This window comes from Pseudomonas sp. EMN2 (assembly GCF_009650555.1).
Taxonomy (GTDB): domain Bacteria; phylum Pseudomonadota; class Gammaproteobacteria; order Pseudomonadales; family Pseudomonadaceae; genus Aquipseudomonas; species Aquipseudomonas sichuanensis.
On sequence record NZ_VZZR01000094.1, the window covers coordinates 1 to 47106 of the forward strand.

The 47106-nt window shown below is 63.6% G+C and carries 53 protein-coding genes and 1 pseudogene; 53 read left to right on the forward strand and 1 reads right to left on the reverse strand.

The features are described from left to right. The 31 genes and pseudogenes from F6X61_RS23030 to bfr all read left to right on the forward strand — a co-directional run. Positions 1-112, forward strand: a pseudogene (locus tag F6X61_RS23030) (elongation factor Tu); the annotation flags it as partial. A gap of 141 nt (positions 113-253) precedes the next feature. After that, positions 254-565 (forward strand): 30S ribosomal protein S10, encoded by a 312-nt coding sequence (rpsJ, locus tag F6X61_RS23035; protein ID WP_003186070.1) that lies wholly within the window; start codon positions 254-256, stop codon positions 563-565. 80 nt (positions 566-645) lie between these two features. Beyond that, a complete protein-coding gene (gene rplC, locus F6X61_RS23040; RefSeq protein WP_011531887.1) occupies positions 646-1281 on the forward strand; it encodes a 50S ribosomal protein L3 in 636 nt (211 codons plus the stop codon). 12 nt (positions 1282-1293) lie between these two features. Beyond that, entirely contained in the window at positions 1294-1896 is a 603-nt protein-coding gene (gene rplD, locus F6X61_RS23045; RefSeq protein WP_003255485.1) for a 50S ribosomal protein L4, read from the forward strand. Then, positions 1893-2192 (forward strand): 50S ribosomal protein L23, encoded by a 300-nt coding sequence (rplW, locus tag F6X61_RS23050; RefSeq protein WP_003255484.1) that lies wholly within the window; start codon positions 1893-1895, stop codon positions 2190-2192. Before rplD ends, rplW begins: the two co-directional genes overlap by 4 nt. Before the next feature lie 14 nt (positions 2193-2206). Next, positions 2207-3031 carry a 50S ribosomal protein L2 gene (rplB, locus tag F6X61_RS23055; protein ID WP_003255483.1) on the forward strand — a complete coding sequence of 275 codons (825 nt, stop codon included), beginning with the start codon at positions 2207-2209 and terminating at the stop codon, positions 3029-3031. A gap of 16 nt (positions 3032-3047) precedes the next feature. Further along, complete coding sequence (gene rpsS / locus F6X61_RS23060) at positions 3048-3323, forward strand: 30S ribosomal protein S19 (protein ID WP_003255482.1); 276 nt, start codon at positions 3048-3050, stop codon at positions 3321-3323. An 11-nt stretch (positions 3324-3334) separates the two neighbouring features. Continuing rightward, positions 3335-3667, forward strand: a complete 333-nt coding sequence (rplV, locus tag F6X61_RS23065; RefSeq protein WP_003103908.1) for a 50S ribosomal protein L22 — start codon at positions 3335-3337, stop codon at positions 3665-3667. A gap of 13 nt (positions 3668-3680) precedes the next feature. Continuing rightward, on the forward strand, positions 3681-4367 hold the full coding sequence (gene rpsC, locus F6X61_RS23070) for a 30S ribosomal protein S3 (RefSeq protein ID WP_011531889.1): 687 nt from the start codon (positions 3681-3683) through the stop codon (positions 4365-4367). A gap of 12 nt (positions 4368-4379) precedes the next feature. After that, on the forward strand, positions 4380-4793 hold the full coding sequence (gene rplP, locus F6X61_RS23075) for a 50S ribosomal protein L16 (protein WP_009397508.1): 414 nt from the start codon (positions 4380-4382) through the stop codon (positions 4791-4793). Then, a complete protein-coding gene (gene rpmC / locus F6X61_RS23080; RefSeq protein ID WP_002555481.1) occupies positions 4793-4984 on the forward strand; it encodes a 50S ribosomal protein L29 in 192 nt (63 codons plus the stop codon). The genes rplP and rpmC overlap by 1 nt, the downstream gene beginning before the upstream one ends. A 2-nt stretch (positions 4985-4986) precedes the next feature. Next, entirely contained in the window at positions 4987-5253 is a 267-nt protein-coding gene (gene rpsQ / locus F6X61_RS23085) for a 30S ribosomal protein S17 (RefSeq protein WP_003255478.1), read from the forward strand. Between the two features lie 23 nt (positions 5254-5276). Further along, the gene (rplN, locus tag F6X61_RS23090; protein ID WP_008089810.1) at positions 5277-5645 is read left to right on the forward strand and encodes a 50S ribosomal protein L14; all 369 of its coding nucleotides are present in this window, start codon (positions 5277-5279) and stop codon (positions 5643-5645) included. Between the two features lie 11 nt (positions 5646-5656). Continuing rightward, complete coding sequence (gene rplX / locus F6X61_RS23095; protein WP_023629180.1) at positions 5657-5971, forward strand: 50S ribosomal protein L24; 315 nt, start codon at positions 5657-5659, stop codon at positions 5969-5971. 20 nt (positions 5972-5991) lie between these two features. Then, positions 5992-6531, forward strand: a complete 540-nt coding sequence (rplE, locus tag F6X61_RS23100; RefSeq protein WP_003255474.1) for a 50S ribosomal protein L5 — start codon at positions 5992-5994, stop codon at positions 6529-6531. Between the two features lie 13 nt (positions 6532-6544). After that, positions 6545-6850: a 30S ribosomal protein S14 gene (rpsN, locus tag F6X61_RS23105; RefSeq protein ID WP_023629181.1), complete on the forward strand. Its 306-nt coding sequence runs from the start codon at positions 6545-6547 to the stop codon at positions 6848-6850. Between the two features lie 210 nt (positions 6851-7060). After that, entirely contained in the window at positions 7061-7453 is a 393-nt protein-coding gene (gene rpsH, locus F6X61_RS23110) for a 30S ribosomal protein S8 (RefSeq protein WP_110996348.1), read from the forward strand. 12 nt (positions 7454-7465) lie between these two features. Continuing rightward, positions 7466-7999 (forward strand): 50S ribosomal protein L6, encoded by a 534-nt coding sequence (rplF, locus tag F6X61_RS23115; RefSeq protein WP_110996349.1) that lies wholly within the window; start codon positions 7466-7468, stop codon positions 7997-7999. A gap of 10 nt (positions 8000-8009) precedes the next feature. Beyond that, positions 8010-8360, forward strand: coding sequence for a 50S ribosomal protein L18 (gene rplR / locus F6X61_RS23120; RefSeq protein ID WP_011531893.1), 351 nt, complete (start codon positions 8010-8012; stop codon positions 8358-8360). Positions 8361-8363: 3 nt separating this feature from the next. Further along, positions 8364-8864 (forward strand): 30S ribosomal protein S5, encoded by a 501-nt coding sequence (rpsE, locus tag F6X61_RS23125; protein ID WP_046857343.1) that lies wholly within the window; start codon positions 8364-8366, stop codon positions 8862-8864. A 2-nt stretch (positions 8865-8866) separates the two neighbouring features. After that, positions 8867-9043, forward strand: coding sequence for a 50S ribosomal protein L30 (gene rpmD, locus F6X61_RS23130; RefSeq protein WP_011531895.1), 177 nt, complete (start codon positions 8867-8869; stop codon positions 9041-9043). A gap of 3 nt (positions 9044-9046) precedes the next feature. Further along, on the forward strand, positions 9047-9481 hold the full coding sequence (gene rplO / locus F6X61_RS23135) for a 50S ribosomal protein L15 (protein WP_110996350.1): 435 nt from the start codon (positions 9047-9049) through the stop codon (positions 9479-9481). Beyond that, entirely contained in the window at positions 9482-10813 is a 1332-nt protein-coding gene (secY, locus tag F6X61_RS23140; RefSeq protein WP_003257108.1) for a preprotein translocase subunit SecY, read from the forward strand. Positions 10814-10843: 30 nt separating this feature from the next. After that, positions 10844-10960 carry a 50S ribosomal protein L36 gene (gene rpmJ, locus F6X61_RS23145; protein WP_032116397.1) on the forward strand — a complete coding sequence of 39 codons (117 nt, stop codon included), beginning with the start codon at positions 10844-10846 and terminating at the stop codon, positions 10958-10960. Between the two features lie 129 nt (positions 10961-11089). Continuing rightward, positions 11090-11446: a 30S ribosomal protein S13 gene (rpsM, locus tag F6X61_RS23150; protein WP_003255457.1), complete on the forward strand. Its 357-nt coding sequence runs from the start codon at positions 11090-11092 to the stop codon at positions 11444-11446. A gap of 18 nt (positions 11447-11464) precedes the next feature. Continuing rightward, complete coding sequence (rpsK, locus tag F6X61_RS23155) at positions 11465-11854, forward strand: 30S ribosomal protein S11 (RefSeq protein ID WP_003255454.1); 390 nt, start codon at positions 11465-11467, stop codon at positions 11852-11854. A gap of 15 nt (positions 11855-11869) precedes the next feature. After that, entirely contained in the window at positions 11870-12490 is a 621-nt protein-coding gene (rpsD, locus tag F6X61_RS23160) for a 30S ribosomal protein S4 (protein ID WP_110996351.1), read from the forward strand. 22 nt (positions 12491-12512) lie between these two features. Then, a complete protein-coding gene (gene rpoA / locus F6X61_RS23165; protein WP_003255452.1) occupies positions 12513-13514 on the forward strand; it encodes a DNA-directed RNA polymerase subunit alpha in 1002 nt (333 codons plus the stop codon). Positions 13515-13556: 42 nt separating this feature from the next. After that, positions 13557-13943, forward strand: a complete 387-nt coding sequence (gene rplQ / locus F6X61_RS23170) for a 50S ribosomal protein L17 (RefSeq protein WP_003255451.1) — start codon at positions 13557-13559, stop codon at positions 13941-13943. Between the two features lie 171 nt (positions 13944-14114). Beyond that, a complete protein-coding gene (locus tag F6X61_RS23175; RefSeq protein WP_153788702.1) occupies positions 14115-15554 on the forward strand; it encodes a catalase in 1440 nt (479 codons plus the stop codon). A gap of 163 nt (positions 15555-15717) precedes the next feature. Beyond that, complete coding sequence (gene bfr / locus F6X61_RS23180; protein WP_110996353.1) at positions 15718-16182, forward strand: bacterioferritin; 465 nt, start codon at positions 15718-15720, stop codon at positions 16180-16182. Between the two features lie 66 nt (positions 16183-16248). Here bfr and uvrA read toward each other — a convergent pair whose 3' ends face one another. Next, a complete protein-coding gene (gene uvrA / locus F6X61_RS23185; protein ID WP_178125880.1) occupies positions 16249-19083 on the reverse strand; it encodes an excinuclease ABC subunit UvrA in 2835 nt (944 codons plus the stop codon). Between the two features lie 129 nt (positions 19084-19212). Between uvrA and F6X61_RS23190 the strand changes: the two genes are divergently transcribed. The 22 genes from F6X61_RS23190 to F6X61_RS23295 all read left to right on the forward strand — a co-directional run. Further along, the gene (locus F6X61_RS23190; protein WP_125462386.1) at positions 19213-20607 is read left to right on the forward strand and encodes an MFS transporter; all 1395 of its coding nucleotides are present in this window, start codon (positions 19213-19215) and stop codon (positions 20605-20607) included. Positions 20608-20616: 9 nt separating this feature from the next. Further along, entirely contained in the window at positions 20617-21189 is a 573-nt protein-coding gene (locus tag F6X61_RS23195; protein ID WP_153788703.1) for a single-stranded DNA-binding protein, read from the forward strand. A 196-nt stretch (positions 21190-21385) separates the two neighbouring features. Next, positions 21386-23719 (forward strand): hypothetical protein, encoded by a 2334-nt coding sequence (locus tag F6X61_RS23200; protein ID WP_153788704.1) that lies wholly within the window; start codon positions 21386-21388, stop codon positions 23717-23719. Beyond that, entirely contained in the window at positions 23716-24918 is a 1203-nt protein-coding gene (locus F6X61_RS23205; protein ID WP_153788705.1) for a PcfJ domain-containing protein, read from the forward strand. Before F6X61_RS23200 ends, F6X61_RS23205 begins: the two co-directional genes overlap by 4 nt. A gap of 10 nt (positions 24919-24928) precedes the next feature. After that, positions 24929-25585: a DUF1266 domain-containing protein gene (locus F6X61_RS23210; protein ID WP_153788706.1), complete on the forward strand. Its 657-nt coding sequence runs from the start codon at positions 24929-24931 to the stop codon at positions 25583-25585. 443 nt (positions 25586-26028) lie between these two features. Further along, positions 26029-27585: a type VI secretion system protein TssA gene (gene tssA, locus F6X61_RS23215; protein WP_153788707.1), complete on the forward strand. Its 1557-nt coding sequence runs from the start codon at positions 26029-26031 to the stop codon at positions 27583-27585. A gap of 33 nt (positions 27586-27618) precedes the next feature. Further along, positions 27619-28119: a type VI secretion system contractile sheath small subunit gene (gene tssB, locus F6X61_RS23220; RefSeq protein WP_110996291.1), complete on the forward strand. Its 501-nt coding sequence runs from the start codon at positions 27619-27621 to the stop codon at positions 28117-28119. Between the two features lie 28 nt (positions 28120-28147). Further along, positions 28148-29620 carry a type VI secretion system contractile sheath large subunit gene (gene tssC, locus F6X61_RS23225; protein ID WP_153788708.1) on the forward strand — a complete coding sequence of 491 codons (1473 nt, stop codon included), beginning with the start codon at positions 28148-28150 and terminating at the stop codon, positions 29618-29620. A 6-nt stretch (positions 29621-29626) separates the two neighbouring features. Next, positions 29627-30049: a type VI secretion system baseplate subunit TssE gene (gene tssE / locus F6X61_RS23230; protein WP_110996293.1), complete on the forward strand. Its 423-nt coding sequence runs from the start codon at positions 29627-29629 to the stop codon at positions 30047-30049. 132 nt (positions 30050-30181) lie between these two features. Continuing rightward, entirely contained in the window at positions 30182-31969 is a 1788-nt protein-coding gene (gene tssF / locus F6X61_RS23235; protein ID WP_110996294.1) for a type VI secretion system baseplate subunit TssF, read from the forward strand. After that, positions 31933-32940 carry a type VI secretion system baseplate subunit TssG gene (gene tssG, locus F6X61_RS23240; protein ID WP_153788709.1) on the forward strand — a complete coding sequence of 336 codons (1008 nt, stop codon included), beginning with the start codon at positions 31933-31935 and terminating at the stop codon, positions 32938-32940. Before tssF ends, tssG begins: the two co-directional genes overlap by 37 nt. Positions 32941-32946: 6 nt before the next feature. Continuing rightward, positions 32947-35571 (forward strand): type VI secretion system ATPase TssH, encoded by a 2625-nt coding sequence (gene tssH, locus F6X61_RS23245; RefSeq protein WP_178125882.1) that lies wholly within the window; start codon positions 32947-32949, stop codon positions 35569-35571. Between the two features lie 10 nt (positions 35572-35581). Beyond that, positions 35582-37102 (forward strand): sigma 54-interacting transcriptional regulator, encoded by a 1521-nt coding sequence (locus tag F6X61_RS23250; RefSeq protein ID WP_153788711.1) that lies wholly within the window; start codon positions 35582-35584, stop codon positions 37100-37102. An 83-nt stretch (positions 37103-37185) separates the two neighbouring features. Next, on the forward strand, positions 37186-37326 hold the full coding sequence (locus F6X61_RS23255; protein WP_153788712.1) for a type VI secretion protein: 141 nt from the start codon (positions 37186-37188) through the stop codon (positions 37324-37326). A gap of 18 nt (positions 37327-37344) precedes the next feature. Further along, positions 37345-38526 carry a type VI secretion system-associated FHA domain protein TagH gene (tagH, locus tag F6X61_RS23260; protein WP_153788713.1) on the forward strand — a complete coding sequence of 394 codons (1182 nt, stop codon included), beginning with the start codon at positions 37345-37347 and terminating at the stop codon, positions 38524-38526. A 5-nt stretch (positions 38527-38531) separates the two neighbouring features. Beyond that, a complete protein-coding gene (tssJ, locus tag F6X61_RS23265) occupies positions 38532-39038 on the forward strand; it encodes a type VI secretion system lipoprotein TssJ (protein ID WP_153788714.1) in 507 nt (168 codons plus the stop codon). Beyond that, a complete protein-coding gene (gene tssK / locus F6X61_RS23270) occupies positions 39035-40366 on the forward strand; it encodes a type VI secretion system baseplate subunit TssK (protein WP_110996301.1) in 1332 nt (443 codons plus the stop codon). The genes tssJ and tssK overlap by 4 nt, the downstream gene beginning before the upstream one ends. A gap of 2 nt (positions 40367-40368) precedes the next feature. Then, complete coding sequence (icmH, locus tag F6X61_RS23275) at positions 40369-41238, forward strand: type IVB secretion system protein IcmH/DotU (RefSeq protein WP_110996302.1); 870 nt, start codon at positions 40369-40371, stop codon at positions 41236-41238. Positions 41239-41252: 14 nt separating this feature from the next. Beyond that, a complete protein-coding gene (gene tssM / locus F6X61_RS23280) occupies positions 41253-44780 on the forward strand; it encodes a type VI secretion system membrane subunit TssM (RefSeq protein ID WP_153788715.1) in 3528 nt (1175 codons plus the stop codon). Next, on the forward strand, positions 44780-45508 hold the full coding sequence (locus F6X61_RS23285) for a PP2C family serine/threonine-protein phosphatase (protein ID WP_153788716.1): 729 nt from the start codon (positions 44780-44782) through the stop codon (positions 45506-45508). Before tssM ends, F6X61_RS23285 begins: the two co-directional genes overlap by 1 nt. Continuing rightward, positions 45505-46551, forward strand: a complete 1047-nt coding sequence (locus F6X61_RS23290; RefSeq protein WP_153788717.1) for a serine/threonine-protein kinase — start codon at positions 45505-45507, stop codon at positions 46549-46551. Before F6X61_RS23285 ends, F6X61_RS23290 begins: the two co-directional genes overlap by 4 nt. A 51-nt stretch (positions 46552-46602) precedes the next feature. Beyond that, on the forward strand, positions 46603-47106 hold a 504-nt coding region (locus tag F6X61_RS23295; RefSeq protein ID WP_256671411.1), incomplete at its 3' end, for a contractile injection system protein, VgrG/Pvc8 family.

The window sequence follows — 47106 nt, forward strand, 5'->3', positions numbered from 1 at the left end:
GATGGAAGTCACCCTGATCAAGACCATCGCAATGGAAGACGGTCTGCGCTTCGCCATCCGTGAAGGCGGTCGTACCGTCGGCGCCGGCGTCGTAGCCAAAATCATCGAGTAATCACTCGACCGATTGAAAAAGCCCCCGCTCAGCGGGGGCTTTTTTTATTGGGTTGACACTAAATTGGGGCGTCTATAGAATCACGCCTCCTTTTAGCGGGCGTAGTGCGTCCGTTGGGAACAGCCTGGAGTCTGAAATCCAATGCAAAATCAGCAAATCCGTATCAGGTTGAAGGCTTTCGACCATCGCCTGATCGACCAATCCACCCAGGAAATCGTGGAAACCGCGAAACGTACTGGTGCACAAGTGCGTGGTCCAATTCCACTGCCTACCCGCAAAGAGCGTTTCACCGTTCTGGTCTCCCCGCACGTCAACAAAGACGCGCGTGACCAGTACGAGATTCGCACTCATAAGCGTGTTCTGGACATCGTCCAGCCAACGGATAAAACCGTTGACGCGCTGATGAAGCTTGATCTGGCGGCCGGCGTGGAAGTACAGATCAGCCTCGGCTAAGACTTCGGTCTGGTCGTGTAACGCTCTGAAATGGGCGGCCATAGCGGGTGAAAGCCCCGTACACTCATGAGGTTTACAACATGACTATTGGTGTAGTCGGTCGAAAAGCGGGTATGACCCGTATTTTCACCGAAGAAGGTGTCTCCATTCCGGTCACGGTCATTGAGATCGAGCCGAATCGCGTCACCCAGTTCAAAACCGAAGAAACTGATGGCTACCGTGCAGTGCAAGTCACTGTCGGCGAGCGTCGTGCTTCGCGTGTGACCGCCGCTCAGGCTGGCCACTTTGCCAAGGCCAACGTTGCCGCTGGTCGCGGTGTCTGGGAGTTCCGTCTTGAAGAAGGCGATTTCCAGGCTGGCGATCTGATCAAAGCTGAACTCTTCACTGCAGGCCAGCTGGTAGACGTAACCGGTCAGTCCAAAGGTAAAGGCTTCGCCGGTACCATCAAGCGTTGGAACTTCCGTGGTCAAGATAACACCCACGGTAACTCCGTATCGCACCGTGTCCCTGGCTCCATCGGCCAGTGCCAGACTCCTGGTCGTGTATTCAAGGGCAAGAAAATGTCCGGTCACATGGGCGCTGAGCGCGTGACTGTGCAGTCCCTGGAAGTAGTACGCGTAGACGCTGAACGCAACCTGCTGCTGATCAAGGGTGCCGTTCCAGGCGCTACTGGCGGCGACGTGGTTGTGCGTCCAGCTGTCAAGGCTCGCGGGTAAGGGGAAACTGACATGCAACTTAATGTAAATGACGCTCAGGCGATCGAAGTTTCCGAACTGACTTTCGGTGGCGAATTCAACGAGACGCTGGTACACCAAGCAGTCGTGGCCTACATGGCCGGCGGCCGTCAGGGCACCAAGCAGCAGAAGACCCGTTCTGACGTAGCCGGTGGCGGTAAGCGCCCATGGCGTCAGAAAGGTACTGGCCGTGCTCGTGCCGGTACTACCCGTGGTCCGATCTGGCGTGGCGGTGGTGTAACCTTCGCAGCTCGTCCTCAGGATCACTCGCAGAAGCTCAACAAGAAGATGTATCGCGCAGCTCTGCGCTCCATCCTCGCTGAGCTGGTGCGTAGCGACCGTCTGGTCGTGGTTCAGGACTTCGCTGTTGAAGCCCCGAAAACCAAAGACCTGCTGAACAAGCTGAACGGCATGGGTCTGAGCGATGTTCTCATCGTTTCCGACGCTGTTGATCAGAACCTGTACCTGGCTGCTCGCAACCTGCCGCACGTCGATGTACGTGACGTTCAAGGTTCCGACCCGGTCAGTCTGATCGCATACGAGAAGGTGTTGATCACCGTCTCGGCCGTGAAGAAATTCGAGGAGCTGCTGGGATGAACCAGGAACGCGTATTCAAAGTCCTCCTTGGCCCGCACGTTTCCGAGAAGGCTACCGTTCTGGCTGAGAAGAAAGGCCAGTTCGTATTCAAGGTTGCTACCGATGCAACCAAGCTGGAAATCAAGAAAGCTGTCGAAGGCCTGTTCAACGTAAAAGTTGAAAACGTGTCGACTGTTAACGTTCTGGGTAAAACCAAGCGTACCGCACGTGGTCTGGGCAAGCGTAATGACTGGAAGAAGGCGATCGTCTCCCTTCAGCCAGGCCAAGATCTCGATTTCAGCAGCAGTGCTGAGTAAGGAAGGGGTGCATCATGGCAATCGTTAAATGCAAACCGACTTCCCCTGGCCGCCGTTTTGTGGTCAAGGTGGTCAACAAGGAGCTGCACAAAGGCGCTCCTCACGCACCGCTGATCGAGAAAAAATCGAAGTCTGGTGGTCGTAACAACAATGGCCGCATCACCACGCGTCACGTGGGTGGTGGTCATAAGCAGCACTACCGTCTGGTCGACTTCCGTCGCAACGACAAGGATGGCATTCCAGCCACCGTCGAGCGTATCGAATACGACCCGAACCGTACTGCTCACATCGCCCTGCTGTGCTACGCAGACGGTGAGCGTCGCTACATCATCGCCCCTAAAGGCGTGAGCGCTGGCGACCAGCTGATCGCAGGTGCCCTGGCCCCAATCAAGGCCGGTAACTCCCTGCAGCTGCGCAACATTCCAGTAGGTAGCACCATTCACGGCATCGAACTGAAGCCGGGTAAAGGTGCTCAGATCGCTCGTTCCGCTGGTGCTTCGGCTCAGCTGATCGCTCGCGAAGGTGTCTACGTGACCCTGCGTCTGCGCTCTGGTGAAATGCGTAAAGTCCTGGCTGAGTGCCGTGCGACCCTGGGCGAAGTCTCGAACTCCGAGCACAGCCTGCGTTCGCTGGGTAAAGCTGGTGCCAAACGCTGGCGCGGCGTTCGCCCAACCGTTCGTGGCGTTGCCATGAACCCGGTTGACCACCCGCATGGTGGTGGTGAAGGTCGTACCTCCGGTGGTCGTCATCCGGTATCGCCATGGGGCTTCCCAACCAAGGGTGCTAAAACCCGTGGTAATAAGCGTACCGACAACATGATCGTCCGTCGTCGCAAGTAACTAGAGGGATACGACAGTGCCACGTTCTCTGAAAAAAGGTCCTTTTATCGATCTTCACCTGTTGAAGAAGGTCGAAGTGGCGGTGGAGAAGAACGATCGCAAGCCAGTTAAAACCTGGTCGCGCCGTTCGATGATCCTGCCACAAATGGTCGGTCTGACCATCGCGGTACACAACGGTCGCCAACACGTCCCAGTTCTCGTGAACGAAGACATGGTCGGCCACAAACTGGGCGAGTTCGCCGGTACCCGCACCTACCGCGGGCACGTGGCTGACAAGAAAGCCAAGCGTTAAGGGGTAAGGAAATGGAAGTAGCCGCTAAGTTGTCGGGCGCTCGCATCTCCGCCCAGAAAGCCCGCTTGGTCGCCGACCAGATCCGCGGGAAGAAGGTGGGCGAAGCGCTCAACCTGTTGGCCTTCAGCAGCAAAAAAGCCGCTGAAATCATGAAGAAAGTCCTCGAGTCGGCCGTTGCCAACGCCGAACACAACGAAGGCGCAGACGTTGATGACCTGAAGGTCTCCACCGTCTTCGTCAACGAAGGGCGTTCGCTGAAGCGCATCATGCCGCGTGCCAAAGGCCGCGCTGATCGCATCGTCAAGCGGTCTTGCCATATCACTGTCAAGGTTGCGGACAAGTAACGGAGTCGATCAGATGGGTCAGAAAGTACATCCCACTGGCATTCGCCTGGGAATCGTCAAGGAGCACACCTCCGTCTGGTACGCAGACGGCGCGACTTACGCAGATTACCTGCTGAAGGATCTGCAAACTCGTGAGTACCTCCAAGACAAACTAAAAAGCGCGTCCGTAAGCCGTATCGATATTCATCGTCCGGCTCAAACTGCACGCATCACCATCCACACCGCTCGTCCCGGTATCGTTATCGGCAAGAAAGGTGAAGATGTTGAGAAGCTGCGTCAGGACCTGACCAAGCAGATGGGTGTGCCTGTGCACATCAACATCGAAGAGATCCGCAAGCCGGAACTCGACGCTATGCTGGTTGCTCAGAGCGTAGCCCAGCAGCTGGAACGCCGCGTAATGTTCCGTCGCGCCATGAAGCGCGCCGTACAGAACGCCATGCGTATTGGTGCCAAGGGCATCAAGATCCAGGTGAGCGGTCGTCTCGGCGGTGCCGAGATCGCACGTACCGAGTGGTATCGCGAAGGTCGTGTGCCCCTGCACACCCTGCGTGCCGATATCGACTACAACACCTACGAAGCTCACACCACCTACGGTGTGATCGGTGTCAAGGTTTGGATCTTCAAAGGCGAAGTGATTGGTGGTCGCCAGGAAGAGCTGAAGCCTCAAGCACCAGCGCCTCGTAAAAAAGCTGCTAAGTAAGGGGTACGCCAAATGTTGCAACCAAAGCGTACAAAATTCCGCAAGCAGATGACTGGCCACAACCGTGGTCTGGCACTGCGCGGTAGCAAGGTCAGCTTCGGCGAGTTCGCTCTGAAAGCTGTCGCCCGCGGTCGTCTCACCGCTCGCCAGATCGAGTCGGCACGTCGTGCCCTGACCCGTCACGTTAAGCGTGGCGGCAAGATCTGGATCCGTGTGTTCCCGGACAAGCCGGTTACCAAGAAGCCTCTCGAAGTGCGGATGGGTAAAGGTAAAGGTTCCGTGGAATACTGGGTTGCCCAGATTCAGCCAGGCAAAGTCCTGTACGAGATCGAGGGTGTTTCTGAAGAGCTGGCGCGCGAAGCTTTCGCCCTGGCCGCTGCAAAGCTGCCTCTCGCCACCTCCTTTGTTAAGCGGACGGTGATGTGATGAAAGCGAATGAACTTCGTGAAAAATCCGCACAGCAACTGAATGAGCAACTGCTCGGCTTGCTGCGCGACCAGTTCAATCTGCGCATGCAGAAAGCAACTGGCCAGTTGGGGCAGTCGCACCTGCTCTCGCAAGTTAAGCGTGACATCGCTCGCGTGAAAACTGTGCTCAACCAGCAGGCAGGTAAGTGATCATGGCTGAAGCTGAAAAAACCGTCCGTACGCTGACTGGCCGTGTCGTCAGCGACAAAATGGACAAGACCATCACCGTTCTGATCGAGCGTCGCGTAAAGCACCCGATCTACGGTAAATACGTTAAGCGTTCGACTAAGCTGCACGCGCACGACGAAGCCAACCAGTGCAAGATCGGCGACAAGGTTTCCATTCGCGAAACCCGTCCGCTGGCCAAGACCAAGTCCTGGGCACTGGTTGAAGTCCTCGAACGCGCTGTTGAAGTCTAAGGGCTAGGGGTCGGAGAAATTTTATGATTCAGACTCAATCCATGCTCGATGTGGCCGATAACAGCGGCGCTCGTCGCGTCATGTGCATCAAGGTGCTCGGCGGTTCGCACCGCCGTTACGCCGGTATCGGTGACATCATCAAGGTAACCGTCAAGGAAGCAATTCCGCGCGGTAAGGTCAAAAAAGGCCAAGTGATGACTGCTGTTGTCGTCCGTACCCGTCACGGTGTACGTCGCGCTGACGGTTCCATCATTCGTTTCGACGGCAACGCTGCTGTTCTGCTGAACACCAAGCAAGAGCCGATCGGCACTCGCATCTTCGGGCCAGTGACCCGTGAACTTCGTACCGAGAAGTTCATGAAGATCGTCTCGCTCGCCCCTGAAGTGCTCTAAGGAGATCCGACATGCAAAAGATTCGTCGTGACGACGAGATCATCGTGATCGCCGGCAAAGACAAAGGTAAGCGCGGTAAGGTGCTGAAGGTTCTCGCTGATGACCGTCTGGTCATCGGTGGTGTCAACCTGGTCAAGCGTCATACCAAGCCTAACCCGATGGCGGGCGTCCAGGGCGGTATCGTCGAGAAAGAAGCGCCACTGCACGCTTCCAACGTTGCCATCTTCAACAGCGAAACCAACAAAGCTGACCGCGTTGGTTTCAAAGTAGAAGAAGGTAAGAAAATTCGTGTCTTCAAGTCGACCCAAAAAGCGGTTGATGCTTGAACACTGCTAGGTAGAAGACCATGGCACGACTGAAAGAGATTTACCGGAACGAAATCGCTCCTAAGCTTAAGGAAGAACTTAAGCTGTCGAACGTGATGGAAGTTCCTCGCGTTACCAAAATCACCCTGAACATGGGTCTGGGCGAAGCGATCGGCGACAAGAAAGTCATCGAGCACGCTGTTGCTGACCTGGAAAAGATCACCGGTCAAAAGCCGGTCGTGACTTTCGCTCGCAAATCCATCGCTGGCTTCAAAGTCCGCGAAGGCTGGCCGATCGGCGTCAAGGTGACCCTGCGTAGCGACAAGATGTACGAATTCCTGGACCGCCTGCTGGCGATCTCCCTGCCTCGAGTTCGCGACTTCCGCGGCCTCAATGCCAAGTCCTTCGACGGTCGTGGCAACTACAGCATGGGCGTGAAAGAGCAGATCATCTTCCCGGAAATCGACTACGACAAGATCGATGCTCTGCGCGGTTTGGACATCACCCTGACCACCACTGCTCGTTCGGACGACGAAGGCCGCGCTCTGCTGCGTGCTTTCAAGTTCCCGTTCCGCAACTGATTGGAGTAGGAAAATGGCCAAGAAGAGCATGAAAAACCGCGAGCTGAAGCGTCAGCTCACGGTAGCCAAGTACGCCAAAAAGCGTGCCGAGCTGAAAGCGACCATCGTCAACCTGAACGCCTCTCCAGAAGAGCGTTTCGCTGCCGTTGTCGCCCTGCAGAAGCAGCCACGTGACGCCAGCGCCTCGCGCATGCGTAACCGCTGCCGCATCACCGGTCGTCCGCACGGCGTGTACCGCAAGTTCGGCCTCGGCCGTAACAAGCTGCGCGAAGCCGCCATGCGTGGTGATGTGCCAGGTCTGGTCAAGGCCAGCTGGTAATCCCGGTTGGCGTGACCACCGGCGGAAGGGGAGAGATCTTCCGACCGCCGGTGACCTCGCAAAGAAACAAGCCCCTATATGGGGCTTGTTTCGTTTCTGCCTTGTGTCTAGAATGACCGGCTCACCTGAGCCTGGGTTTTTTACCCTGCCTGCCCGGGTGGTTGTGATAGCCGCAAGGCTAATAATTCTTGTATCAGGAGCATCTAGCCCATGAGTATGCAGGACCCGTTAGCGGACATGCTAACTCGCATCCGTAATGCCCAGATGGCTGAAAAGTCTGTCGTAAGCATGCCTTCCTCCACGCTGAAGGTCGCGGTTGCCAAAGTACTGAAAGACGAAGGTTACATCGCCGGCTACGAAGTCAGCGGCGAAGCCAAGCCTTCCCTGTCGATCGAACTGAAGTACTTCGAAGGCCGTCCGGTCATCGAGGAACTGAAGCGCACCAGCCGTCCAGGCCTGCGCCAGTACAAGGCCGTCACTGACCTGCCGAAAGTACGTGGCGGTCTGGGCGTGTCTATCGTCTCCACCAACAAAGGTGTGATGACTGACCGCGCTGCGCGCGCTGCCGGTGTCGGCGGCGAAGTTCTGTGCACAGTGTTCTAAGGGGAGATAGGCATGTCTCGCGTCGCTAAGAACCCCGTTAAGCTGCCAGCAGGCGTCGAAGTCAAATTCGCCGGTCAGCAGCTTTCGGTGAAGGGTGCCAAGGGCACTCTCGAACTGAACGTTCACTCGTCTGTTGAAGTTACCGAAGAAGCTGGCGAGCTGCGTTTCGTCGCTCGCAACGGTGATCAGCAAGCTCGCGCCATGGCCGGTACCACCCGCGCCCTGGTGAACAACATGGTCCAGGGCGTAAGCCAAGGCTTCGAGCGCAAGCTCCAGCTGGTCGGTGTTGGTTACAAGGCACAGGCCAAGGGCACCATCCTGAACCTGGCTCTGGGCTTCTCGCACCCAGTGGATTACGAACTGCCAGCCGGTATCACCGCTGAAACCCCAAGCCAGACCGACATCCTGATCAAGGGTATCGACAAGCAGCTGGTAGGTCAGGTGGCCGCTGAAGTCCGCGGTTTCCGTCCGCCAGAGCCTTACAAGGGCAAGGGTGTGCGTTACGCGGACGAAGTAGTCCGTCGTAAAGAAGCCAAGAAGAAGTAGGGCCTAGCAAATGACCGACAAAAAAGTTACTCGACTGCGTCGCGCTCGCAAAGCACGCCTGAAAATGCACGAGCTCGAAGCCGTGCGTCTGTGCGTGTTCCGCTCCTCGCAGCACATCTACGCCCAGGTCATCTCGGCCGACGGCAGCAAGGTTCTGGCAAGTGCCTCGACCTTGGACAAAGAACTGCGTGATGGTGCCACCGGCAACATCGACGCGGCCACTAAGGTTGGCAAGCTGGTAGCTGAGCGTGCGAAAGCCGCCGGTGTATCTCAAGTTGCCTTTGACCGTTCCGGCTTCAAGTACCATGGCCGCGTCAAAGCGCTGGCTGATGCTGCTCGTGAAGGCGGGCTGGAGTTCTAAGTTATGGCAAATAACGATCAAAAGCGCGACGAAGGCTACATCGAGAAGCTGGTTCAAGTTAACCGCGTTGCCAAGACCGTCAAGGGCGGCCGTATCTTCACCTTCACCGCGCTGACCGTGGTAGGTGATGGCAAGGGCCGCGTCGGCTTCGGCCGTGGCAAATCGCGCGAAGTACCAGCTGCGATCCAGAAAGCCATGGAAGCTGCTCGTCGCAACATGATTCAGGTTGACCTGAAAGGCACCACCCTGCAGTACGCCACCAAGGCCGCCCACGGCGCCTCGAAGGTCTACATGCAGCCTGCCTCGGAAGGTACCGGTATCATCGCCGGTGGCGCAATGCGTGCCGTCCTGGAAGTTGCTGGCGTTCAGAACGTCCTGGCCAAGTGCTACGGCTCGACCAACCCAGTGAACGTGGTACACGCCACCTTCAAGGGTCTGAAAGCCATGCAATCCCCTGAGTCCATTGCTGCCAAGCGCGGCAAGACTGTTGAGGAGATCCGCTGATCATGGCAACCGTTAAAGTTACGCTGATCAAGAGCGTCTCGGGCCGTATCCCTAACCACAAACTGTGCGTCAAGGGTCTGGGTCTGCGTCGTATCGGTCACACTGTAGAAGTCCAGGATACTCCCGAGAACCGCGGGATGATCAACAAGGCTTACTACATGCTGAAGGTCGAGGGTTAATCGATGAAACTCAATGATCTGAGTCCAGCGCCGGGTTCCCGTCGCGAGAAGCACCGTCCGGGCCGTGGTATCGGTAGCGGTCTGGGCAAGACCGGTGGCCGTGGTCACAAAGGTCAGACCTCGCGCTCCGGTGGCACCATTGCTCCAGGCTTCGAAGGCGGTCAACAGCCGCTGCACCGTCGCCTGCCGAAGTTCGGCTTCGTATCCCTGAAAGCCATGGACCGCGCAGAAGTGCGTCTGTCCGAGCTGGCCAAGGTGGAAGGCGATCTGATCACCGTTCAGTCCCTCAAGGACGCCAACGTGATCGGCCAGCACGTACAGCGCGTGAAAATCATGCTGTCGGGCGAAGTCACTCGCGCAGTCACCCTCAAGGGTATCGCCGTCACCAAAGGTGCACGTGCGGCTATCGAAGCAGCTGGCGGCAAGTTCGAGGAATAAATGGCTAAGCAAGGTGCTCTCTCTTCGCTCGGTAAGGGCGGGATGTCGGAACTCTGGGCTCGTCTGCGTTTTCTGTTCATGGCGATCATCGTCTATCGGATTGGCGCGCACATCCCGGTACCAGGCATTAACCCGGACCGTCTCGCGGATCTGTTCCGGCAGAATGAGGGGACCATTCTTAGCTTGTTCAACATGTTTTCCGGCGGCGCGCTGGAGCGCATGAGCATCTTTGCACTGGGGATCATGCCGTACATCTCGGCATCGATCATCATGCAGCTCATGACCGCTGTCAGCCCGCAGCTGGAGCAGTTGAAGAAGGAAGGTGAAGCTGGCCGTCGCAAGATCAGCCAGTACACCCGCTACGGCACCGTTATCCTGGCGCTGGTTCAAGCCATTGGCATGTCCATTGGCCTGGCCAACCAGGGCGTGGCGTTTTCTGTTGGCCTCGGCTTCCATGTCGTCGCCGTCTCCACCTTCGTGGCAGGCGCGATGTTCATGATGTGGCTGGGTGAGCAGATCACCGAGCGCGGTGTGGGCAACGGTATCTCGATGTTGATCTTCGCAGGTATCGTTGCCGGTCTTCCGAGAGCAATCGGGCAGTCTTTCGAGTCTGCACGCACAGGCGATATCAACATCTTCGCCCTGGTCGCTATCGGTTTGCTGGCAGTAGCGATTATCGGTTTCGTGGTGTTCATTGAGCGTGGTCAGCGTCGTATCGCCGTTCACTACGCCAAGCGTCAGCAGGGCCGCAAGGTCTTCGCTGCGCAGACCAGCCACCTGCCGCTGAAAGTGAACATGGCGGGCGTAATCCCGGCCATTTTCGCGAGCAGCATCTTGCTGTTCCCGGCTTCGCTGGGTGCCTGGTTCGGTCAGTCCGAAGGTATGGGCTGGCTGCAGGACATCTCGCAGTCGATCGCTCCTGGTCAGCCGTTGAACATTCTGCTGTTTAGTGCAGGGATCATTTTCTTCTGCTTCTTCTACACAGCGTTGATGTTCAATCCGAAAGACGTAGCGGAAAACCTGAAGAAGTCCGGTGCCTTTATTCCGGGTATCCGTCCTGGTGAGCAGTCGGCACGCTACATTGATGGCGTTCTGACCCGTTTGACCATGTTCGGTGCTCTTTACATGATGGCCGTGTGCCTGCTGCCCCAGTTCCTGGTGGTGGCTGCAAACGTGCCGTTCTACCTTGGCGGGACCTCGTTGCTGATTGTGGTAGTGGTTGTGATGGACTTCATGTCCCAAGTACAATCGCACCTCGTTTCGCACCAGTACGAATCCCTGATGAAGAAAGCCAACCTGAAAGGCTACGGCGGCAGCGGTCTGCTGCGCTGATCTAGCCCCTTAAGGTTCGAGGAGTCGGTAATGAAAGTTCGTGCATCGGTGAAAAAGCTGTGCCGCAACTGCAAGATCATTCGTCGCGAAGGTATCGTGCGCGTGATCTGCAGCGTGGAACCGCGTCACAAGCAGCGCCAAGGCTGAGTGTGATCTGCGTCAAACCCAGCAGCTAGTGTGCTGCTGGGTTGATTATTCGTTTCTACAGCGATATTATCTCGCGCCCTATTTCTTGGCTTCCGGGGCGTAGGTAGCTGTCAATTGGAGTCCCACTGAATGGCCCGTATTGCAGGCGTCAACATTCCAGATAACAAGCATACTGTTATCTCGCTGACCTACATCTATGGTGTCGGTCGCACTACTGCACAGAAAATCTGTGCAGACGCTGGTGTCAACCCAGCCGCAAAGATCAAGGATCTGAGCGACGAGCAAATCGAAACCCTGCGTGGCGAAGTTGCGAAGTTCACCACCGAAGGTGACCTGCGTCGTGACATCAACATGAAGATCAAACGCTTGATGGACCTGGGTTGCTACCGCGGCCTGCGTCATCGTAAAGGTCTGCCGGTTCGCGGTCAGCGCACCAAGACCAACGCACGCACCCGTAAGGGCCCGCGTAAGCCGATCCGCAAGTAATCGCCCAGGAATATAGACATGGCAAAACCTGCTGCTCGTCCTCGTAAAAAAGTCAAAAAGACAGTGGTTGATGGCATCGCCCACATCCATGCGTCTTTCAACAACACCATCGTGACCATCACCGACCGTCAGGGCAACGCACTGTCCTGGGCGACCTCCGGTGGTTCGGGTTTCCGTGGTTCGCGCAAATCCACCCCGTTCGCAGCCCAGATCGCTGCTGAGCGTGCTGGTCAAGCTGCGCTGGAATACGGCCTGAAAAACCTCGACGTCAACGTCAAGGGTCCAGGTCCGGGTCGTGAATCCGCCGTTCGTGCACTGAACAGCTGCGGCTACAAGATCGCCAGCATCACCGACGTGACGCCAATCCCGCATAACGGGTGCCGTCCGCCGAAGAAGCGTCGCGTGTAATCAGGAGACAGATAAATGGCACGTTACATTGGTCCAAAATGCAAACTGTCTCGCCGTGAAGGCACTGACCTGTTCCTGAAGAGCGGCGTTCGCGCTCTGGAATCGAAGTGCAACATCGAAGCAGCCCCAGGTATCCACGGCCAGCGCCGTGGCCGTCAGTCCGACTACGGTACCCAGCTGCGCGAGAAACAAAAAGTTCGTCGTATCTACGGTGTTCTGGAGCGTCAATTCCGCGGTTACTACCAAGCGGCTGCCTCGAAGAAAGGCGCCACCGGTGAGAACCTGCTGCAGATGCTCGAGTCCCGTCTGGACAACGTCGTCTACCGTATGGGCTTCGGTTCCACCCGTTCCGAGTCCCGTCAGCTGGTTTCGCACAAAGCAATCAGCGTCAACGGCAAGACCGTGAACATTCCATCCTACCAAGTTCGTCCGGGTGACGTGGTCGCAGTTCGCGAGAAGTCGCTGAACCAGCTGCGCATTGTTCAAGCCCTTGAACTGTGCTCTCAGCGTGGCCGCGTTGAGTGGGTAGACGTGGATGCTGCTAAAAAGTCGGGCGTTTTCAAGAACGTTCCTGCTCGCAGCGACCTGTCCGCCGACATCAACGAAAACCTGATTGTCGAGCTCTACTCCAAGTAAGGGCTAGAAAATAGGTGCATCCATGCAGATTTCGGTAAATGAGTTTCTGACACCCCGCCACATTGATGTGCAGGTTGTCAGTCCAACCCGCGCCAAGATCACGCTCGAGCCTCTCGAGCGTGGCTTCGGCCATACCCTGGGCAACGCGCTGCGCCGCATCCTGTTGTCCTCCATGCCTGGCTGTGCAGTAGTCGAGGCCGAGATCGATGGCGTACTCCATGAGTACTCCGCGATCGAAGGTGTACAGGAAGACGTCATTGAAATCCTGTTGAACCTGAAAGGCCTGGCTATCAAGCTGCACGGTCGTGACGAAGTTACGCTGACCTTGTCGAAAAAGGGTTCGGGGGTGGTTACCGCTGCCGATATTCAGCTGGATCACGATGTCGAGATCGTCAACCCCGATCACGTAATCGCGAACCTGGCGTCCAACGGCGCCCTGAACATGAAGCTCACTGTAGCTCGTGGTCGCGGTTACGAGCCGGCCGACTCCCGTCAGACCGACGAAGACGAAAGCCGTAGCATTGGCCGTCTGCAGCTGGACGCTTCGTTCAGCCCGGTGCGTCGTATCGCCTATGTGGTCGAGAACGCCCGTGTTGAACAGCGTACCAACCTGGACAAGCTGGTCATCGATCTGGAAACCAACGGTACCCTGGATCCTGAAGAGGCCATCCGTCGTGCCGCGACCATCCTGCAACAGCAGCTGGCCGCGTTCGTCGACCTCAAAGGTGACAGCGAGCCGGTTGTGGTCGAGCAGGAAGACGAGATCGATCCGATCCTGCTGCGCCCGGTTGACGACCTGGAACTGACCGTACGTTCGGCCAACTGCCTCAAGGCGGAGAACATCTACTACATCGGCGACCTGATTCAGCGTACCGAAGTAGAGCTGTTGAAGACTCCTAACCTGGGCAAGAAGTCCCTGACTGAAATCAAGGACGTCCTGGCCTCCCGTGGTCTGTCTCTCGGCATGCGCCTCGACAACTGGCCGCCTGCAAGCCTTAAGAAAGACGACAAGGCGACAGCCTGATCGTCGTAATCACCGAACGTTGTGTTTGGTAAGGAATGAATCATGCGTCATCGTAAAAGTGGACGTCACCTGAGCCGTACCAGCTCTCACCGCAAAGCTATGTTCCAGAACATGGCTGTGTCGCTGATCGAGCACGAGCTGATCAAAACCACCCTGCCGAAAGCCAAGGAACTGCGCCGCGTTGCCGAGCCGCTGATCACCCTGGCCAAGGAAGACAGCGTTGCCAACCGCCGTCTGGCCTTCGACCGTACTCGTTCGAAGTCCGCTGTTGGCAAACTGTTCAACGACCTGGGCAAGCGCTACGCCACCCGTCAGGGCGGCTACCTGCGTATCCTGAAGTGCGGTTTCCGCGCTGGCGACAACGCGCCTATGGCGTACGTCGAGCTGGTTGATCGTCCGGTCGGTGGTGCTGTAGAAGCTGCCGAGTAAGACGTTCTGTCTGCTACAAAGAACCGGGCCTAGTGCCCGGTTTTTTGTTGCCCGATGAATTGTCATTTTCTATTGATGCAAGTCAGGCAATGAATTTGTTCGTGTAACACGGCTCGTCAATACTCTCTCCAAGCCGATTAGCCGGCCGTTCAAGACCGATAAGGAGAGCCCATGAGCAAGATTCTCACCACCGCCAGCGGTGCACCTGTAGCCGATAACCAGAATTCCCGTTCCGCTGGCCCGCGCGGCCCGCTGCTGCTCGACGATTTCCACCTGCTCGAGAAGCTCGCCCACTTCAACCGCGAGAACATTCCTGAGCGCCGCGTACATGCCAAAGGCTCGGGCGCCTACGGTACGTTCACCGTTACCCGCGATATCACCGGCTACACCAGTGCCAAGCTGTTCAGCGCCGTCGGCAAGCAGACCGAGACCTTCCTGCGCTTCTCCACCGTGGGTGGCGAGCGCGGTTCTGCCGATACCGAGCGCGACCCGCGCGGCTTTGCGCTCAAGTTCTACACCGAGGAAGGCAACTGGGACATCGTCGGCAACAACACGCCGGTCTTCTTCATTCGAGACCCGCTGAAATTCCCGGATTTCATCCACACCCAGAAGCGCCACCCGCAGAGCAACCTTAAGAATGCCCAGATGATGTGGGACTTCTGGTCGCATTCGCCCGAAGCGCTGCACCAGGTCACCATCCTGTTCTCCGATCGCGGCATTCCTGACGGCTACCGCCACATGCACGGTTTCGGCAGCCATACCTACAGCCTGATCAACGACAAAGGTGAGCGCACCTGGGTCAAGTGGCACTACAAGACGCAACAGGGCATCAAGAACCTGGCCCCTGCCGAAGCAGCCCGCCTGGCCGGCAGCGACCCTGATTACGCCCAGCGCGACCTGTTCGAAGCCATCGAGCGTGGCGATTACCCGCGCTGGACCGTGTGCATCCAGGTGATGAGCGAAGCCGAAGCTGCAAGCCGTCAGGAAAACCCGTTCGACGTGACCAAGACCTGGTCGCAAAAGGACTACCCGCTGATCGAGGTCGGCGTGCTCGAGCTCAACCGCAACCCGCTCAACTACTTCGCCGAAGTTGAGCAGGCCACCTTCGGCCCGAGCAACATGGTCCCGGGTGTGGGGCTGTCGCCGGACCGTATGCTGCAGGGCCGGGTATTTGCCTACGCCGACGCCCACCGCTACCGCGTGGGTACCAATCACCAGCATCTGCCGGTGAACGCGCCGCGCAGCCCTGTGCACAGCTACCAGCGCGATGGCGCCATGGCCAGCGGCAGCTACGGCAGCGCGCCGAACTACGAGCCCAACAGCTTCAGCGATGCACCCAAGCAGTCGGCGCGTCATGCCGAGCCGTCGTTGGCTCTCAATGGCGCGGCTGATCGCTACGATCACCGCGAGGACAGCGATTACTACAGCCATGCCGGCGCACTGTTCCGTCTGATGAGCGACGAACAGCGAGCGCTGCTGATCAACAACATCGCCGGCACCATGGCCAACGTCAGCGAGGACGTCATCCAGCGTCAACTGCAGCACTTCTACAAGGCCGATCCGGCCTATGCAGAAGGCATTGCCAAAGCCCTGGGCATAACCCTTGCCTAACTCGAAGTGATAAAAAGAACCGCCCTCATTTGGGCGGTTTTTCAATGAAAATCACTACGGTTTAGCCGATTATTTGCCGTTAATTGCGCATTTTCCCGTGACCACGCGCAAAAGCTGGTTCACACTATGAGCTATCGAAGTATTCACAGGGAGAAGCAGGGCGATGCAAGGTCACCCGGACGTAATCAACTACCTCGTCATGTTGCTGAAGGGCGAACTGGCAGCACGCGATCAATACTTCATCCATTCGCGGATGTATGAAGATTGGGGCCTGGGCAAGCTCTTCGAGCGCATCAACCACGAGATGGAAGAAGAGACGCAGCACGCCGATGCGCTGATGCGCCGTATCCTCATGCTTGAAGGCACCCCGGACATGCGCGCTGACGATCTGGAAGTGGGCAAGACCGTGCCCGAGATGATCGCGGCCGACCTCAAGCTCGAGTACAAAGTCCGCGCCGCGCTGTGCAAGGGCATCGAGCTGTGCGAGCTGCACAAAGACTACATCAGCCGCGACATCCTGCGCGCGCAGTTGGCAGATACCGAAGAAGATCACACCTACTGGCTGGAGAAGCAGCAGGGCCTGATCAAGGCTATCGGCCTGGAGAACTACCTGCAGTCGCAGATGTAAGTTATCCACAGCTGCAAAAAAAGCCCCTGTCACTCACGTGGCAGGGGCTTTTTCATGGGCGCGAGATCAGGCCCGATCCCGCTCCAGTAGTGGTTTAAGATAGTGCCCGGTATAGGACTGCTGCTTCTCGGCCAGCTCTTCAGGCGTACCGACGGCAATGATCTGTCCACCCTTGGAGCCGCCCTCCGGCCCCAGGTCCACCAGCCAGTCCGCCGTCTTGATCACATCCAGGTTGTGCTCGATTACCACCACGGTGTTGCCGTGGTCGCGCAGGCGATGCAGCACGTCCAGCAGTTGCTGGATATCGGCGAAGTGCAAGCCTGTGGTCGGCTCGTCGAGGATGTACAGGGTCTTGCCGGTATCGCGCTTGGACAGCTCGCGCGACAGCTTGACCCGCTGCGCCTCGCCGCCCGACAGCGTGGTGGCCGACTGCCCCAGCTTGATGTAGGAAAGCCCCACGTCCATCAGCGTCTGCAGCTTGCGCGCCAGTGCCGGTACCGCGTCGAAGAACCCACGGGCATCCTCGATGGTCATTTCCAGCACCTCGTGGATGTTCTTGCCCTTGTACTTGATCTCCAGGGTTTCGCGGTTGTAGCGCTTGCTCTTGCACACGTCGCACGGCACGTAGATGTCCGGCAGGAAGTGCATTTCCACCTTGATCAGGCCGTCGCCCTGGCACGCCTCGCAGCGCCCGCCCTTGACGTTGAACGAGAAGCGCCCTGGGCCGTAGCCCCGGGAGCGCGCCTCCGGCACACCGGCGAACAGCTCACGGATCGGCGTGAAGATGCCCGTGTAGGTCGCCGGGTTCGAACGCGGGGTGCGACCGATCGGGCTCTGGTCGATATCCACCACCTTGTCCAAGTGTTGCAGGCCATCGATGCTGCTGTGCGGCGCCGGCTCCAGGGTGCTGGCACCGTTGAGCGCGGTGGCCGCCAGGGGGAACAGGGTGTTGTTGATCAGCGTCGATTTACCCGAGCCGGAGACACCGGTCACGCAAGTCAGCAGGCCAATCGGCAGTTCCAGGTCGACGTTCTGCAGGTTGTTGCCGCGCGCGCCCTTGAGCTTGAGCGACAGCTTCTTGTTGCGCGGGGTGCGCTTGGCCGGCACGACGATCTTCTTGCGCCCGGACAGGTACTTGCCGGTCAGCGAGTCGGGGTGTGCCATCACCTCGTCCGGTGTGCCCTCGGCGACGATCTGCCCGCCATGCACGCCGGCGCCCGGGCCGATGTCCACCACATAGTCGGCCAGGCGGATGGCGTCCTCGTCGTGCTCCACCACGATCACCGTGTTGCCCAGGTCGCGCAGGTGGTTGAGGGTGGCCAGCAGGCGGTCGTTGTCCCGTTGATGAAGGCCGATGGACGGTTCATCGAGGATGTACATGACGCCTACCAGGCCGGCGCCGATCTGGCTGGCCAGGCGAATCCGCTGGGCCTCGCCGCCGGACAGGGTGTCGGCGCTGCGGTCGAGCGTCAGGTAGTCGAGGCCCACGTTGACCAGGAACTGCAGACGCTCGCAGATCTCCTTGAGGATCTTCGCCGCGATCTCGCCACGTCGGCCGGTCAGGGTCAGGTCGCTGAAATAGTTGCTGGCTTCACCGATCGGCAGGTTGGTCACCGCCGGCAGGGTCTTCTCGCCCACCCACACATGCCGCGCCTCACGGCGCAGGCGGGTGCCGCGGCAGTCGGGGCAGGGCTGGGTGCCGAGGAACTTGGCCAGCTCTTCGCGCACGGTGGCCGACTCGGTCTCGCGGTAGCGGCGCTCGAGGTTGGGCACGATGCCTTCGAACGGGTGCGAGCGCTTGACGATATCGCCCCGGTCGTTGAGGTACTTGAAGTCGACGCTTTGCTTGCCGCTGCCGTGCAGGATGACCTTCTGGTCCTCGGCCGACAGCTCGCCGAACGGCTGTTCAAGGCTGAAGCCATAGTGCGCCGCCAGCGAACCGAGCATCTGGAAGTAGTAGACGTTGCGCCGGTCCCAGCCGCGTATCGCCCCCTCGGCCAGGGTGAGCTCGCTGTTGACCAGCCGCTTGGTATCGAAGAACTGCTTCACCCCCAGGCCATCGCAGGTCGGGCAGGCGCCGGCCGGGTTGTTGAAGGAGAACAGCTTCGGTTCCAGCTCGCTGATCGCATGGCCGCAGATCGGGCAGGCGAAGCGCGCCGAGAAGATCGTCTCTTCGCCGTCCTCGTCATCCATCGGCGCGACCAGGGCGATGCCATCCGCCAGCTTGAGCGCGGTCTCGAACGACTCGGCCAGGCGCTGTTGCAGGTCGGCACGCACCTTGAAGCGGTCCACCACCACATCGATGCTGTGCTTCTTCTGTTTGTCCAGCTTGGGCAGTTCGTCCAGCTCGTAGAGCTTGCCGTTGACCCGCGCCCGCACGAAGCCCTGGGCGCGCAGCTCGTCGAACACCGCCAGGTGCTCACCTTTGCGCTCGCGCACCACTGGTGCCAGCAGCATCAGCTTGCTGCCTTCGGGGTTTTCCAGCACCAGGTCGACCATCTGGCTGATCGTTTGCGCTTCCAGCGGGATGTCGTGGTCCGGGCAGCGCGGCGTCCCCACCCGCGCATAGAGCAGGCGCAGGTAGTCGTAGATCTCGGTGATGGTGCCCACGGTGGAGCGCGGGTTGTGCGAGGTGGACTTCTGCTCGATGGAAATCGCCGGCGACAGGCCTTCGATGGTGTCGACATCGGGCTTTTCCATCATCGACAGGAACTGCCGGGCGTAGGCCGACAGCGATTCCACGTAGCGGCGCTGGCCCTCGGCATACAGCGTGTCGAACGCCAGCGATGACTTGCCGGAGCCGGACAGGCCGGTGATCACGATCAGCTTGTCCCGCGGTAGCGTGAGGTCGATGTTCTTCAGGTTGTGGGTACGTGCCCCACGAATCAGGATCTTGTCCACTGCGGCCTCGCTCGGCGGGCATAAACAAGGGAGTATACGGCGCGCTGCCAGTACGCGGCAAAGCGTCGCGCAGATGCCGTCAAGCCGTCGGACTGATAGAATCGCCGCCGGTTCACACGAGGTTAATCCATGCACGACACCCACAACGAGCGCATGAGTGGCAGCGAAACCCGCGCCGCTAGCGGCCTGGCCCTGGTCTTTGCCTTTCGTATGCTGGGCATGTTCATGGTATTGCCGGTGCTGGCCACCTACGGCATGGACCTGGCCGGTGCCACGCCTGCGCTGATCGGCCTGGCCATCGGCGCTTATGGCCTCACCCAGGCCGTGCTGCAGATTCCGTTCGGCATGATCTCCGACCGCATCGGCCGCCGCCCGGTGATTTACCTGGGCTTGGTGATCTTCGCCCTCGGCAGCGTGCTGGCGGCCCAGGCCGACTCGATCTGGGGCGTGATCGCCGGGCGCATCCTGCAAGGTGCCGGGGCCATTTCCGCAGCCGTCATGGCGCTGCTGTCCGACCTCACCCGCGAGCAGCACCGCACCAAGGCCATGGCCATGATCGGCATGAGCATCGGCCTGTCGTTTGCCGTGGCCATGGTCGTCGGGCCGCTGCTGACTCGCGCCTTCGGCCTGTCAGGATTGTTCCTCGCCACTGCAGGACTTGCCCTGGTCGGTATCGCCCTGATCGCCTTCGTCGTGCCCAACACCCACAAGACCCTGCAGCACCGCGAGTCCGGCGTGGCCCGCCAGGCCCTGGGCCCGACCCTGCGCCATCCGGACCTTCTGCGCCTGGACGTGGGCATTTTCGTCCTGCACGCCATCCTCATGGCCAGCTTCGTCGCGCTGCCGCTGGCCTTCGTCGAACGCGGCGGGCTGCCGAAGGAAGAGCACTGGTGGGTGTACCTGACCGCGCTGCTGGTTTCATTTTTTGCAATGATCCCCTTCATCATCTACGGCGAGAAGAAGCGCAAGATGAAACGCGTGCTGCTTGGCGCGGTCAGTGTGTTGCTGCTGGTGGAGCTGTTCTTCTGGCAGTGGGCTGACAACTTGCGCGGACTGGTGATCGGCACCGTGGTATTCTTTACCGCCTTCAACCTGTTGGAGGCATCCTTGCCTTCGCTGGTCAGCAAGGTGTCGCCCGCCGGTGGCAAAGGGACTGCAATGGGTGTGTACTCCACCAGTCAGTTCCTGGGTGCCGCGCTGGGAGGAATCATCGGTGGCTGGTTGTTCCAGCACGGTGGCCTGAGCATGGTGTTTCTCGGTTGCGCGGGGCTGTGTGCCCTGTGGCTGGTCACTGCGTTGCGCATGAACGAGCCGCCTTACGTGACCAGCCTGCGCATGCCACTGACGCCAGAGGCCGTCCGGGAAGCCGGGCTTACCGAGCGCCTGATGGCCGTGCCGGGTGTGACCGACGCCGTGGTGGTGGCAGAAGAAGCCGCCATCTATATCAAACTGGATACGAAAATTTTGGACCGTGCGACCCTCGAGCGTCTGGTAAACCCAGCCTCTTCGGCGTGCGAAGCCTAGGAGAACGTTATGGCCCGTGGGGTTAACAAAGTCATTCTGGTCGGTACCTGCGGTCAGGATCCCGAAGTCCGCTACCTGCCCAACGGTAACGCCGTGACCAACCTGAGCCTGGCCACCAGCGAGCAGTGGACCGACAAGCAGTCCGGCCAGAAGGTCGAGCGCACCGAGTGGCACCGCGTTTCGCTGTTCGGCAAGGTTGCCGAAATCGCCGGCGAGTACCTGCGCAAAGGTTCGCAGGTATACATCGAAGGCAAGCTGCAGACCCGCGAGTGGGAAAAAGACGGCATCAAGCGCTACACCACCGAGATCATCGTCGACATCAACGGCACCATGCAGCTGCTCGGCGGCCGTCCGCAGAACCAGCAGGGTGGCGGCGACCAGTACAACCAGGGTGGTGGCAACAACTACAACCAAGGTGGTGGTAACAACTACAACCAGGGTGGCGGTCAGCAGCAGTACAACCAGGCCCCGCGCCAGCAAGCCCAGCGCCCTCAGCAGGCGCCACAGCGCCCGGCGCCGCAGCAGCCGGCCCCGCAGCCAGCCGCTGACTTCGACAGCTTCGACGACGATATTCCGTTCTGATCGCAAGCGGTCGGCGACACGCCAACTCGAAAAACCCAGGGCCCGTGCCCTGGGTTTTTTTATGGGGCCTTGCGCAGTAACGCAGGCACCGGGTGATGGCATATTGGCGCCAAAAATCTTGGCTTTGGCTGGCGCAACTGGTAGCGTGCGCGCCACGACGCACAGGGTGTGCGCAGGTCATTACAGGGAGCAGCACATGACAGTCGCCAGTACCGTCATCACCGGCATTGAACTCGAGCAATTACTGGACCGCCTCGACGGCGTCCTCCAGGACCACGGCGCGGCCGCGCTGCTGGAGCAGCTTCAGGCCGAGTCGTTGCAAGCCGACTCGATCGGCTCGATCGAGCGCCTGCATGTGCTGTGGGTCAACGCCGGTGACCTCCACGCCGCCACCCGCGTGCTCGAGCAAGACGGCCAACGCCTGCTTGAACACTGCGACCCCGCCGCCCGTGCCGAACTGAGCATGTGCCTGCTGCTCAAGCGCCTGCGCCTGGCCAACTACTGCGACGACGAACCGCTGCTGGATCAACTGCTCGACCAAGCCCTGGCCATGGCTCAGGTCGCGCCGGACTACGACGTCGAGCACTACCGCCGTGCACGTATCTTCGAGCAGCTTGAGCAGCGTTCCCTGGCGCTGGCGCTCAAGGCCATCGATGCCCGCCATGCCCTGACCCTGCTCAACCCCGGGCGTGCCAGCCTGTGCGCCTGGGACCAGGCCGACCGCGCCTGCCGCCGCGCCTGGGCGCTGCACAATCACCAGCAGCAGGCCGAAGCTCGCGAGGCTGCCCTCGAAGCCGTGGCCGCCTTGCGCCAGGCGGGCCCGGACCAAGACATCGACCAGGGCGACTGGACCTGGCTGGGCAATAGCCTGATCGAGCTGATCCCGCTGCGCCTGGCCATGTTCGAGCAACCGGTGATGGCGCTGATCGCCGACCTGTCGCTGGCGCAGCGCCGCGAGTGGGAAGTGCGCCTGGCGCGCCTCGCCGCCCGGGCCATGCATGCCCAGGGCGACCTGCCGGGCGCCTTGCGCATCCTGCCGTCAGCGGCCATTGCCCTGGACAGCGATGGCGACAACAGCTTCATTGCCTATGAACTGCCCTGGCTGGTCGAGGCAGGCGAAATCGAACGGGCAGGGCGGCGCGCCTTCCACGAGATCTACGACCTGCGCGCCGCCGCCGCGCCCGTCGCGGCCCAGGTGGTGGTCGAGCGCCTGCTCGCCCAGGACCCGAGCGTCTGGTGGCCACTGTGCGTCATGCGCGCCTGTGACAGTGAGGAGGTGCTGGAGCACTTCCTCGCGTGCCTGCCGGCCCTCGACGAGTCGCCAGTGGGGAAGGGCGCGCTACTCGAGGCGCTGTACGACGATGGCGAGCAGTCCGAACGGCTCGCGCGCCTGTATGCCCTGGCCCTGGCCGACGCCCAGCGCATCGCCCCGCGCCACCCCTGGATCCTGCGCTTGCAGGCCGTGCGCGACCGGCAGGCCGGGCGCATCGACGCCGCCACCGAGCTGGCCCTGCTGCAGGAAGCCTTCGCCAGCGGCCAGCTGGATGACCACCGCAGCAGCTATGCCCTGATTCACGCCACGGCCGAAGCGCAGGGCCTGCTCGCGGCCTTGCACCTGCCAGCGTTCACCCTGGCCAGTGGCTACGACTACTACAACCACAGCGGCAAGCTGTCGGGGCTGGTCGAACACTTCATCGAAACCCTGGCGCCCGAGCAGCATACAGAAGCCCGGCACTTGTGCGAGATGATCCAACGCGAGGGCTACGAGCGCGGCCAGGCATGCCTGGAGCGCTACTTCGCCAGCGGCCAGGGGCATCGCGGCGACGGCTGCGCGCACCTGTACTCGATGCTGTGCAACAACCTGGCGATCAACTACCGCTACCTCAAGGGCCAGGAGCGCGTCGAGGCGTCCATCGAACTGCACCAGCGCGGCATCGACGCCAGCCCCTTCGCCGAGCACTACCACGGCCTGCTCAACGCCCAGCTCGCCCTCGACGACCACGCCGCGGTGTGCCAGGCGGCGGAAGCCCTGTGGCACTTCGTCCTGGCCCATGGCTACGGCCGTCACGACCCCGATGGCTACATCGGCAAGGTCGCCAGGGCGCTGTATTTCCTCGACCGCGACCACGAGATCACGATCTGGCTGCAACGCCTGCTCGACTGGCAGGCCGAGCAGGAAATCACCGATCAGCAAGTGGATTACGACGGCCTGCGCTGCCGAATGAAAGTAGCCCTGCACCTGGCCCCCACTCAGCCGGACGCCGCGCTGGCGCTGTGGCAGCGCTATGAGGCGATCATCCTTGGCCACAACGACACGCTGCTGACCTGGGATGCCGGTGACCTGTTCAAGAACCTCGGCCGCAAGGATGATGCCATCGCCCGCTACACCGCGGCGCTGGCCCTGTGTGCCGGCAGCGAGGCGCCCCACGACGTGGCCAACGCCGCCACCCTGCGCGAGATCATCGACGAGATGCAGCAGGTGCCGGTGCAGGCGCCTGCGGCCAAGCGCTGGTGGCAAGTGTGGAAATGATCGCCACCCCACGCGCCGGCGCCTATGCGCCACGCAACCTGCTCAACGCCGAAGCGCTCAAGCGCCGCATCGAGCAACGCAGCCAGGCCAGGGGCGACGAAGCGCCGGTGCGCAGCTGGCTGCTCAACCATTTCTACCGCCATCTGGTCGGCAACTTCGAACCGGTGCAAAGGGTGCTCAGCCTCGAGCAGGCCGCGAGCTTGCTGCAAGGCCAGGCGGTACCGGCCTGGGTCGGCCGCCACCTGGAACAGGCGGCCAAGGCGGACGACGCCGTGACACTCGCCTGGCTCGACCCGGAACACCCTGCGGTGCTGGAGCAGGAAGCGATGCTGGTGGAGTTCCTCGCCGCGCGCAAAGGCACGGCGCTGGACGGCAAGCTCGAACGCATCAACTGCCCGCAGGCCCTGGCGCTGTGGCACCAGGAGCACGCCCGCATGGCCGCGCGCCAGGCCCAAGGCTGGCGCCAGAGCCGGCCGGAGGCCGTGCGCCAGGTGGTCGAATGCGCCGAGCACACGCTGGTCGAGCTGCTGCCGGACGGCCCGCACCTGCGTGAAGAAATGGCCTTCGAAAGCTACGTGATGCGCCACTGCCTCGGCCAGTTCGCCGACCGTCGCGCCCTGCACGGTGGCTACGGCGAAAGCTACGCCGAGGCCGTGGAAGCCGGGCGCATGCGCATCTTCAGCCTGCGCGATGGCCAGGGCCAGCCGCACATCACCATCAGCCTGCTGGTGATGGCCGACGGCAGCCTGCGCCTCGACCAGCTCAAGGGCAAACAGAACCGCCCGCCGGTCGCCCGCTACCTGGACGACGTGCTCAGGTGCCTGGATGCCCTGGGCACCGACCGGCAAACGCCGGCGGATTGCCTGGCCATCGGTGTGGTGCGCTGTGACGCGGGCTGGTGCCGGCTGGAAGCGGTGACCGACCCCGCCACCCAGGCGCGGCTGATCGCCCAGCACCCACAGTTGTTCGACCGTTTCGCCGCACCCTCGGCGCTGGTGGAATGGCTGGTGGCGGCGCGTCAGCCCGAACAGTTGCGGGCAACGCCACCGCGTACCGCCACGTTGCGCTACGCCCTGCGCCACCTGCTTGGCCAGCCTGCACACGACGGCCCGGTCTACGCCACCGAGGCCGTGACCTGGCCCGGCATGACCGCGGCCATGGCCGCCGGCATCGCCGATTGGCTATCCACCCACCGCTGAGGCTATTGCGATGTTGATCTTCCTGGGCATGCTGGTCGCCACCTGGCTCCTTGCACGCTGGCTGCGCCCGCGCGCGCCGGATTTCGAACTGTTCAGCCCCCGCAGGCACCTTGCGCTGGCGCTGGCGAGCCCCATGGCAGAGGCCATGCAGGTGGACGGCTTCTACGACAAGCACTGCACGAGCTTCACCCAAAGTGCCCAGGACTTCCTGCGCATACCCTTGCTGCATATCGCCGGCCTGCAAGGCAGCGCCAGCGACGAAGAGATCCAGCGCTACTTCGCCACGGACTTCGAGCGCCAGTGGTTCCGCCTCGACCTGCTCAACCTGCAACCGACCGACGACCCGCGTGCCTCGCTGGCCTTCGCCTGCCTGCGCTGCGCCTTTCTCGTGCGCTGCGCCCTGTTGCTGGGATGGCTGGCGCCCGACATTGGCTGGCGTGTGCTGCTGCTCAACGCCCAGCGCGCCCAGGACTGTTTCGATGGCTGGGCGGATTTCGGCGCGGCCTACCTTGCCGGACGTCGGCAATGGGTCGGGGCCTTTCGCGCCGATTCGCTGGGTCTTTTTGACGAGCAGCGGCTACAGGCATTGCTGGCGCCCGAGGGACGTTGGGCCGGGCTGCCGTGGCGCGAAGTGCCAGCGTTGAGTCCGGAACTTCAGCCGGCGTGAGCGTATACATTTTGTTGCAAGATATTGGAATTTTCGATGTGGGAAAGCTCTGCAACCCCATACAAGTAATTGAATTTCGAGCGCGTCACTGATTACTGTGACGGCCCTTCAATGATGTCTGGTTTTGGCTCTAACATGTGTTGTTGCTTATATGTGTGAAAATTAAGTTAAACAATTGAGTGTTGTTTCGAATAATCAGCTTACAACTTTCCCGTGTGGGTCAGGGTATATATGATCGCCATCAGGGAAACCCCTAGAGGCCCGATGCTCCCGCCTTTGCTATCCGTTTGAGTGGTTGCAAAGTGCTATTGATAGCATTAGGCTATTCAACCGTTTGATCGACTGCCCGCCGGATTGTGGGCTGAATCAATAGAACTTCCAGATCGACAAATCCTGAACGTCAGTTCCAGGATCGAGGGCGAGGTTCTAACTGTGAGAAATGGATGTCCTACTCTTCGAAGCTGGCCGCGCGCTATCTTGAACTTGGCAAGAATGCTGTCTCCCCCGGCTCTTTCGGCGGTGAAGACGTGCGTTTTTCCAGCGAGTTCGAAGCCCTCGAAAACGAGCTGACGCGCGCCCAGTCGATCCACGCCAGCGGCCAGGTGGACTGGCTGAAAATCCTCGAGAACAGCGAAGCGCTATTGCGCGACCAGTCCAAGGATCTGCGCGTGGCCTCCTGGTTCACCTGGGCCCTGTTCCAGCGCGAGTCCTACGCCGGCTTGCTGGCCGGCATCAGCGTGCTGCGCGAGCTGTGCGAGCAGCATTGGGACGACGTCCACCCCGCCAAACCCCGTACCCGTTCCGCCGCCATCGGCTGGCTGGTGCCGCGCCTCGAACAGGCGCTGGGTGCCGACATCGCCATCAAGGAGCAGTTGCCGCTGTTCCAGCAGATGGTCGAGCAGCTAAGCGGCCTGGAAGCGGCGCTGTCCGCCCGGCTGGGGGACGACGCGCCGCTGCTGCTGCCGATCTGCCGCGCACTCAAGGGCCAGGTCCAGCGCTCCGCCGACAACGAACCGCAACCCGGCGCAGTCGGCGCCATCGTCGCCCAGGTCAAGCAGGCCGCCACCCAGCTGTTCACCCCCGGCGAGCCGGTGGAAAACGAAAAGGACGCCAACAAGGCCCTGCGCGCCCAGCAAGAGCAGGGCCGGCAGCTGTGCGTCTGGTGGCAGCGCCAGAAAGCCACCGACCTGCGCGCCCTGCGCCTGAACCGCACGCTGCTGTGGTTGCCCATCGAAGCGATGCCCGAGCGCAACGCCGAGAACGTCACCGCCCTGCGCGGCCTGCCCGCCGACAAGCTCAAGAGTTACAAGGACCGCTTCGAGCAGGGCAACTACGCCGACCTCTTGGTAGAGCTGGAAAACAGCGTGGCCAAGGCCCCGTTCTGGTTCGATGGCCAGCGCCTGGTGTGGGAGTGCTGCCAGGCCCTCAACGTCGAAGCCGGCATGCGCGAAGTTGAGATGAACTTCGCCTCGCTGCTGCAGCGCCTGCCCAGCGTCATCGAGCTCAAGTTCCACGACGGCACCCCGTTCGCCGACCCCGAGACCCGCGCCTGGGTCGCCGCCCAGGTCACCCCCCACCTGCAAACCGCCGCGGCCCAGCCAGTGGTCGAGCCCGGCGTGCGCCAGGCCCCCTGGGACGAGGCCCTGGAGGCGAGCCTGCCGATCCTGCGCAAGGACGGCCTCAAGAGCGCGGTGCAACACCTCAAGCAGCAGATGCAGGGCGCCCACGGCGGGCGCGAGCGCTTTTTCTGGCAACTGAGCCAGGCGCGCCTCTGCTACACGGCCAAGAAATACGAACTGGCCAAGACCCAACTGGAAGCCCTCGACGAGCAACTGCGCCAATCCGGCCTGGATGCCTGGGAGCCAGACCTGTCGTTGCAGGTACTGCATCTGTTGCACACCTGCTGCGAGCTGCTGCCGCAGAACCATGTGGTGCGCGAACGCAAGGACGAGATCTACCGCAGGCTGTGCCACCTCGATCTCGAAGTCGTACTCGAATAGGCCCAAGGGCCATAACCCTCAAGGAGAAAACCAATGGCCAAAGAAGGCTCGGTAGCCCCCAAGGAACGCATCAACGTTACCTTCAAACCCGCCACCGGCGGTGCTCAGGAAGAGATCGAACTGCCGTTGAAACTGCTGGCGATCGGTGACTACACCCTGCGTGCCGACGATCGCAAGATCGAAGACCGCAAGCCGATCAGCATCGACAAGATGAACTTCGACGAAGTGCTGGCCAAGCAGGAACTGAGCATGACCCTGGCTGTGCCGAACCGCCTGCAGGAAGGCGCCGAAGGCGACGAGCTGGCGGTGAGCCTGCGGGTCAACACCATGAAGGACTTCAACCCGGCCAGCCTGGTCGAGCAAGTCCCTGAGCTGAAGAAGCTGATGGAACTGCGTGAAGCCCTGGTTGCCCTGAAAGGCCCGCTGGGCAACGCCCCGGCCTTCCGCAAGGCCATCGAGGGCGTGCTGGCCGACAACGAGTCCCGCGAGCGCGTGCTCGGCGAGCTGGGCCTGAACGCTCAGCCGGACGCCTGATCCCCCTAGTCAAGGAAGCCTAATTGCCATGAGCACCGCAGCAGAGCAACAGAGCGCCGAGAACAGCGAATTCAGCATTCTCGACAGCATCATCGCCGAAACCCGCCTGACCCCGGATGACGAAGCCTACGACATCGCCAAGCGCGGCGTGTCGGCCTTCATCGAAGAACTGCTCAAGCCGCAGAACGACGGCGAGCCGGTCAAGAAAGCGCTGGTCGACCGCATGATCGCCGAGATCGATGCCAAACTCAGCCGCCAGATGGACGAGATCCTCCATCACCCGGACTTCCAGTCCATGGAGTCCGCCTGGCGCGGCCTGCAGTTGCTGGTCGACCGCACCAACTTCCGCGAAAACATCAAGATCGAGATCCTCAACGTCTCCAAGCAGGACCTGCTGGACGACTTCGAAGATTCGCCGGAAGTCATGCAGGCTGGCCTGTACAAGCACATCTACACCGCTGAATACGGCCAGTTCGGTGGCCAGCCGGTCGGCGCGGTCATCGCCAACTACTACCTGTCGCCGAGCTCGCCCGACGTCAAGCTGATGCAGTACGTCTCCAGCGTCGCCTGCATGTCCCACGCGCCGTTCATCGCCGCGGCCGGCCCGAAATTCTTCGGCCTCGAAAGCTTCACCGGCCTGCCGGACCTGAAGGACCTGAAAGATCACTTCGAAGGCCCGCAGTTCACCAAGTGGCAGAGCTTCCGCGAGTCCGAGGACGCGCGCTACATCGGCCTGACCGTGCCGCGTTTCCTGCTGCGCAACCCGTACGACCCGGAAGAGAACCCGGTCAAGTCGTTCGTCTACAAGGAAACCGTGGCCAACAGCCACGAGCACTACCTGTGGGGCAACACCGCCTACGCCTTCGGCACCAAGCTGACCGACAGCTTCGCCAAGTTCCGCTGGTGCCCGAACATCATCGGCCCGCAGAGCGGTGGCGCGGTGGAAGACCTGCCGCTGCACCACTTCGAGAGCATGGGCGAGATCGAGACCAAGATCCCGACCGAAGTGCTGGTCTCCGACCGTCGTGAATACGAGCTGGCCGAAGAGGGCTTCATCGCCCTGACCATGCGCAAGGGCAGCGACAACGCGGCGTTCTTCTCGGCCAACTCGGCACAGAAACCGAAGTTCTTCGGCATCAGCGCCGAAGGCAAGACTGCCGAGCTGAACTACAAGCTGGGCACCCAGCTGCCGTACATGATGATCGTCAACCGCCTGGCCCACTACATCAAGGTCCTGCAGCGCGAGCAGCTGGGCTCCTGGAAGGAACGCACCGACCTGGAGCTGGAACTGAACAAGTGGATCCGCCAGTACGTGGCCGACCAGGAGAACCCGAGCGCCGAAGTGCGTGGCCGTCGTCCGCTGCGCGCCGCCCAGGTGATCGTCAGCGACGTGGAAGGTGAGCCGGGCTGGTACCGCGTCAGCCTGAACGTGCGTCCGCACTTCAAGTACATGGGCGCCGACTTCACCCTGTCGCTGGTCGGCAAGCTGGACAAGGAGTAAGCGTCGATGGGCAATGGTTACGGAAGCCTGTTCGAGCGCCTGAGCGGCGAAGCCGACCAGCGCGCCAGCTGGCGGCGTGAAGACGCCGCCATGGCTTCCGTGGCCGCTCATCTGGCGAAGATGCTCAGCACCCGGGCCGGCAGCGTGCAGACGCTCGCCGACTACGGGCTGCCCGACCTCAACGACATGCGCCTGAGCCTGCACGACGCGCTCAGCCAGGCACGCCGGGCCATCGAGTACTTCATCGAAGCCTACGAACCACGCATGTCCGATGTCCGGGTGGTGTCCCGCCCGCGTGATCACGATCAGCTCAAGCTGGCTTTCAGCATCGAAGGCCAGCTTGAGGTGGACGGAATCAAGCGCCAGGTCAGTTTTGCCGCGCGCCTGGATGGCAGCGGGCAAGTCAGAGTCAGTCAAGGAGACGAGTGATGTTGCGCCTCCCATAGCCTGAGTTTTCCCAAACCCTTGCGCGGCAAACGGTCGGCCCTGTGGCCCGGCCCCGCGCCTGCGCAGTACCGGCCACTGGCGGTACCCGAGAGCTGAATTCAGGCGGAACGACGGATGTCCTTCAATTACTACTACCAAAGCGAGCTGACGGCACTGCGCCAGCTGGGGCGGCGTTTTGCCGAACGCAGCCCGGCGCTGGCGCCGTACCTCGGCCAGGCCGGGCGCGACCCGGACGTCGAGCGCCTGCTTGAAGGTTTTGCCTTCCTCACCGGCCGCCTGCGGCAGAAGCTCGACGACGAACTGCCCGAGCTGACCCACTCGCTGATGCACCTGCTGTGGCCGAACTACATGCGCCCGCTGCCGGCCTTCAGCATCCTGCAGTTCGACCCCCTGCGCCAGGCCGGCCCGGCGCTGCGGGTCGAGCGTGACACCCCGGTGGAAGGCCGGCCGATCGAGGGCGTCAGTTGCCGCTTTCGTACCTGCTACCCCACCGAAGTCCTGCCCCTGCGCCTGAGCGCGCTGAACTACTCGCTCAACGGCCAGGGCGCGCTGCTCAGCCTGCGCCTGGACATGAACTGCGACGGCAACCTGGGCGACGTCAAGCTCAGCAAGCTGCGCCTGCACCTGGCCGGCGAGCGCTACATCAGCCAGATGCTCTACCTGAGCCTGCTGCGCGGCCTGGCCGGCATCGAGCTGATGCCGCTGGACAGCCACGGCAAACCGATGGTCAACGCCAAGGGCGAGCCGCTGCTACTGCGCGCACCGGCGGCCAAGGTGCACCCGGTGGGCTTCGCCGAGGAAGAGGCGCTGATTCCCTACCCGCTGAACACCTTCCGCGGCTACCGCTTCCTGCAGGAGTACTTCGCCTTCCAGGACAAGTTCCTGTTCGTCGACGTGACTGGCCTGGACGTACTGCAGAGCCTGCCCGAGGAAACCCTCAAGCAGGTGCATGGCATCGAGCTGCGCTTCGACATCCGCCAGGGCGAGGCCCAGCGCCTGCGCCCGACCCTGGACAACGTCAAGCTGTACTGCACGCCGATCGCCAACCTGTTCAAGCACGATGCCCTGCCTATCCGTCTGGATGGCAAGCAGGATGAATACCTGCTGCTGCCGGCCGAGCTCGACCCCGAGCACTGCGGGGTGTTCTCGGTCGACGGCGTGACCGGCTGGAGCCCCGGCGGCCTCGGCTACCAGAGCTACGTGCCCTTCGAATCGTTCGAGCACGACGCCAGCTTCGACGTGCCGGAGAACCGCTCGCACTACAGCATCCGCCAGCGCTCCTCACTGCTGCATGACGGCCTCGACACCTACCTGAGCTTCGGCGTGCACCAGGCCGAATCCCACGAGACGCTGTCGATCGAGCTTACCTGCACCAACCAGAACCTGCCGCGGCGCCTGAAGCTCGGCGACATCTGCATGCTCAGCGAAGAGACCCCCGAGTTCCTCACCTTCCGCAACATCACCCCGGTCACCGCCAGCTACGCGCCGCCGCTGAACCGCGACTTCCTGTGGAAGCTGATCAGCAACATGTCGCTGAACTACCTGTCGCTGGCCGACGTGGATGCACTCAAGGTCATCCTCGAAACCTACGACCTGCCGCGCTACTACGACCAGCACGCGGAAAAGGTCAGCCGCCGCCTGCTCGGCGGGCTCAAGGCGATCCGCCACCAGCACGTCGACCGCCTGCACCGGGGCCTGCCGCTGCGCGGCCTGCGCACCGAACTGACAATCGACCCGGAGGGCTACATCGGCGAGGGCGATCTGTTCGTCTTCGCCTCGGTGCTCAATGAATTCTTCGCACTCTACGCCAGCCTCAACTCGTACCACGAGCTGCGGGTGAAAAGCACACAGGGGGAGGTGTACCAATGGACACCACGCATGGGCCTGCAACCGCTGCTGTAAGCCGGCTGAGCCGGAGCATCCGCGAGTACTCGCTGTTCCAGGCCGTGCTGCTGGTGATGGAACAGCTGCGCGAGGCGTACCCGTACCTGGAAGACGAAGAGCTCTACGACCTGGTCGAGTTCCAGGCCAACCCCAGCCTCGGTTTCCCCGGCAGCGACGTCGACCGCATCGAGTTCTTCCGCGAGCACGGCCAGCTGCGCGCGCGCATGCGCTTCAACCTGATCGGCCTGGTCGGCTCCAGCTCGCCGCTGCCGGCGTTCTATGGCGAACAGGCGCTGGGCGACAACGAGGACGGCAACCCCACGCGGATGTTCCTCGACCTGTTCCACCACCGCCTGCACCGCCTGATGCTGCCGATCTGGCGCAAGTACCGCTACCGCGCCAGCTTCGAGAGCGGCGCGCTGGACGGCTTCTCGTCGCACCTGTTCGCCCTGATCGGCCTGGGCGGCGACCAGATCCGCCAGGCCAAGGAGCTGAACTGGAAACGCCTGCTGCCGTACCTGGGCGTGCTCAGCCTGCGCGCCCACTCGGCGGCGCTGATCGAGGCCGTGCTGCGTTACTACTTCAAGCACGCCGACCTGGTGATCGAGCAATGCCTGGAACGGCGCGTCGACATCCTCGAAGAGCAGTGCAACCGCCTGGGGCTGGCCAACAGCCTGCTGGGCGAGGACGCCGTGCTGGGCGAGCGCGTGCGGGATCGCAGCGGCAAGTTCCGCATCCACATCACCCAGCTGGACTGGCAGCGCTTTCACGAATTCCTGCCGATCGGTTTCGGCTACCAGCCGCTGTGCGCGCTGACTCGCTTCACCCTGCGCGACCCGCTGGACTACGACATCCGCCTGGAGTTGCGCCGTGAAGAGATCCGCGAGCTGCGCATCGGCGAACAGAACGTCTGCCACCTGGGCTGGACCAGCTGGCTGGGTCGCGAACGCGCCGATGGCGTGGTGACCCTGGGAAGCAAAATTCATTAAGGACCAATGGCCATGATCAACGTAGACCTGCAACAACTCGTCCAGGCCCTGGACGCCGACAGCCGCCGCGACCTTGAGCGTTCCGCCGAGCGCTGCGTCGCCCGTGGCGGCAGCAAGATCCTCATCGAGGACCTGCTGCTGGGCCTGCTCGAGCGCCCCGACAGCCTGTTGCAGCGTGCGCTGCAGGACGCCGCGATCGATACCGGCGCGTTCAGCGCCGCGCTGCAACCCAATGTCGAGCACAGCGCCACCCGCAACCCGGTGTTCGCCCCGGAGCTGGTGCAGTGGTTGCAGGACGCATTGTTGGTCTCCAACCTCGAGCTGGGCCAGAGCCAGGTCGACCAGGCCGCGCTGATCCTCGGCCTGCTGCGCAACCCGCTGCGTTACGCCGGCAGCCGCTACCACAAGCTGCTCGGCGGCCTGGATATCGAACGCCTCAAGGGCTACGCCCTGGCCCAGCAACCGGCCGCTCCCAAGGCCCCCGGCGCGCCCCAGGGCGAATCGATGCTGCAGCGTTTCACCCACAACCTCACCCAGCAGGCCCGTGACGGCAAGCTCGACCCGGTACTGTGCCGCGACGCGTCGATCCGCCAGATGATCGATATCCTCGCTCGCCGGCGCAAGAACAACCCGATCGTGGTCGGCGAAGCCGGCGTGGGCAAGACCGCCGTGGTCGAAGGCCTGGCCGCGCGCATCGTCGCCGGCGAAGTGCCGCCGGCCCTGCAAGGGGTCGACCTGCTGGCGCTGGACATGGGCCTGCTGCAGGCCGGTGCCAGCGTCAAGGGCGAGTTCGAGCGCCGCCTCAAGGGCGTGATCGACGAGGTCAAGGCCGCGCCGCGCCCGGTGATCCTGTTCATCGACGAAGCCCACACCCTGATCGGCGCCGGCGGTAACGCCGGTGGCTCCGACGCCGCCAACCTGCTCAAGCCGGCGCTGGCGCGTGGTGAGCTGCGCACCATCGCCGCCACCACCTGGGCCGAGTACAAGAAGTACTTCGAGAAAGACCCGGCCCTGGCCCGTCGCTTCCAGCCGGTGCAACTGCTCGAGCCCACCGTGGGCGAGGCGGTGACCATCCTGCGTGGCCTGGCCCAGCTGTACGAGAAGAGCCACGGCATCTACCTGCGCGACGACGCCGTGGTCGCCGCCGCCGAACTGTCGGCGCGCTACCTGACCGGCCGGCAGTTGCCCGACAAGGCCGTCGATGTGCTCGACACCGCCTGCGCCCGGGTGCGCATCAGCCTGGCTGCCGCCCCCGACAGCCTCGAGCGCCTGCGCGCCGAACTGGCCGAGGGCGAGCGCCAGCGCAACGCCCTGCGCCGTGACGCCGAGGCGGGCCTGGCCATCGACCACGAGGCCTTCGCCGCCCTCGAGCAGCGCCTGGACGAGGCCCACGACCAAGAGATCGAACTGGCCGCCCGCTGGGCCCGTCAGCGCGAGCTGGCCGAGCAGGTCCTGGAGCTGCGCCAGCAGGTGGCCAACGCCGCCGTCGCACCGGCCGCGCCGGCCGAAGGCGAGGAGGGCGAGCCCGTCGTCGAAGGCGAAAGCCGCGAACAACTGCAACAACGCCTGGCCGAGACCCATCAGGCCCTGCTCGACGCCCAGGCCGAAGAGCGCCTGGTCAGCGCCGAAGTGTGCCCGCGCCTGGTGGCCGAAGTGATCAGCGCCTGGACCGGCGTGCCGCTGAGCCAGCTGGCCCGCGAGCACAACGCCAAGGTGATCACCTTCGCCGACGACCTGCGCGCCCGCATCCGTGGCCAGGAGCAGGCCGTGCATGCGCTCAATCGCTCCATGCGCGCCACCGCCGCCGGCCTGAACAAGCCCGACGCACCGGTGGGCGTGTTCCTGCTGGTCGGCCCCAGCGGCGTCGGCAAGACCGAGACCGCGCTGGCGCTGGCCGACCTGCTGTACGGCGGCGACCGCTTCATCACCACCATCAACATGTCCGAGTTCCAGGAGAAGCACACCGTCTCGCGCCTGATCGGCGCGCCGCCCGGCTACGTCGGTTACGGCGAAGGCGGCATGCTCACCGAGGCGGTGCGCCAGAAGCCGTATTCGGTGGTGCTGCTGGACGAGGTGGAGAAGGCCGACCCGGACGTGCTCAACCTGTTCTACCAGATCTTCGACAAGGGCGTGGCCAACGACGGCGAAGGCCGTCAGATCGACTTCCGCAACACGCTGATCCTGATGACCTCCAACCTGGCCAGCGACCAGATCAGCGCCCTGTGCGAAAACGGCGAGCGCCCCGACGCCGAGCTGCTCGAACAGCACATCCGCCCGGCGCTCAGTCGCCACTTCAAGCCGGCGCTGCTGGCGCGCATGCGCGTGGTGCCGTACTACCCGGTGGGCGGCCCGGTGCTGCGCGAGCTGATCGAGATCAAGCTGGGCCGCCTGGGCGAGCGTCTGCAGCGTCGGCAACTGGCGTTCAGCCACTGCCAGGCGCTGGTCGACCACCTGGCCGAGCGCTGCAGCCAGAGCGAAGCCGGCGCACGCCTGATCGACCACCTGATCGACACCCACGTGCTGCCCAAGGTCGCCGACCGCCTGCTCGACGCCATGGCCAGCGGCGAGGCGATCAGCCGCGTGCACGCCACCCTCGACGGGGATGCCGGCGTGACCTGCGAGTTCGCCTGAGGTGGGGGTGATGTTCACGCACGTGCCACAACCGCTGGCCTACGCCGAGGCGCTGCTGGGCACCTTCACCGAGCTGGCGCGGGCAACGGACGAGCAAGGCCTGCTGCAGGCACTGGTGCCGGCGGTGGCCGAGCTCAGCGGCTGCCCGCTGGTGCAGGTGTACCTGCTCGACCCGACCCACACCCGGCTCGGGCTCGCAGCCGCCTGGCTCGACGGACGGCTGCTGGCGCGTGACTGTTCCAGCCTGCCGGCCGACTACAACGGCGAGCAGCTGCTGCAGTTCGCCCTGTGCCAGAACCGCGTGGTGAACATCAGCGACCTCTCCGCCAGCCTGTTCGACACCAGCTTCCTGCCCAGCCAGGCCACGCCCTGGCAAGCACTGCTGGCGGTGCCTCTGCTGACCGCGCAACAGCGGGTGGCCGGGGTGCTGTTGTGCGTGAACCGCGTGCGTGGCGGGCTTGAAGCCTTCGCCGACTCCCTCGGCCAGCTCGGCAGCTTCACCATGGGCCAGCTGCAACTGCTGCGTCGTCTGCACCAGCCCGGGCCACAGCCCCAGGCGAGCGGCCGCGCCCCGGTGGCTGCCAGCAGCTACGGCCTGATCGGGCAGAGCCCGGCCATGCGCCAGACCTGCCAGATGATCAGCAAGGTCCTGCACAGCCCCTACACCGTGCTGCTGCGCGGCGAGACCGGCACCGGCAAGGAACTGGTGGCCCGCGCCATCCACGACTACGGCCCGCGCCGCTCCGGCGCGCTGGTGGTACAGAACTGCGCTGCCTTCCCCGAGAGCCTGCTGGAGAGCGAACTGTTCGGCTACCGCAAAGGCGCCTTCACCGGCGCCGACCGCGACCGCCCAGGGCTGTTCGATGCCGCCAACGGCGGCACCCTGCTGCTCGACGAGATCGGCGACATGCCCCTGGCCCTGCAGGCCAAGCTGCTGCGCGTGCTGCAAGAGGGCGAGATCCGCCCGCTGGGCGCCAACGCCACCCACAAGATCGACGTGCGCATCATCGCCGCCACCCACCGCGACCTGGCGCAGATGGTCGCCGACGGCCTGTTCCGCGAAGACCTCTACTACCGCCTGGCGCAGTTCCCCATCGAGCTGCCGCCGCTGCGCCAGCGCGTCGGCGATGTCATCACCCTGGCCCGGCACTTCTGCGACAAGGCCTGCACTTTCCTGCAGCGCAGCCCGGTGGGCTGGACCCAGGCCGCCCTCGATCACCTCGAAAGCTACGCCTTCCCCGGCAACGTACGCGAGCTCAAGGGCCTGGTGGAGCGCGCGGTGCTCTTGTGCGAAGGCGACGCGCTGGAGGTCGGCCACTTCTCGCTGAACCTGGCCGAACCGCCACCCGAAGACAACGAGCTGAACCTGCGCGAGCGCCTCGAGAAGGTCGAGCGCAGCCTGCTGCTCGACTGCCTGCGCAAGCACGACGGCAACCAGACCCTGGCCGCCCGCGAACTCGGGCTGCCGCGGCGCACCCTGCTGTACCGGCTGGGGCGCCTGAACATCCAGATCGGCGATTGCGAGGGCTGACCGGCATGACCCCGACACTCACTCCCTTTACCCCAGGCGCACCCGTAACGGTGCCTGCCTCATCCGCACATGGAGCCGCCCCCATGCTTCACCGTTACTGCCGGGCCACCTTGCTGGCCCTGCTCACCGCGTTCGCCCTGGCCGGTTGCGCCGGCAACTACAAGTTCGACGACGACAGCTACCGCCCCCTGGGTGACCCCCAGGCCCTCAACCGTGACAACTGAGCGCAAGGAGCCCTGACCATGGAACTGGTTTTCGAACTGCTCGACAAACGCCAGCACGGCCGCACCGACTCGCCGAACAAGACCTTCGGCCGCGCCGGTGGCGAGATCGGCCGGGCCAAGGATTGCCACTGGTGCATCGAGGACGACAAACGTCACCTGTCCAGCCATCACGCCCAGGTCACCTACCAGAACGGCGCGTTCTTCCTCACCGACACCAGCAGCAACGGCATCCGCCTGGCCAGCAGCGGTGCCCAGCTGCGCAAGGGCGAGCTGTACCGCATCGAGCAAGGCGCGATTTACCGCATGGGTGACATCGAAGTGCGCGCGCGCCTGATCGACAGCGAGGCCGGCTACGACGTCGGCCTGGGCATGCCGGGCGGCAATATCATCCCCGACGACGCCTTCCTCGAACTCGACCCCATCAGCGCCATGGACCATGAAGAAGCGCGCCTGCAGCCGATGGACGAGCTGGCCGCCCTGGCCATGCCCGAGCCGCCGGCGCGCCAGCGTGCCGACTACGCGCAGATCGACCAGGAAAGCTTGATCGTGCCGACCCTGGTACCGGCGGTGGTGCCAGAGCCTGCACCTGTGCCGGCCCCGCGCGAACGCCGCGACGACGCCTTCTGGAAGCGCTTCGGCGCGGCCCTGGGCGTCGACCTGGACAACCTCGACGAGCAGGCCCGCGAAGACCTCGCGGTGCAGGCCGCCGGGCTGCTGCGCCATAGCGTCGCCGGGCTGCAACAGAGCCTGCGCACCCGCAGCGAGCTGAAAAACGAACTGCGCCTGTCGCTGACCACCCCGCAAAGCGCCAGCCGCAACCCGATCAAGGCGCCGCTGGAAGCCGACCAGGTGCTCGGCGACCTGCTCAAGCCGCGCCGTGGCGGCCAGCTGTCTGCCGAGCAGGCGGTGGCCCAGGCCTTCCGCGACCTCCAGGCGCACCAGGTGGCCATGCTCGGCGCCAGCCGCCAGGCCCTGCGCAGCACCCTGGAGCACTTCGCCCCGGAGCAGCTGGCGCTGCAATTCGAGCGTCAGGGCCGCCGCGGGCTGTTCGGTAGCCGCTGGAAGGCCTACGTGCGCTACCACCAGGCCCTGGTGGGCAACGAAGACTGGAGCGAGCGCCTGCTGACCAAGGACTTCGCCCGCACTTACGAAGAGCAGGTCCGCCTGATCGCTTCGCTCAATCACGACCCGCAAGGATAACCCCCATGACTCGCATCACCCGCACGATGCTCAGGGCGACGTGGGCCCTGGCCACCCTGTCCTGGCTGGCCGGCTGCAGCGCCCTGTCGCCGTACTCGCACATGACCAAGCTCGACCTCACCCTGACCGCCACCGACCAGCTCAACCTGGACATCAACGGCCGGCCGTCGCCGGTGGTGGTGCGCCTGTACGAGCTCAAGCACCCGGTGGCCTTCGAGAGCACCGATTTCTTCACCCTCTACCAGAGCCCGAAAGAAGCCCTGTCCCAGGACATGGTGGCCACCGAGGAGCACGAACTGCGTCCCGGCGAAACCCTGAGCCTGAAGCTCAGCATCAACCCCGACAGCCGCTTCGTCGGCGTCATGGCCGCCTACCGCGACCTCGACCAGGCGCAGTGGCGCCGGGTGCAGGCCATTCGTGCCGGCGAGCGGGTCACCGCCAACCTCTACCTCGACCAGGCCGGCATCCACAACGGAGTGCCGGCCGTGGCCCAAGCGGGTGATCAGCGATGAACGTGCACAAGGTAGTCTGGCAGGAGGGGATGCTGCTGCGTCCCCAGCATTTCCAGCACAACGACCGTTACTACGACAGCCAGATGAAGACCCGCACCCAGTTGCTGGGCACCTACACCTACGGCTTCATCAACCTGGAAATCGACCTGCAGTTCCTCAACATGGGCAAGCTGGTGATCAGCCGCGCCGCCGGCATCCTGCCCGACGGCAGCCTGTTCGAGCTCGACGGCAGCAGCGAGCCGCTGGCCCTCGACGTGCCGCCGAACACCGGTGCCACGCCGATCTTCATGGCCCTGCCGCTGGTCACCGGCAACCACATCGAGGCGCGCCGTCCCGAGCAGTCCGACGTGCTGACCCGCTACACCACCTACGAGGTGGAGGTGTCCGACTCCAACGCCGGCGACGACAACAGCAGCCAGATCAACTGCGCGCGCCCGGACTTCCGCCTGCTGCTCGGCGAGCAGCAAACCGACCAGGCCTACGTCAAGCTCAAGGTCTGCGAGATCCTCGACACCTCGCCCGACGGTGTCATCAGCCTCGACCCGAACTTCGTGCCCACCTACATCCGCACCCACGCCTCGGTGTACCTGCTGTCGTGCCTCAAAGAGGTGATCAGCATGCTGGCGCTGCGTGGCGACACCCTGGCCGAGCGCATCCGCTCCAACGGCAAGGTCGGTGGCGCCGAGGTCGGCGACTTCATGATGCTGCAGCTGATCAACCGCACCGAAATGCTCCTGCGCCACTACCTGAGCCTGGAGCAGGTGCACCCCGAAGAGTTGTACCGCACCTTCCTGATCATGCTCGGCGACCTGTCGACCTTCTCCAGCGACACCAAGCGCCCGCGCCTGGACGCCCGCTACCAGCACAGCGACCAGGGCGCGAGCTTCCGCAAGCTGATGGAGTCGATCCGCCAGGTGCTGTCGATGGTGCTCGAACAGCACGCCATCGAGCTGGAACTGCAACAGCGCCAGTACGGCATCCTGGTGTCGCCGCTGCACGACCCGGGCCTGCTCACCACCGCCTCGTTCGTGCTGGCCGCCAGCGCCAACTGCGAGTCCGAGGAGCTGCGCCAGCGCCTGCCGTCGCACCTCAAGGTCGGCCCGGTGGAGCGCATCCGCCAGCTGGTCAACCTGCACCTGCCCGGGCTCAAGGTCAAACCGCTGCCGGTGGCGCCGCGGCAGATCCCGTTCCACGCCAACAAGACCTATTTCATCGTCGAACTCGACGCCGAAGATCGCAAGAAGATGGACGGTTCCGGTGGCTTCGCCTTCCACGTCACCAGTGAGTTCTCCGATCTCGAACTGAAATTCTGGGCCATCAGGAACTGAGCATGAGCAAGGACATGGATACCCCTCAGGACGACAAGACCGTCCTGTTCAACCAGGATGGCTCGGCACCGCAAGGGCAGGCCCTGACCGCCCTGGGCAGCTCGGCGCGGGCCGAGCCGCTGGAGCAGCGCATGGTCTACTCGGCGCGCCTGCCCTCCAGCGGCAGCTTCAGCGTCGGCCTCAACCCGTTGGTGGCCGCCGCCGGCGAGCTGCTCTCGGAAGTGGTGCGGCTCAAGCACAGCGACACCGCCGAAGACCTGAACAACCTCAAGGAGCGCCTGAGCGCCTGCGTGCGCGCCTTCGAGGCGCGCATCCATTACGAGGGCGTGGAGAACGGCCAGGTCACCGTGGCCCGCTACCTGCTGTGCACCGTGGTCGACGAGGCGGTGGTCACCACCCCCTGGGGCAACGAGAGCCAGTGGTCGCAGATGAGCCTGCTCAGCGCCTTCCACAACGAGACCTTCGGCGGCGAGAAGTTCTTCTCGCTGCTCGACCGCATGTCGAAGAACCCGGTCAAGCACCTGGCGATGCTCGAACTGATGTACCTGTGCCTGTCGCTCGGCTTCGAGGGCAAGTACCGGGTCATCGACCGCGGCATGTCGGAGCTCGAGGGCATCCGCGACGCCCTGTTCCGGCAGATCCGTCAGCTGCGCGGCGACGTGCCGCGTGAGCTGTCGCCGCGTTGGGAAGGGCTCGACCAGCAGCGCAACAGCCCGGTGCGCATCGTGCCGTGGTGGAGCGTGGCGTTGTTCACCCTGGTGTGCCTGGTGGTGATGTATTCCGGTTTCGCCTGGGTACTGGGCGAACAGCGCGCGACCGTCCTGCAACCCTTCCAGACGCTCGAGCAGCCAGCGGCCCAACCGCGGCAGTGACACAAGGACCTGTGATGAAGAATTTTTTCAAGAAAGTAGGCGCCTTCCTCGCCAAGACCTGGGTCTGGAGCCTGCTGCTGGTGCTGGCCCTGGCGCTGCTGGTGTGGTTCGCCGGCCCCTTGCTGGCCGTGGCCGACAACAAGTTCTGGGAAGACGCCGCCGCGCGCTTGCTGACCATCAGCGTGCTGTTTCTGGTGTGGGGCCTGTGGATGGTGTTCGCCAGCTGGCGCGCCAACAACCGCAAGCAGGAAGAGCTTGAGAGCGAGGACGGCCGCGAGCGCCTGGAGCGCGAAGAGCGCAAGGACGAGGAGGCCAAGGAGATCAAGGCCCGCTTCAAGCATGCCTTGGCCACCCTCAAGAATTCGAGCCTGTATGGCGGGCGCAGCGAACGCTGGCGCCGCGACCTGCCCTGGTACCTGGTGCTCGGGCCCCAGGGCGCGGGCAAGACCAGCCTGATCGACCATTCGGGCCTGGAGTTCCCGATCAACGCGCTGGAGCGCAAGCTCGCCCGTGATCCGTCCAGCGGCGATTTCTGCGATTTCTACTTTGCCGAACAGGCCGTGCTGGTGGACACCGCCGGGCGCTTCCTCAACCAGTCCGACAGCGAGATCGACGGCAGCGCCTGGCGCGTGCTGCTCGACCAGCTGCGCCTGCGCCGCCGTAACCGCCCGCTCAACGGCGTGGTGGTCACCGTGCCGCTGGACACCCTGCTGGGCGGCGAGGCGGCGGTCAACGACCTGGCGCAGAAAGTCCGCTCGCGCTTGCAGGAGCTGCGCCAGCGCCTGCACGTCGAAGTGCCGGTGTACCTGGTGCTGAGCAAGACCGACCGCCTGCAAGGCTTCGACGCCTTCTTCGACCAGCAGTCGCGCGAAGAGAACGAGCAGGTGTTCGGCATCACCTTCGGCAAGGGCCAGAACGGCGCCGACACCGAGCTGCTGGCCAAGGAATTCCAGGGCCTGCTGCAGCGCCTGGGCGACCAGGTCACCCAGCGCATGCACCACGAGCGCAACACCCAGCGCCGCGCGCGCATCCTCGACTTCCCGCACCAGCTGGGGCGCATCGGCGACCAGCTGTGCCTGTTCGTCGACGCCGCCTTCACCGGCAACCGCTACCAGCGCGCCAGTCAGCTGCGCGGCTTCTACCTGACCAGCGCGCCACACCAGGCGCCACGGGTCGACAGCGACAACGGCTTCCACCCCGGCCAGCCCGGCCGTGGCGCGGTACAAGGCCGCTCGCGTTTCACCCTGCAACTGTTCAGCCGGGTGATCTTCCCCGAGTACGACCTGGCCGGCCTCGACCAGCGCGAACGCCGACGCATCCACTGGGGCCAGCGCGCCGTCTACCTCGGTGCCCTGGGCGCGCTGGCGGTGTTCGGCGTGCTGTGGGCCGGCAGTTTCTCCGGCAACCACGAGCGCCTGGAGCAGGTGCGTGAGCTGGGCCGCCAGTGGCAGCGCCAGCACCTCGCCCTGGATGCCCGCGATGACGCCTTGGCCGCGCTCAAGCCGCTGGACACCGCCTGGCAGGCTTCCCGCGTGTTCCCGGTGCCCGGTGATGTCTCGCTGCTGCAACGCGGCGGCCTGTACCAGGGCGTGCCGGCCAACGAAGTGCTGCAACCGGCCTACCAACGCGAGCTGGAAACCGTGCTGCTGCCGCGGGTGGCGCAGATGGTCGAAGGGCAGATCCGCAGCAACCTGAAAAACCGCGAGCGCCTGCTCAACAGCCTGCGCGCCTACCTGATGCTCGGCCTGCCCGAGCGCCGCGACCAGGCCTGGCTCAAGGACTGGGTGGCGGCCGGCTGGTCGCAGCGCTACAACGGCAATACCGCCGCCCAGGACAGCCTGAACACCCACTTCGGGCGCCTGCTCGAGCAATCCTTCGCCTATCCGCTCAACGATGCCCTGGTGGCCCAGGCCCGTCAGGTGCTGCGCGCCGAATCCCTGGCCAGCGTGGTGTACCGCGTGCTGCGCGAGCAGGCCCGCAGCCTGCCCGAATACCGCCTCAGCCAGCAGCTCGGGCCGCAGGCCGCGCAGTTCGTCGGCATCGACTACCCGATCCCCGGCTTCTACACCTCCCAGGGTTACCAGCAGTACTTCTCGGTGCAGGGCGCCAACCTGGTCAACGACATCCTGCGCGACAACTGGGTGCTGGGCGAGGGCAGCGGCATCAGCGACATGGACATGCGCCGCCTGATGGTGGAGCTGGAGCAGCTGTACTTCCGCGACTACGCCAACTACTGGGGCGAGGCGGTCAACCAGGTCGGCCTGATCCCGTTCAGCGATGCCGGCGAAGGCGCCGATCAGCTGTCGGCGCTGACCGCCGCCAACTCGCCGCTGCTGCTGTTGCTCACCGAGGTGCGCGAGAACACCCGCTTCCCGGTACTGGCCGAAACCACCGACGAAGGCAACCCCGCCGCCGAAGCCGCCGCCAACAAGGCCGTGGCCAAGAAGCTCGGCAAGGGCGGCGCGGCCGTGGCCGGTGCCGTGGCCGACAAGGCCCGCGACGCGCTGGCCAAGAAGCCGCTGCCGGACACCGCGCGCATGGCCCTGCAACGGCGCTTCGAGCCGCTGCACCGGCTGCTCGACGACAACAACGGCCCAGGCCCAGACCTGGCGCCGACCATGCAAGCGCTCAACGACCTGCAGCAGCAGCTGGCCGGCCTGGCCCGCTCCAACCAGGCCGAAGAAGCCTCGTACCAGATGGCCAAGGCACGCATGTCGGGGCAGCGTGACGCCCTGAGCAGCCTGCGCAACGGCACCGTGCGCCTGCCGCGCCCGGTGGCCGGCTGGTTCAACCTGCTGTCCGACGACATCTGGCGCATGGTGCTCAACGACACCTACACCTACCTCAACCAGCGCTACCAGAGCGAGCTGTACAGCCACTACGGCCGCACCATCGAGTCGCGCTACCCGTTCAACGCCCATGGCACCAGCGATGTGGCGATCAGCGACTTCCGCGACTTCTTCAAGGCCCAGGGCGTGGCGGACCGCTTCTTCGACACCTACATGCGCCCGTTCGTCAGCGGTGAGCCAGGCGCCTACCGTCTGCGCAGCCTCGACGGCCAGAGCCTGCCGATGACCAAGGCCTACCTCGATCAGATGAGCGCCGCCCAGACCATCCGCCAGAGCTTCTTCGCGCAGAACCCCGAAGAGCCGCAGGTGCAGTTCAAGCTCGAGCCGTACACCCTCGACCCGGCGGTGAGCCGCGCCGAGTTCCGCTTCGGCGACACGGTGATCGACTACCGCCACGGCCCGATCGTCTCCACCAGCCTGAAGTGGCCGACCGAAGCCCAGGACGGCAACACCAGCCTGACCCTGGAGCAGCTCAACGGCCGCCCCATGGCGCTGGAGAAGAACGGTGGCCCGTGGTCGCTGTTCCGCCTGCTCGACCTGATGCAGACCGAGTACCTCAAGGGCCGCGACACCATGGTGCTCAAGGCCAATGTCGGCGGCATGCGCGCCAACTACCTGCTGACCAGCCAGCGCACGCCGAACCCGTTCGACCTCAGCGTGCTGCGCGGCTTCCGCCTGCCAGGGGAGCTGTGATGCGCGCAGCCAGCCCTTGGCGCAGCGCGGCGCGCACCGACCCCGGCAAGGTCCGTGCGCGCAACGAGGACGCCTTTCTCGACTGCCCGCAGCACGGGCTGTGGGCGGTCGCCGACGGCATGGGCGGCCACGAGGCCGGCGATGTCGCCAGCCAGATGATCGTCGAGAGCCTGGCCGACCTGCCGGCCGCCAGCAGTTTCGACGAGCGCGTGCTCGCCGTGCGCCAGTGCCTGCACTGGATCAACCGGCGCCTGGGCCAGGAGCTGACGGTGAGCGTCGCCGGCCAGGCGCGGGTGATCGGCAGCACCGTGGTGACCCTGCTGCTCGACGGCCGCCGCGGTGCCTGCGTGTGGGCCGGCGACAGCCGCTGCTACCTGTGGCGCGGCCAGCGCCTGTACCAGCTGACCCGTGACCACTCGCTGCAACAGCAACTGATGGACCAGCAAAGCATGAGCGCCGAGCAGGCCCGCGAGCACCCCTCGGCCAGGGCCCTGACCCGCGCCGTCGGCGCCAGCGCCAGCCTCACCCTGGAAGTGCTGGAGTTCGAGGCGCAGCCGGGCGATGTATTCCTGCTGTGCAGCGACGGCCTCTACGACGGCCTGGAGAGCGGCGGCCTGGGCCACGCCCTGGACCTGGCCTCGCCCGGCGAGGCCCTGCAACGCCTGTTCGACACCGCCCTGGGCGGCGCGGCGAAAGACAACCTGACCGCAGTGGTGATCCACCGATGAACCTTGGCAGCGGCGACGCGCTCGACGTGCTCGACGCCCTCGAGCAGGGCAGCGAGTCGACATACTTCGCATTCACTCAGGCCAGCGAGCCCGAGCCCGCCCGCACCGGCAAGGCGCGGCGCAAGCGGCGTGGCAAGGGCCGCGCGCAACCCGCGCCGGTCCCGGCCGCGCGGGCGCTGGCGCCGATCCCCGACGTGCTCGCCGGGCGCTACCGCCTGGAGCGCCTGCTTGGCGCCGGCGGCATGGGCCTGGTGTACCGCGCCCGCGACCTGTTGCAGGAGGGCTTCGGTGACCCACAGCCATTGCTGGCGGTGAAGCTGATGAGCGACCAGCTGGCCACGGCGCCCGACGCCAACGCCCTGCTGTTCAACGAGTACGCCCTCACCAGCCGCCTGCGCCACCCCAACCTGGTGCGCCTGCAAGGCTTCGCCATCGACCCGCAGAGCGAACGCGGCTTCATCACCATGGAGCTGATGCGCGGCACCTCGCTGGACCGCCTGCTGTGTGACCAGCCGCTGGGCCTGGCCTGGGCGCAAGTGCGCGAGATCGCCGTGCCGCTGCTCGACGCCCTGGCCTGCGTGCATGCACAGGGCGTGGTGCACGGCGACCTCAAGCCCAGCAACGTGATGCTCGGCGACGACGGCCTGCGCCTGTTCGACTTCGGCCTGGGCCTGGCCCTGGACGGCCCGCTGGCCGGTCTGCCGCACCTGAGCCATGGCCGCTTCGAAGCCTGGACCCCGGCCTACGCCGCCCCGGAACTATTCGAGGGCGGCACGCCGAGTACCGCCAGCGACCTGTATGCGGTGGCGTGCGTGCTGTACGAGCTGATTACCGGCCGCCACCCCTTCGAGCGCGTGCCGTCGCTCAAGGCCCGTGACCAGGGCATGCAGCTGGCGGCCAAGGCCCCGCCCGGCATGCCAGGCAAGGCCTGGGCCGCGCTGCGCCGGGCGCTGGCCTTCGACCCCGAGCAGCGCCGCGTCGATGCCGGGCAACTGCGCGACGCCTTTGCCGCGCAAGGCTTCTGGGCCAGGCTCCGGCGCTGACGCCAGACCACGGACGCATTACCACGAATTTACGCACAGAGAGGGACAAGGATGTTTGCCGCCGCGAACCAGACCCATTTCAGCCTGCACATCGACGGGTTGGAGCATGACTTCCAAGTGCTTGCCTTCGATGGCGCGGAAGCCATCAGCCAGCCCTACGCCATCGACCTGGAGCTGGTCAGCGAGCGCCCTTCGCTGGACCTGGAAAACCTGCTGCACAAGCCCGCGTTCCTTCAGCTCGGCGACGACGGCCGTGGCCTGCACGGCCTGATCTACCGCGCCGCGCAAGGCGAGGCGGGCAAGCGCCTGACCCGCTACCAGGTGACCCTGCGCCCGCAGCTGGCGTACCTGGCCCACCGCATCAACCAGCGCATGTTCCAGCACATGACCGTGCCGAAGATCATTGCCCAGGTGCTGGAAGAGCACGGCATTCTCGCCAACGCCTATCAGTTCCAGCTCGGCGCCGTGTACCCGGACCGCGAATACTGCGTGCAGTACGACGAGTCCAACCTGCAGTTCATCCAGCGGTTGTGTGAAGAAGAAGGCATCCACTAC

Excerpts from the sequence above, each read along its gene's own strand:
- rpsJ (WP_003186070.1), top strand. The coding sequence starts at position 254 with ATGCAAAATCAGCAAATCCGTATCAGGTTGAAGGCTTTCGACCATCGC.
- rplC (WP_011531887.1), top strand. The coding sequence starts at position 646 with ATGACTATTGGTGTAGTCGGTCGAAAAGCGGGTATGACCCGTATTTTC.
- rplD (WP_003255485.1), top strand. The coding sequence starts at position 1,294 with ATGCAACTTAATGTAAATGACGCTCAGGCGATCGAAGTTTCCGAACTG.
- rplW (WP_003255484.1), top strand. The coding sequence starts at position 1,893 with ATGAACCAGGAACGCGTATTCAAAGTCCTCCTTGGCCCGCACGTTTCC.
- rplB (WP_003255483.1), top strand. The coding sequence starts at position 2,207 with ATGGCAATCGTTAAATGCAAACCGACTTCCCCTGGCCGCCGTTTTGTG.
- rplV (WP_003103908.1), top strand. The coding sequence starts at position 3,335 with ATGGAAGTAGCCGCTAAGTTGTCGGGCGCTCGCATCTCCGCCCAGAAA.
- rpsC (WP_011531889.1), top strand. The coding sequence starts at position 3,681 with ATGGGTCAGAAAGTACATCCCACTGGCATTCGCCTGGGAATCGTCAAG.
- rplP (WP_009397508.1), top strand. The coding sequence starts at position 4,380 with ATGTTGCAACCAAAGCGTACAAAATTCCGCAAGCAGATGACTGGCCAC.
- rpmC (WP_002555481.1), top strand. The coding sequence starts at position 4,793 with ATGAAAGCGAATGAACTTCGTGAAAAATCCGCACAGCAACTGAATGAG.
- rpsQ (WP_003255478.1), top strand. The coding sequence starts at position 4,987 with ATGGCTGAAGCTGAAAAAACCGTCCGTACGCTGACTGGCCGTGTCGTC.
- rplN (WP_008089810.1), top strand. The coding sequence starts at position 5,277 with ATGATTCAGACTCAATCCATGCTCGATGTGGCCGATAACAGCGGCGCT.
- rplX (WP_023629180.1), top strand. The coding sequence starts at position 5,657 with ATGCAAAAGATTCGTCGTGACGACGAGATCATCGTGATCGCCGGCAAA.
- rplE (WP_003255474.1), top strand. The coding sequence starts at position 5,992 with ATGGCACGACTGAAAGAGATTTACCGGAACGAAATCGCTCCTAAGCTT.
- rpsN (WP_023629181.1), top strand. The coding sequence starts at position 6,545 with ATGGCCAAGAAGAGCATGAAAAACCGCGAGCTGAAGCGTCAGCTCACG.
- rpsH (WP_110996348.1), top strand. The coding sequence starts at position 7,061 with ATGAGTATGCAGGACCCGTTAGCGGACATGCTAACTCGCATCCGTAAT.
- rplF (WP_110996349.1), top strand. The coding sequence starts at position 7,466 with ATGTCTCGCGTCGCTAAGAACCCCGTTAAGCTGCCAGCAGGCGTCGAA.
- rplR (WP_011531893.1), top strand. The coding sequence starts at position 8,010 with ATGACCGACAAAAAAGTTACTCGACTGCGTCGCGCTCGCAAAGCACGC.
- rpsE (WP_046857343.1), top strand. The coding sequence starts at position 8,364 with ATGGCAAATAACGATCAAAAGCGCGACGAAGGCTACATCGAGAAGCTG.
- rpmD (WP_011531895.1), top strand. The coding sequence starts at position 8,867 with ATGGCAACCGTTAAAGTTACGCTGATCAAGAGCGTCTCGGGCCGTATC.
- rplO (WP_110996350.1), top strand. The coding sequence starts at position 9,047 with ATGAAACTCAATGATCTGAGTCCAGCGCCGGGTTCCCGTCGCGAGAAG.
- secY (WP_003257108.1), top strand. The coding sequence starts at position 9,482 with ATGGCTAAGCAAGGTGCTCTCTCTTCGCTCGGTAAGGGCGGGATGTCG.
- rpmJ (WP_032116397.1), top strand. The coding sequence starts at position 10,844 with ATGAAAGTTCGTGCATCGGTGAAAAAGCTGTGCCGCAACTGCAAGATC.
- rpsM (WP_003255457.1), top strand. The coding sequence starts at position 11,090 with ATGGCCCGTATTGCAGGCGTCAACATTCCAGATAACAAGCATACTGTT.
- rpsK (WP_003255454.1), top strand. The coding sequence starts at position 11,465 with ATGGCAAAACCTGCTGCTCGTCCTCGTAAAAAAGTCAAAAAGACAGTG.
- rpsD (WP_110996351.1), top strand. The coding sequence starts at position 11,870 with ATGGCACGTTACATTGGTCCAAAATGCAAACTGTCTCGCCGTGAAGGC.
- rpoA (WP_003255452.1), top strand. The coding sequence starts at position 12,513 with ATGCAGATTTCGGTAAATGAGTTTCTGACACCCCGCCACATTGATGTG.
- rplQ (WP_003255451.1), top strand. The coding sequence starts at position 13,557 with ATGCGTCATCGTAAAAGTGGACGTCACCTGAGCCGTACCAGCTCTCAC.
- F6X61_RS23175 (WP_153788702.1), top strand. The coding sequence starts at position 14,115 with ATGAGCAAGATTCTCACCACCGCCAGCGGTGCACCTGTAGCCGATAAC.
- bfr (WP_110996353.1), top strand. The coding sequence starts at position 15,718 with ATGCAAGGTCACCCGGACGTAATCAACTACCTCGTCATGTTGCTGAAG.
- F6X61_RS23190 (WP_125462386.1), top strand. The coding sequence starts at position 19,213 with ATGCACGACACCCACAACGAGCGCATGAGTGGCAGCGAAACCCGCGCC.
- F6X61_RS23195 (WP_153788703.1), top strand. The coding sequence starts at position 20,617 with ATGGCCCGTGGGGTTAACAAAGTCATTCTGGTCGGTACCTGCGGTCAG.
- F6X61_RS23200 (WP_153788704.1), top strand. The coding sequence starts at position 21,386 with ATGACAGTCGCCAGTACCGTCATCACCGGCATTGAACTCGAGCAATTA.
- F6X61_RS23205 (WP_153788705.1), top strand. The coding sequence starts at position 23,716 with ATGATCGCCACCCCACGCGCCGGCGCCTATGCGCCACGCAACCTGCTC.
- F6X61_RS23210 (WP_153788706.1), top strand. The coding sequence starts at position 24,929 with ATGTTGATCTTCCTGGGCATGCTGGTCGCCACCTGGCTCCTTGCACGC.
- tssA (WP_153788707.1), top strand. The coding sequence starts at position 26,029 with ATGTCCTACTCTTCGAAGCTGGCCGCGCGCTATCTTGAACTTGGCAAG.
- tssB (WP_110996291.1), top strand. The coding sequence starts at position 27,619 with ATGGCCAAAGAAGGCTCGGTAGCCCCCAAGGAACGCATCAACGTTACC.
- tssC (WP_153788708.1), top strand. The coding sequence starts at position 28,148 with ATGAGCACCGCAGCAGAGCAACAGAGCGCCGAGAACAGCGAATTCAGC.
- tssE (WP_110996293.1), top strand. The coding sequence starts at position 29,627 with ATGGGCAATGGTTACGGAAGCCTGTTCGAGCGCCTGAGCGGCGAAGCC.
- tssF (WP_110996294.1), top strand. The coding sequence starts at position 30,182 with ATGTCCTTCAATTACTACTACCAAAGCGAGCTGACGGCACTGCGCCAG.
- tssG (WP_153788709.1), top strand. The coding sequence starts at position 31,933 with ATGGACACCACGCATGGGCCTGCAACCGCTGCTGTAAGCCGGCTGAGC.
- tssH (WP_178125882.1), top strand. The coding sequence starts at position 32,947 with ATGGCCATGATCAACGTAGACCTGCAACAACTCGTCCAGGCCCTGGAC.
- F6X61_RS23250 (WP_153788711.1), top strand. The coding sequence starts at position 35,582 with ATGTTCACGCACGTGCCACAACCGCTGGCCTACGCCGAGGCGCTGCTG.
- F6X61_RS23255 (WP_153788712.1), top strand. The coding sequence starts at position 37,186 with ATGCTTCACCGTTACTGCCGGGCCACCTTGCTGGCCCTGCTCACCGCG.
- tagH (WP_153788713.1), top strand. The coding sequence starts at position 37,345 with ATGGAACTGGTTTTCGAACTGCTCGACAAACGCCAGCACGGCCGCACC.
- tssJ (WP_153788714.1), top strand. The coding sequence starts at position 38,532 with ATGACTCGCATCACCCGCACGATGCTCAGGGCGACGTGGGCCCTGGCC.
- tssK (WP_110996301.1), top strand. The coding sequence starts at position 39,035 with ATGAACGTGCACAAGGTAGTCTGGCAGGAGGGGATGCTGCTGCGTCCC.
- icmH (WP_110996302.1), top strand. The coding sequence starts at position 40,369 with ATGAGCAAGGACATGGATACCCCTCAGGACGACAAGACCGTCCTGTTC.
- tssM (WP_153788715.1), top strand. The coding sequence starts at position 41,253 with ATGAAGAATTTTTTCAAGAAAGTAGGCGCCTTCCTCGCCAAGACCTGG.
- F6X61_RS23285 (WP_153788716.1), top strand. The coding sequence starts at position 44,780 with ATGCGCGCAGCCAGCCCTTGGCGCAGCGCGGCGCGCACCGACCCCGGC.
- F6X61_RS23290 (WP_153788717.1), top strand. The coding sequence starts at position 45,505 with ATGAACCTTGGCAGCGGCGACGCGCTCGACGTGCTCGACGCCCTCGAG.